Source organism: Cupriavidus sp. 94F1, from assembly GCF_057798875.1.
Genome location: NZ_JBYOJT010000003.1, coordinates 117,881 through 173,469, shown reverse-complemented (window position 1 = coordinate 173,469; position 55,589 = coordinate 117,881). Strand labels below are relative to the sequence as shown.

53 protein-coding genes, 1 tRNA gene and 2 riboswitches (2 of these 56 running past the window's edge) are annotated in these 55,589 nt (G+C 66.4%); of the genes, 39 read left to right on the top strand and 15 right to left on the bottom strand.

The window, feature by feature from the left end; all coding sequences use genetic code 11:
- The 3 genes in view from dapF to AC3FJ6_RS08500 are tightly spaced (at most 14 nt apart) and all read right to left on the bottom strand, a layout consistent with a single transcriptional unit that may run on beyond the window.
- On the bottom strand, window positions 1-801 hold the 5' portion of the coding sequence (gene dapF / locus AC3FJ6_RS08510; RefSeq protein WP_488771489.1) for a diaminopimelate epimerase. It extends 66 nt beyond the left edge of the window; 801 of the gene's 867 nt are visible here — the first part of the coding sequence; it begins with the start codon at window positions 799-801; its stop codon lies off the left edge, out of view.
- A 14-nt stretch (window positions 802-815) separates the two neighbouring features.
- Window positions 816-1,709, bottom strand: a complete 894-nt coding sequence (locus AC3FJ6_RS08505) for a lipid A biosynthesis lauroyl acyltransferase (RefSeq protein WP_488771488.1) — start codon at window positions 1,707-1,709, stop codon at window positions 816-818.
- Window positions 1,706-2,599, bottom strand: coding sequence for a lysophospholipid acyltransferase family protein (locus AC3FJ6_RS08500; protein ID WP_488771487.1), 894 nt, complete (start codon window positions 2,597-2,599; stop codon window positions 1,706-1,708). Before AC3FJ6_RS08500 ends, AC3FJ6_RS08505 begins: the two co-directional genes overlap by 4 nt.
- 285 nt (window positions 2,600-2,884) lie before the next feature.
- Here AC3FJ6_RS08500 and metK point away from each other — a divergent pair, with 285 nt between their 5' ends.
- Together metK and kdoO are read left to right on the top strand one after the other, a co-directional pair.
- On the top strand, window positions 2,885-4,048 hold the full coding sequence (metK, locus tag AC3FJ6_RS08495) for a methionine adenosyltransferase (protein WP_066730659.1): 1,164 nt from the start codon (window positions 2,885-2,887) through the stop codon (window positions 4,046-4,048).
- 137 nt (window positions 4,049-4,185) lie between these two features.
- Window positions 4,186-5,073 carry a Kdo hydroxylase KdoO gene (kdoO, locus tag AC3FJ6_RS08490; RefSeq protein ID WP_400391743.1) on the top strand — a complete coding sequence of 296 codons (888 nt, stop codon included), beginning with the start codon at window positions 4,186-4,188 and terminating at the stop codon, window positions 5,071-5,073.
- Window positions 5,074-5,082: 9 nt separating this feature from the next.
- On the opposite strand, the gene AC3FJ6_RS08485 is transcribed toward kdoO, so the two are convergent.
- The gene (locus AC3FJ6_RS08485) at window positions 5,083-6,486 is read right to left on the bottom strand and encodes a coniferyl aldehyde dehydrogenase (RefSeq protein WP_488771486.1); all 1,404 of its coding nucleotides are present in this window, start codon (window positions 6,484-6,486) and stop codon (window positions 5,083-5,085) included.
- 236 nt (window positions 6,487-6,722) lie between these two features.
- Here AC3FJ6_RS08485 and AC3FJ6_RS08480 point away from each other — a divergent pair, with 236 nt between their 5' ends.
- Window positions 6,723-8,405 carry a GMC family oxidoreductase gene (locus tag AC3FJ6_RS08480; RefSeq protein WP_488771485.1) on the top strand — a complete coding sequence of 561 codons (1,683 nt, stop codon included), beginning with the start codon at window positions 6,723-6,725 and terminating at the stop codon, window positions 8,403-8,405.
- 64 nt (window positions 8,406-8,469) lie between these two features.
- Here the strand turns inward: AC3FJ6_RS08480 and AC3FJ6_RS08475 are convergent, their stop codons facing one another.
- Complete coding sequence (locus tag AC3FJ6_RS08475; RefSeq protein WP_488771484.1) at window positions 8,470-10,011, bottom strand: methyl-accepting chemotaxis protein; 1,542 nt, start codon at window positions 10,009-10,011, stop codon at window positions 8,470-8,472.
- A 177-nt stretch (window positions 10,012-10,188) separates the two neighbouring features.
- Window positions 10,189-11,883 (bottom strand): acyl-CoA dehydrogenase family protein, encoded by a 1,695-nt coding sequence (locus AC3FJ6_RS08470; protein WP_488771483.1) that lies wholly within the window; start codon window positions 11,881-11,883, stop codon window positions 10,189-10,191.
- A gap of 174 nt (window positions 11,884-12,057) precedes the next feature.
- Window positions 12,058-12,160: riboswitch (TPP riboswitch) on the top strand.
- Window positions 12,161-12,284: 124 nt separating this feature from the next.
- Here AC3FJ6_RS08470 and thiC point away from each other — a divergent pair.
- The 6 genes from thiC to AC3FJ6_RS08440 all read left to right on the top strand — a co-directional run bounded on the left by thiC (window position 12,285) and on the right by AC3FJ6_RS08440 (window position 18,495).
- Complete coding sequence (thiC, locus tag AC3FJ6_RS08465) at window positions 12,285-14,162, top strand: phosphomethylpyrimidine synthase ThiC (RefSeq protein ID WP_153949890.1); 1,878 nt, start codon at window positions 12,285-12,287, stop codon at window positions 14,160-14,162.
- A 163-nt stretch (window positions 14,163-14,325) separates the two neighbouring features.
- On the top strand, window positions 14,326-15,534 hold the full coding sequence (locus AC3FJ6_RS08460; protein WP_488771482.1) for an FAD-dependent oxidoreductase: 1,209 nt from the start codon (window positions 14,326-14,328) through the stop codon (window positions 15,532-15,534).
- 12 nt (window positions 15,535-15,546) lie between these two features.
- Window positions 15,547-15,744, top strand: coding sequence for a sulfur carrier protein ThiS (gene thiS / locus AC3FJ6_RS08455; RefSeq protein WP_092602951.1), 198 nt, complete (start codon window positions 15,547-15,549; stop codon window positions 15,742-15,744).
- Between the two features lie 11 nt (window positions 15,745-15,755).
- Window positions 15,756-16,604, top strand: a complete 849-nt coding sequence (locus tag AC3FJ6_RS08450) for a thiazole synthase (protein ID WP_153949888.1) — start codon at window positions 15,756-15,758, stop codon at window positions 16,602-16,604.
- On the top strand, window positions 16,601-17,731 hold the full coding sequence (locus AC3FJ6_RS08445) for a thiamine phosphate synthase (RefSeq protein WP_488771481.1): 1,131 nt from the start codon (window positions 16,601-16,603) through the stop codon (window positions 17,729-17,731). Before AC3FJ6_RS08450 ends, AC3FJ6_RS08445 begins: the two co-directional genes overlap by 4 nt.
- A 278-nt stretch (window positions 17,732-18,009) precedes the next feature.
- Window positions 18,010-18,495 carry a PaaI family thioesterase gene (locus AC3FJ6_RS08440; RefSeq protein ID WP_488771480.1) on the top strand — a complete coding sequence of 162 codons (486 nt, stop codon included), beginning with the start codon at window positions 18,010-18,012 and terminating at the stop codon, window positions 18,493-18,495.
- Here AC3FJ6_RS08440 and AC3FJ6_RS08435 read toward each other — a convergent pair.
- A complete protein-coding gene (locus tag AC3FJ6_RS08435) occupies window positions 18,492-18,947 on the bottom strand; it encodes a PGDYG domain-containing protein (protein ID WP_153949885.1) in 456 nt (151 codons plus the stop codon). The genes AC3FJ6_RS08440 and AC3FJ6_RS08435 overlap by 4 nt on opposite strands.
- A gap of 18 nt (window positions 18,948-18,965) precedes the next feature.
- Window positions 18,966-19,796, bottom strand: coding sequence for a bifunctional hydroxymethylpyrimidine kinase/phosphomethylpyrimidine kinase (gene thiD / locus AC3FJ6_RS08430; RefSeq protein WP_488771479.1), 831 nt, complete (start codon window positions 19,794-19,796; stop codon window positions 18,966-18,968).
- A 100-nt stretch (window positions 19,797-19,896) separates the two neighbouring features.
- Window positions 19,897-19,969: riboswitch (S-adenosyl-L-homocysteine riboswitch) on the top strand.
- Window positions 19,970-20,111: 142 nt separating this feature from the next.
- Between thiD and ahcY the strand changes: the two genes are divergently transcribed.
- From ahcY to AC3FJ6_RS08405, 5 genes are all read left to right on the top strand, one after another.
- Window positions 20,112-21,530: an adenosylhomocysteinase gene (gene ahcY / locus AC3FJ6_RS08425; protein ID WP_153949883.1), complete on the top strand. Its 1,419-nt coding sequence runs from the start codon at window positions 20,112-20,114 to the stop codon at window positions 21,528-21,530.
- A 145-nt stretch (window positions 21,531-21,675) separates the two neighbouring features.
- The gene (locus tag AC3FJ6_RS08420; RefSeq protein WP_153949882.1) at window positions 21,676-22,023 is read left to right on the top strand and encodes a phage holin family protein; all 348 of its coding nucleotides are present in this window, start codon (window positions 21,676-21,678) and stop codon (window positions 22,021-22,023) included.
- A 46-nt stretch (window positions 22,024-22,069) separates the two neighbouring features.
- Window positions 22,070-22,900: a methylenetetrahydrofolate reductase [NAD(P)H] gene (gene metF / locus AC3FJ6_RS08415; protein WP_153949881.1), complete on the top strand. Its 831-nt coding sequence runs from the start codon at window positions 22,070-22,072 to the stop codon at window positions 22,898-22,900.
- Between the two features lie 4 nt (window positions 22,901-22,904).
- Window positions 22,905-23,267, top strand: coding sequence for a TfoX/Sxy family protein (locus tag AC3FJ6_RS08410; protein ID WP_488771478.1), 363 nt, complete (start codon window positions 22,905-22,907; stop codon window positions 23,265-23,267).
- A gap of 41 nt (window positions 23,268-23,308) precedes the next feature.
- A complete protein-coding gene (locus tag AC3FJ6_RS08405) occupies window positions 23,309-24,079 on the top strand; it encodes a Mut7-C RNAse domain-containing protein (protein ID WP_488771477.1) in 771 nt (256 codons plus the stop codon).
- 39 nt (window positions 24,080-24,118) lie between these two features.
- Here AC3FJ6_RS08405 and AC3FJ6_RS08400 read toward each other — a convergent pair whose 3' ends face one another.
- Window positions 24,119-24,751 carry a 5-formyltetrahydrofolate cyclo-ligase gene (locus AC3FJ6_RS08400; RefSeq protein WP_488771476.1) on the bottom strand — a complete coding sequence of 211 codons (633 nt, stop codon included), beginning with the start codon at window positions 24,749-24,751 and terminating at the stop codon, window positions 24,119-24,121.
- 101 nt (window positions 24,752-24,852) lie between these two features.
- Between AC3FJ6_RS08400 and AC3FJ6_RS08395 the strand changes: the two genes are divergently transcribed.
- The 4 genes from AC3FJ6_RS08395 (at window position 24,853) to AC3FJ6_RS08380 (ending at window position 30,074) form a co-directional block, all read left to right on the top strand.
- Complete coding sequence (locus tag AC3FJ6_RS08395) at window positions 24,853-26,820, top strand: lytic transglycosylase domain-containing protein (protein ID WP_488771475.1); 1,968 nt, start codon at window positions 24,853-24,855, stop codon at window positions 26,818-26,820.
- Window positions 26,821-26,917: 97 nt separating this feature from the next.
- Entirely contained in the window at window positions 26,918-27,940 is a 1,023-nt protein-coding gene (locus AC3FJ6_RS08390) for a complex I NDUFA9 subunit family protein (RefSeq protein ID WP_488771474.1), read from the top strand.
- Between the two features lie 200 nt (window positions 27,941-28,140).
- The gene (locus AC3FJ6_RS08385) at window positions 28,141-28,830 is read left to right on the top strand and encodes a glutathione S-transferase family protein (RefSeq protein WP_488771473.1); all 690 of its coding nucleotides are present in this window, start codon (window positions 28,141-28,143) and stop codon (window positions 28,828-28,830) included.
- Window positions 28,831-28,832: 2 nt separating this feature from the next.
- Complete coding sequence (locus tag AC3FJ6_RS08380; protein ID WP_488771471.1) at window positions 28,833-30,074, top strand: multifunctional CCA addition/repair protein; 1,242 nt, start codon at window positions 28,833-28,835, stop codon at window positions 30,072-30,074.
- Between the two features lie 18 nt (window positions 30,075-30,092).
- Here the strand turns inward: AC3FJ6_RS08380 and AC3FJ6_RS08375 are convergent, their stop codons facing one another.
- Window positions 30,093-30,287, bottom strand: coding sequence for a DUF2905 domain-containing protein (locus AC3FJ6_RS08375; RefSeq protein WP_092602987.1), 195 nt, complete (start codon window positions 30,285-30,287; stop codon window positions 30,093-30,095).
- Between the two features lie 20 nt (window positions 30,288-30,307).
- Window positions 30,308-31,486: a class I SAM-dependent methyltransferase gene (locus tag AC3FJ6_RS08370; RefSeq protein ID WP_488771470.1), complete on the bottom strand. Its 1,179-nt coding sequence runs from the start codon at window positions 31,484-31,486 to the stop codon at window positions 30,308-30,310.
- A 16-nt stretch (window positions 31,487-31,502) separates the two neighbouring features.
- Between AC3FJ6_RS08370 and AC3FJ6_RS08365 the strand changes: the two genes are divergently transcribed.
- The 3 genes from AC3FJ6_RS08365 (at window position 31,503) to ttcA (ending at window position 33,853) form a co-directional block, all read left to right on the top strand.
- Window positions 31,503-32,324 carry an SDR family oxidoreductase gene (locus AC3FJ6_RS08365; RefSeq protein ID WP_400393517.1) on the top strand — a complete coding sequence of 274 codons (822 nt, stop codon included), beginning with the start codon at window positions 31,503-31,505 and terminating at the stop codon, window positions 32,322-32,324.
- Window positions 32,325-32,348: 24 nt separating this feature from the next.
- Window positions 32,349-32,747: a dihydroneopterin aldolase gene (locus AC3FJ6_RS08360; protein WP_153949925.1), complete on the top strand. Its 399-nt coding sequence runs from the start codon at window positions 32,349-32,351 to the stop codon at window positions 32,745-32,747.
- A 134-nt stretch (window positions 32,748-32,881) separates the two neighbouring features.
- Entirely contained in the window at window positions 32,882-33,853 is a 972-nt protein-coding gene (gene ttcA, locus AC3FJ6_RS08355) for a tRNA 2-thiocytidine(32) synthetase TtcA (protein WP_488771469.1), read from the top strand.
- 81 nt (window positions 33,854-33,934) lie between these two features.
- On the opposite strand, the gene AC3FJ6_RS08350 is transcribed toward ttcA, so the two are convergent.
- On the bottom strand, window positions 33,935-34,741 hold the full coding sequence (locus AC3FJ6_RS08350) for a DUF6279 family lipoprotein (protein WP_488771468.1): 807 nt from the start codon (window positions 34,739-34,741) through the stop codon (window positions 33,935-33,937).
- Window positions 34,742-35,007: 266 nt separating this feature from the next.
- Between AC3FJ6_RS08350 and glmU the strand changes: the two genes are divergently transcribed.
- From glmU to AC3FJ6_RS08290, 12 genes are all read left to right on the top strand, one after another.
- Window positions 35,008-36,372 carry a bifunctional UDP-N-acetylglucosamine diphosphorylase/glucosamine-1-phosphate N-acetyltransferase GlmU gene (gene glmU / locus AC3FJ6_RS08345; RefSeq protein ID WP_488771467.1) on the top strand — a complete coding sequence of 455 codons (1,365 nt, stop codon included), beginning with the start codon at window positions 35,008-35,010 and terminating at the stop codon, window positions 36,370-36,372.
- Between the two features lie 12 nt (window positions 36,373-36,384).
- The gene (glmS, locus tag AC3FJ6_RS08340; protein WP_488771466.1) at window positions 36,385-38,223 is read left to right on the top strand and encodes a glutamine--fructose-6-phosphate transaminase (isomerizing); all 1,839 of its coding nucleotides are present in this window, start codon (window positions 36,385-36,387) and stop codon (window positions 38,221-38,223) included.
- 303 nt (window positions 38,224-38,526) lie between these two features.
- Window positions 38,527-38,799, top strand: a complete 273-nt coding sequence (locus AC3FJ6_RS08335; protein ID WP_488771465.1) for a hypothetical protein — start codon at window positions 38,527-38,529, stop codon at window positions 38,797-38,799.
- Window positions 38,796-39,164 (top strand): helix-turn-helix domain-containing protein, encoded by a 369-nt coding sequence (locus AC3FJ6_RS08330; protein WP_488771464.1) that lies wholly within the window; start codon window positions 38,796-38,798, stop codon window positions 39,162-39,164. Before AC3FJ6_RS08335 ends, AC3FJ6_RS08330 begins: the two co-directional genes overlap by 4 nt.
- Window positions 39,161-39,742: an ImmA/IrrE family metallo-endopeptidase gene (locus AC3FJ6_RS08325; protein WP_488771463.1), complete on the top strand. Its 582-nt coding sequence runs from the start codon at window positions 39,161-39,163 to the stop codon at window positions 39,740-39,742. The genes AC3FJ6_RS08330 and AC3FJ6_RS08325 overlap by 4 nt, the downstream gene beginning before the upstream one ends.
- A gap of 898 nt (window positions 39,743-40,640) precedes the next feature.
- Window positions 40,641-41,309, top strand: a complete 669-nt coding sequence (locus AC3FJ6_RS08320) for a hypothetical protein (RefSeq protein WP_488771462.1) — start codon at window positions 40,641-40,643, stop codon at window positions 41,307-41,309.
- A 182-nt stretch (window positions 41,310-41,491) separates the two neighbouring features.
- Entirely contained in the window at window positions 41,492-42,088 is a 597-nt protein-coding gene (ribA, locus tag AC3FJ6_RS08315; RefSeq protein WP_153949867.1) for a GTP cyclohydrolase II, read from the top strand.
- 177 nt (window positions 42,089-42,265) lie between these two features.
- Entirely contained in the window at window positions 42,266-42,721 is a 456-nt protein-coding gene (locus AC3FJ6_RS08310) for a PA2169 family four-helix-bundle protein (protein ID WP_487523329.1), read from the top strand.
- 220 nt (window positions 42,722-42,941) lie between these two features.
- The gene (gene bfr / locus AC3FJ6_RS08305; protein WP_153949865.1) at window positions 42,942-43,421 is read left to right on the top strand and encodes a bacterioferritin; all 480 of its coding nucleotides are present in this window, start codon (window positions 42,942-42,944) and stop codon (window positions 43,419-43,421) included.
- A gap of 114 nt (window positions 43,422-43,535) precedes the next feature.
- Window positions 43,536-43,610, top strand: a tRNA-Cys gene (locus AC3FJ6_RS08300).
- Window positions 43,611-43,981: 371 nt separating this feature from the next.
- Window positions 43,982-44,425 (top strand): GNAT family N-acetyltransferase, encoded by a 444-nt coding sequence (locus AC3FJ6_RS08295; protein ID WP_153949864.1) that lies wholly within the window; start codon window positions 43,982-43,984, stop codon window positions 44,423-44,425.
- Between the two features lie 76 nt (window positions 44,426-44,501).
- Window positions 44,502-45,494, top strand: a complete 993-nt coding sequence (locus AC3FJ6_RS08290) for a quinone oxidoreductase family protein (RefSeq protein ID WP_488771461.1) — start codon at window positions 44,502-44,504, stop codon at window positions 45,492-45,494.
- 13 nt (window positions 45,495-45,507) lie between these two features.
- Here the strand turns inward: AC3FJ6_RS08290 and dmeF are convergent, their stop codons facing one another.
- Together dmeF and AC3FJ6_RS08280 are read right to left on the bottom strand one after the other, a co-directional pair.
- Window positions 45,508-46,518 carry a CDF family Co(II)/Ni(II) efflux transporter DmeF gene (gene dmeF / locus AC3FJ6_RS08285; RefSeq protein WP_488771460.1) on the bottom strand — a complete coding sequence of 337 codons (1,011 nt, stop codon included), beginning with the start codon at window positions 46,516-46,518 and terminating at the stop codon, window positions 45,508-45,510.
- 114 nt (window positions 46,519-46,632) lie between these two features.
- Window positions 46,633-47,550, bottom strand: coding sequence for a LysR family transcriptional regulator (locus AC3FJ6_RS08280; RefSeq protein ID WP_488771459.1), 918 nt, complete (start codon window positions 47,548-47,550; stop codon window positions 46,633-46,635).
- A 140-nt stretch (window positions 47,551-47,690) separates the two neighbouring features.
- On the opposite strand from AC3FJ6_RS08280, the gene leuC reads away from it, so the two are divergent.
- From leuC to AC3FJ6_RS08260, 4 genes are all read left to right on the top strand, one after another.
- Complete coding sequence (gene leuC / locus AC3FJ6_RS08275) at window positions 47,691-49,106, top strand: 3-isopropylmalate dehydratase large subunit (RefSeq protein WP_488771457.1); 1,416 nt, start codon at window positions 47,691-47,693, stop codon at window positions 49,104-49,106.
- 13 nt (window positions 49,107-49,119) lie between these two features.
- On the top strand, window positions 49,120-49,764 hold the full coding sequence (gene leuD, locus AC3FJ6_RS08270; RefSeq protein ID WP_488771456.1) for a 3-isopropylmalate dehydratase small subunit: 645 nt from the start codon (window positions 49,120-49,122) through the stop codon (window positions 49,762-49,764).
- 12 nt (window positions 49,765-49,776) lie between these two features.
- Window positions 49,777-50,655, top strand: coding sequence for an alpha/beta fold hydrolase (locus tag AC3FJ6_RS08265; RefSeq protein ID WP_488771454.1), 879 nt, complete (start codon window positions 49,777-49,779; stop codon window positions 50,653-50,655).
- A 557-nt stretch (window positions 50,656-51,212) separates the two neighbouring features.
- Window positions 51,213-51,800 (top strand): acyloxyacyl hydrolase, encoded by a 588-nt coding sequence (locus tag AC3FJ6_RS08260; RefSeq protein WP_228771006.1) that lies wholly within the window; start codon window positions 51,213-51,215, stop codon window positions 51,798-51,800.
- 9 nt (window positions 51,801-51,809) lie between these two features.
- Here AC3FJ6_RS08260 and AC3FJ6_RS08255 read toward each other — a convergent pair whose 3' ends face one another.
- Window positions 51,810-53,255 (bottom strand): aminotransferase-like domain-containing protein, encoded by a 1,446-nt coding sequence (locus AC3FJ6_RS08255; RefSeq protein ID WP_488771453.1) that lies wholly within the window; start codon window positions 53,253-53,255, stop codon window positions 51,810-51,812.
- Window positions 53,256-53,561: 306 nt separating this feature from the next.
- Between AC3FJ6_RS08255 and aptA the strand changes: the two genes are divergently transcribed.
- Both aptA and AC3FJ6_RS08245 read left to right on the top strand, forming a co-directional pair.
- Window positions 53,562-54,893: an omega-aminotransferase AptA gene (gene aptA, locus AC3FJ6_RS08250; protein ID WP_400394908.1), complete on the top strand. Its 1,332-nt coding sequence runs from the start codon at window positions 53,562-53,564 to the stop codon at window positions 54,891-54,893.
- Between the two features lie 30 nt (window positions 54,894-54,923).
- Window positions 54,924-55,589, top strand: the 5' portion of a protein-coding gene (locus AC3FJ6_RS08245; RefSeq protein WP_400394906.1) for a CoA-acylating methylmalonate-semialdehyde dehydrogenase. 852 nt of this gene lie beyond the right edge of the window; the window shows 666 of its 1,518 coding nt (coding positions 1-666); the start codon lies at window positions 54,924-54,926; its stop codon lies off the right edge, out of view.

Sequence of the window (55,589 nt, the reverse complement as noted above, 5' to 3'; positions counted from 1 at the left end):
CACCGGCTGACCCACACCCTGCCAGGCAATGCTGAGGTCGCCGCCGTGCGTATGCACCTTGACAGGCGAATCGAGCAGGCCACGGCGAATGCCGGCCACCACGGCGGCGCAGGCGCCGGTGCCGCAGGCCAGGGTCTCGCCCGCGCCACGCTCGAAGACGCGCAGGTGGATCGTGTGGCGATCGGCGATGGCCATGAAGCCGGCATTGACGCGGTTCGGGAACGACTTGTGATGCTCGATCACGGGGCCGTCCTGCAGCACCGGAAACTGCTCGACATCGTCCACCACCTGCACCGCGTGCGGGTTGCCCATCGATACGGCCGAAATCCACTCGGTGCGGCCGTTGACTTCCAGGCCGTACAGCGTGTCGTCGCCCTCGGTGCGCGTGGGCAGGCCGTCGGCGATGAAGGGCACGCGGGCCGGCGTCAATTCGGGCGCGCCCATGTCCACCGTGACCTGGCCGTCGTCCTGCAGCGTCAGGGTGATGACACCGTTCATGACTTCCACGCGCACGGACCGCTTGTCGGTCATGCCCTTGTCGGTGACAAAGCGCACGAAGCAGCGGGCGCCGTTGCCGCAGTGCTCCACCTCGCCGCCGTCCGCATTGAAGATGCGATAGCGGAAGTCGACGTCATCGCGCGCCGATTTCTCGACGATCAGGATCTGGTCGGCGCCGATGCCGAAATGGCGGCTGGCCAGGGCGCGCCATTGCGCGTCGGTCAGGTCGAGCTTCTGGTGGATGCCGTCCAGCACGATGAAATCGTTGCCGGCGCCGTGCATCTTGGTGAACTGGAGTTTCATGGTGCCGATTGTAATCAGTAGATGTCCGGTTCGCCGGGCGGCCGGTGCTTGAAGCGTTTGTGCACCCAGTAATAGTCGGTGATGCGCGGACGGATCGCCTCTTCGAAGAACGCGTTCATGCGTCGGGTGTCGTCCGTGACACTTTCTCCGGGGTAATCCTCCCACGGCGGCAGCAGGTGCAGCACGTAGCCCTGGTAGTCGGGCAACTGCTCGGTGTAGATCGGCACCACCCGGGCGCCGGCAAGCCGCGCCAGGCGCGACACCGACGTCAGCGTCAGCGCCTGCACGCCGAAGAACGGCACGAATTCCGAGTCGCGCTCGCCGAAGTCCATGTCGGAAATCAGCTGCAGTGCCTCGCCCTTCTTCAAAACCCGCAGAATGTTACGCACGCTGTCGTTGCGCGAGATCATGTTCGCGCCAAAACGGCCGCGCGCCACCTTCAGGAAATCGTCGAACAGCCTGTTCTTCTGCACCGTGTACAGCGACGCGCCAGAGCGGCCCACGGTGTCGCGCAGGTGCATGGTCAGGCGGATGGCACCCGCTTCCAGGCCCGACAGGTGCAGCGTCACCAGGATATGCGGCGTGCCGTCCAGCGCCGGCAGGTTGCCGTGGTCCTTGATCTGCACCAGGCGGCGCATCTTGGCTTCGCCGCAGGTCCAGAAGATGCCGCCTTCGGCAAAGCTGCGGAACACCTTCCGATAGGTCTCGCGAGCCATGGCCTCGATCTCGGCGTCGGACCGCTCCGGAAAGCACAGGCGCAGGTTGGCGCGCACCACCTCGCGGCGCGGGTTTGGCACAAGATAGAGGATGCTGCCCAGGGCCTCGCCAAAGCGCGCCACAAAGGCGTAGGGGAGTTTGCCCAGCACCGTCAGCAAGCCGATGCCGAGCCAGGTAAGGATGCGGCTCATTGATTCTCGTTGTTGGTGACCGCCGGCATGGCGGGGGCCATATCCGGTGGCAGCCCGGCCCCGGCCGGATGTTTGTAGCGGTTATATCCCCACAAATATTGCGTCGGGTCGATGTGGATCAACTCTTCGATCGTTGCATTGATGACAGCCGACGCTGCGGCCGGGTCTTCCGGCAGCATGCCGCCGCCGCACAGGACGCGCAGATGCCCGAGGTAGCCGGCGCCGCGCGGCAGGCGTTCGGCAAAGACCATCACGATCGGTGCCCCCGTCAGTTGCTGGAGCCGATGCACCAGTGTCATCGAATAGGCGGGCTTGCCATAGAACGGCGCCCAGGTGCCCTCTCCGCCGCTTGGAACCTGGTCGGGCAGGATGCCGATGGTCTCGCCGCGCTTGAGTGCCTTGACCAGCATACGCACCCCGCGCGGCGTGGCAGGCGCCATGGCAATGTTGGGGCGGGTGCGCATGTGCTCGACGAAATCGCGCAGCCAGGGCTGGTGGGGCGGCTTGAACAGGCAGGTCACGCGCTGTTGCCGGGCGTAGGCCTGCGGCAATACCTCGAAGCAGCCCAGGTGAGGGGTCAGCACGATCACGCCGTTGCCGGCCGCGCCGAGCCGGGCCGTTTCCGACCACAATGCATCGAAATTGTCGGTGCGCACGGTGATCGCCTTGCGGCTCCAGAAGTACGGCATCTCCATGATCAGGCGCCCCGTGTGGCGCGCCGACTCAGCAATCATGGCGTCGGTGGCCTGCGGGTAGGCATGGCGAAAATTCTCGGCCAGACGCCGCCCATAGCGGCCGGGCAGACGCGCCACGAGCAGCCCCAATGCACCGCCGGCGGCGTGCAGCACGCGCAGTGGCAGGCGGGAGATGAGCCAGAACAGAAAGGTCATGTCGGTGCGGGCGAGACGAAGCCGGTAAAGCCGAAAATAAAGCGTAATAACCGCAAAAGCAGTCAGGGATTTCTGAGATACGCCCGTTTCCTGCCGTTATTTGAAGAATTAGCGGCCTGCAACGGAAGCGGCAGGGCGGTATAATACCTGCCATCGCCGAGTTAACTGACAACTTGCGGGGCGATGCCGCTCTACCGGAGCAGCCTAAATACCGCTAAAGCGTCGCCGCATCGTTTCCGAAGGTGGCACGCAATAGCCGAAAAGCCAACCTGGAGAAACTAGATCGTGTCGAACGATTTCCTCTTTACTTCGGAATCCGTCTCCGAAGGCCATCCCGACAAAGTCGCTGACCAGATTTCGGACGCCGTCCTGGACGCCATCCTTGCCCAGGACAAGTACGCCCGCGTGGCCGCGGAAACCCTTTGCAACACCGGTCTGGTGGTGCTGGCTGGCGAAATCACCACGACCGCCAACGTCGACTACATTCAGGTCGCACGCGACACCATCAAGCGCATTGGCTACGACAACACCGACTACGGCATCGACTACAAGGGTTGTGCCGTGCTGGTTGCCTATGACAAGCAGTCGCCGGACATCGCCCAGGGCGTGGACCGCGCGTCGGACGACTACCTGAACCAGGGCGCCGGCGACCAGGGCCTGATGTTCGGCTACGCTTGCGACGAGACGCCGGAACTGATGCCGTTCCCGATCTACTACTCGCACCGCCTGGTGGAGCGCCAGTCGCAACTGCGCCGCGATGGCCGCCTGCCCTGGCTGCGCCCCGATGCGAAGTCGCAGGTGACCGTGCGCTACGTGGACGGCCGTCCGCACAGCGTGGACACCGTGGTGCTGTCGACCCAGCATTCGCCGGACATTTCGCAGGCACAGATCCGCGAGGCGGTGATCGAGGAGATCATCAAGCCCGTGCTGCCGGCCGACATGCTCAAGGAAACGAAGTACCTGGTGAACCCGACCGGCCGTTTCGTGATCGGTGGTCCGCAGGGCGACTGCGGCCTGACCGGCCGCAAGATCATCGTCGATACCTACGGCGGTGCTTCGCCGCACGGTGGTGGCGCGTTCTCGGGCAAGGACCCGTCGAAGGTTGACCGCTCGGCTGCCTACGCCGCCCGCTACGTGGCCAAGAACGTGGTGGCCGCCGGCCTGGCGCGCCAGTGCCAGGTGCAGGTCAGCTACGCCATCGGCGTGGCGCGTCCGATCAACGTGACCGTCTACACGGAAGGCACCGGCAAGATCTCCGACGAGAAGATCGCCCAGCTGGTGCAGGAACACTTCGACCTGCGCCCGAAGGGCATCGTGGCAATGCTGGACCTGCTGCGCCCGATCTACGAAAAGACCGCCGCCTACGGCCACTTTGGCCGCGAGGAGCCGGAATTCTCGTGGGAAGCCACCGACAAGGCCGCCGCGCTGCGCGCCGCCGCCGGCCTGTAAGCGCCCAGGGCGCCTTCACGGCTGCAAGACCCCGCCGGTCCTCACGGATCCGCGGGGTTTTTTGTTGCGCGGGCGGCACCTGGGCCGGCGCCCGCATGGAGGTAGAATCCGGTCAACCTGAAATTATCGGAATTGCCATGTCCCTGGACCTGATCCGCACCCAGCCCTATACCGACTGGTCGCCCGAGGTAACGCCCGAGACGCGCGCCACGCTGCGCCGCGAACTGGAGCAGGGCGCCGTGCTGTACTTCCCGAACCTGGCGTTCCGCTTGCAGCCGGGCGAGGAACGGTTCCTGGACCCGCGCTATTCCGACGGCAAGTCGAAGAACATCAACCTGCGCGCCAACGACCGCGCCGTGCGTGGGGCGGCCGGCACCGAGCAGGACCTGACCGATCTCTACAATCTGATCCATCGCTATGCCACGTCGAGCGAGACGCTGATCCGCACGCTGTTTCCCGAGTACGAGGGGCACATGACGCGTGCGGGCACGTCGCTGCGTCCGAGCGAAATCGCCGGCCGCCCGGTCAGCTGGCGCAAGGACGATACGCGGCTGCACGTGGATTCGTTCCCGTCGAACCCGATGCTGGGCAAGCGCCTGCTGCGCGTGTTCCACAACATCGACCCCGAAGCGCCGCGTGTGTGGCGGGTGGGCGAGCCATTTGGCGATTTTGCTGCGCGATTCGTGCCAAAGACGCACGGCATGTGGCCGGGCCAGGCCTGGCTGATGAAGACGCTGCACATCACCAAGCGCGAGCGCAGCGAATACGATCACCGCATGCTGCAATTGCACGACCTGGCCAAGGCCGACCTGGACTACCAGAAGTCCGTGCCGCAGCAGGAATTCCATTTCCCGCCGGGCGCCACCTGGATCGTGTTCAGCGACCAGCTGCTGCATGCCGCCATGCGCGGCAAGGCGATGATGGAACAGACGATCTACCTGGACCCGGCCGCCATCGGCGACCGGACCCATTCGCCCGAGGCCGTGCTGTCGCGCATGCTGGGCAAGCCGATGCTGGCTGCCTGAGTTCGCCAGCTAGCGCATCAGCATCTTCAGCATCGACGCGAACCGCTTGCCATAGGGCGGCTTGAGCAGCCCGGCCCCGTTCAGGCCGGCCTGATAGAACACGGGCTTGAGTTTCGAGAACGTCTCGAAGCCGGCCGCGCCGTGATAGTCGCCCATCCCGCTGGGCCCCACGCCGCCGAAGGGCAAATCGTCCTGGGCGATATGGAACAGGGTGTCGTTGACGGTCACGCCGCCGGCCACGGTCTGGCGCATCACCCGATCCACCACGTCGCCGCCCTTGTCGAACACGTACAGCGCCAGCGGCCGGGGGCGCGCATTGACGAAGCCGATCGCGTCGTCGAGGTTGCGGTAGGTCACCACGGGCAGCACGGGCCCGAAAATCTCTTCCTGCATCGCGCGCACGTGGTCCGGAACGTCGGTCAGCAGCACGGGCGGCAGCTGCCGGACGGCGGCGTTGGGGCCGGCATCGGTCAGCGGCACCACGCGGGCGCCGGCCGACTGGGCGGCGTCGATCAACGATACCAGCCGGTCGAAATGGCGCGGGCTGATGATGCTCGTGTAGTCCGGGTTGCGCGCGATGTCGGGATAGAGCCGGCTCACCACGCGCCGTGCGGTGTCGACCAGCCGGTCGCGCTGATCGGCCGGCACCAGCACATAGTCCGGCGCAATGCAGGTCTGCCCCGCATTGAGCAGCTTGCCCACCAGGATGCGCTCCACGGCGCGCTCGAAATCGGCGCCGGGGCCGATGATGGCCGGCGACTTGCCGCCCAGTTCCAGCGTCACTGGCGTCAGGTTCGCGGCGGCGGCCTTCATCACGTGATGGCCGACACTGGTGGAGCCGGTGAACAGCAGGTGGTCGAACGGCAGCGCGCTGAAAGCGGCGGCCACCTCGGCGTCGCCGTTGATGACCGCCACCTCGTCCGGCGCGAACGTGGCCTGCACCAGCCGCGCGAACAGGTCGGAAAACCGTGGCGTGAATTCGGACAGCTTCACCATCGCGCGGTTGCCGGCCGCCAGCGCGCCGGTCAGCGGCCCGATGGCCAGGTACAGCGGGTAGTTCCAGGGCACCACGATGCCGACCACGCCCAGCGGCTGCGGCATCAGGCGCGACTTGCCCGGCTTGAACCACAGCCCGGTCTTTACCCGGCGCACGCGCATCCACCGCTTGCCATGCCGCAGTGCGTCATCGATGCCCGAAATGCTCGGGAATACTTCCAGCAGCGCGGTTTCATGGCGCGGGCGGTTCGTGAAATCGGCGTTGATCGCGGCCGCGATGGCGTCGTGGTTGTCGCGCACCAGCGCCTTGAGGCGCCGCAGCCGGTCGGCCCGGACCGGCCACGCCGGCGATTGGTCGTGGCGCGACGCGGCATGCATGGCGTTGAACACCGTGGACATGGCGGGCACTTCTCTCATCGGCGGTCTCCTTGAGGCGCGATCTGTTTTGCGTGGGCCATCGCGCACCATAAGGCAGAGCGTCGGTTATATCAATGGAGGACGGCTCCCAAACGCGGGGCGTGCGGCACCGCGCGCTGGCCGCCCGGATTCCGGGGCCGCCCCGCTTCACCACGCCGGCGGCAACGCCTACACTGGACTTTCGCGGCGGGCGTCCGCGGGGAGACTGGACCGGCGCCGGACACGCGGGGAGACAGATGGAAACGACCTTTGACTATCTCGTCGTGGGTGCGGGCTCGGCAGGCTGTGCGCTGGCTGGACGGCTGGCCGACAGTGGCAATGACACCATCGCGCTGCTCGAAACCGGCGCCCACGACCATCATGTGCTGGTACGCACACCTGCCGGCTGCGCGGCCATGCTGCCGCGCGCCGGCGCGCGCAACTACGGCTACCTGACCGCGCCCCAGCCTGGTCTGGACGGGCGGTGTGGCTATCAGCCACGCGGGCGCGGGCTGGGCGGGTCGTCTTCGATCAACGCCATGATCTATATGCGTGGCCGGCCCGCCGACTACGACGGATGGGCCGCGGCGGGCTGCGACGGCTGGTCGTGGGACGATGTGCTGCCATACTTCCGCCGCGCCGAATGCAATGAACGCGTGGCCGGCCATGACGACGATCCGCTGCACGGCGGCACCGGCCCGCTGCATGTCAGCGACCTGCGCTCGCCCAATCCGTTCGGCCAGCATTTCATCGATGCCGCGCAGCATGCGGGCATCGTGCGCAACGACGATTTCAACGGCGAGGAGCAGGAGGGCGTGGGCTGGTATCAGGTCACGCAGCACAACGGCGAACGGTGGAACGCTGCGCGCGCTTACCTGCACGGGGGCAATGTCCGCGACCGCCACTGCAACGGCGGGCGCAGCCATCTGCATGTGATGACCGGCACGCAGGTGCTGCGTATCCTGTTCGATAAACGGCGCGCCGTGGGCGTGCTGGTGTGGCGCGACGGCCAGGAAATCGTGCTGCGCGCGCGCCGCGAGGTGATCGTGTCGGCCGGAGCGTTCGGGTCGCCGCAGCTGCTGATGGCGTCAGGCGTGGGGCCGGCCGCCCATCTGCGCGAGCACGGTATCGACGTGGTGCATGATCTGCCCGGCGTCGGCGGCAACCTTCAGGATCATCTGGACATCATTCTGCACAAGCGCGTGCCGGCGTCCGACCTGTTCGGCATCTCGTTGGGCGGGGCCAGGCGCCTGGTGGCCGAAGTCCTGCGCTATCGGCGCGAGCGGACCGGCATGATGACATCGAATTTTGCCGAAGCCGGCGCGTTCGTGCGCAGCCGTCCGGACCTGGCCGAGCCCGACCTGCAACTGCACTTCGTGGTCGGCATGGCCGACAACCACATGCGGCGTGTCAACCTGGGTCATGGCTATTCCTGCCATGTCTGCGTGCTGCGTCCGCGCAGCCGGGGCGAGGTCAGGCTGGCATCGGCCGACATGCGGCAGGCGCCGCGCATCGACCCCCGTTACCTGACGGATCCGCAAGACATGGCAACGATGCTGGAAGGCCTGCGCATCGTGCGGCGCATCTTCATGCAGGCGCCGCTGGCGGTTTTCGGCGGCCGCGAACTGTATTCGGACGCCTTGCGGCTCGATGGCAGCGACGACGAGGCGGTGCGGGCGCTGATCCGCCGGCACGCGGACACGATCTACCACCCGGTGGGCACCTGCCGCATGGGCATGGACGCCTTGGCCGTGGTGGACCCGCAATTGCGGGTGCGAGGCGTGGAGGGGCTGCGCGTGGTCGATGCGTCGATCATGCCGACGCTGGTGGGCGGCAATACCAACGCGCCGGCCATCATGATCGGCGAGCGCGCCCACGACCTGATCCGCTTCGCCCCCCATGTGACGCTGCGGTTCCGCGAGGCGGCCGTAGCGGACTGAGATGTAGGTTCTCCGCTCTCCCACCAGTGGGGGAGCGGAGAACGGCACAACACAGATGCCGGCCTTACCCGCGCATCTGGAACTGGCCCACCATGTCGCGCAGGCGGCCGGCTTGCTCGTCCAGCGATTGCGCGGCGGCGGCGGCTTCTTCCACCAGCGCGGCGTTCTGCTGCGTGACCTGATCCATCTGGCCCACGGCGTGGCCCACCTGCTCGATGCCGGCGCTCTGTTCCTGCGACGCGGCCGAGATCTCGGCGATGATGTCGGACACGCGCTTCACGGCCTGGCGGATGTCGGTCATGGTCTTGCCGACTTCCTCGGCCTGGCCGGAACCCGTCCGGACCGTATCGACCGATGCTTCGATCAGTTCCTTGATTTCCTTGGCGGCGCTCGACGAACGCTGCGCCAGGCTGCGCACCTCGCCGGCCACCACGGCAAAGCCGCGGCCCTGTTCGCCGGCACGCGCCGCTTCCACGGCGGCGTTCAGCGCCAGGATGTTGGTCTGGAAGGCGATGCCCTCGATCAGGTTGGTGATCTCGGCGATACGCTCGGAGCTGCTGCTGATGGCGCCCATGGTGCCCACCATCTGCTGTACCGACTGGTTGCCTTCGTCGGCCACCAGCGCGGCGCTTGACGCCAGCGACGATGCCTGGCGGGCGTTTTCGGCGTTCTGGCGCACGGTGGCGGTGAGCTGTTCCATGCTCGACGCCGTTTCTTCCAGCGACGCGGCCTGCTCTTCGGTGCGCGACGACAGGTCGACGTTGCCGGCGGCGATCTGCGCGGCGGCCACGCTCACCGAATCGGTGGAACGGCGCACTTCGCGCAGCGTGCCCGCCACACGCTCGATCAGCGCGTTGAACGACTGGGCCGTCAGGCCGATCTCGTCGAGGCGGTCCACCGGGGCGCGGTGGTCGAGGTCGAGCGTGTTGCTGACGTGCGCGAGTGTGCCCTGAATTTCATCGAGGCTGGTGCGGATGCGCCGGTACAGGCCGAAGGCCAGGAACGCGGTCAGTGCCACGGCGACCACGATGACGATCACGAACACGCGCACCGACGTGTGGTACTGGGCCTTGTTGAAGGCCACTGCCTCTTCGCCGAGCCTGGTGTTGTAGTCCAGATGCTCGTCCAGGGCCTTGCGCACGGCGGTCGATGCAAGGTGCACCGGACCCGACGTGATCATTTCCCGCGTGGCGTCGAAATCATTGCCGCGGGATTTTTCCAGGAACGCGCCCAGGGTCTCGCGATAGGCCTTGATGGCCGCGCGATCGGCTTCCAGCAACTTGCGGTCGGTCTCGTCCGAGATGTCCTCGCGCTCGTACTTGGCCAGCAGATCGTCGAAACGCTTGTTGGACCTGTCGAGCATGCCCTCGGCTTCGGTCTTGGCGCCGGCATCGGTGGTCATGGCATGCCGGTAAAGCGAGACGCGGATATTGGCCAACGCGCCGCTGACATTGTTGAGATCGCGCACGCTCGTCAGCGTGTTGTCGTTGAAGTACTCGAACCGGTCCTCGGCCCTGGACAGTTGCCAGATGCCGCCCAGGCCAACGAAGAGTAGCGCGAGCAATGCAAGGGACAGCGTAAGAAGCAGACGTTTGCTGATATTCATGGGGTGGCTTGGCGGCCACGTTACTTGGCGTGGACCGTCCGTTGTGACGACGACTTGGAAGGTTTCGCAGGCGGGCCGGGGCCCGTCGCCACAACGTTTACGGCAGGTGCCATATCCCCTGAAGGTGGGGATACTGCCGTGCAGCATGCAATGTGCGATGTCCGCACACTATAAGTGTCAGGCGGGCCAGGCGCGATTGGAAATACGGGCCAAAGTGGCGATATCGGCATCCAGCGTGCCGAACACGCGGCCATGCTGGCGGCCCAGGCGGCTGGCCACGAACTGTTCGGCCGATTCCCGATGCGCGTGGGCGATTATCAGCGCGGCCTGCGCGGTCAGCACGAGGCCCTGCGCAAACCGCCGGGCACTGGCTTCGAGCGCCTCCGCCGGACCGTGAAGCATTGCCTGAAGTGATGCAAGCTCCGCGCGCACAAGAGCGTGGCCGTTCGACAGGCGCGCCAGGTCGTGCAGGATGCGGACACCATCGTCGGGATTGCGCTGCAGCGCACGCAGCACGTCCAGGCACATGATGTTGCCCGAACCTTCCCAGATCGAATTGACCGGCGCCTCGCGGTACAGCCGGGCCATCGGGCCTTCTTCGACATAGCCATTGCCACCCCAGACCTCCATCGCCTCGCCGGTGGCTTCCAGCGCACGTTTGCAGATCCAGAACTTGGCGGCCGGCGTCATCACGCGCTTCCAGGCGGCAGCCAACGGGTCCTGACCGGCATGCTCGAACGCGTGGGCCAGCGCCATCATGATCTGCGTGGCGGCCTCGGATTCCAGCGCCAGATCGGCCAGCACGTTGCGCATCAGCGGCTGGTCGGCCAGCAGCCGGCCGAACGCCATACGGTGTCGCGCGTGATGCAGCGCCTGCACCAGCGCCGCACGCAGCAGCGCGGCGCTGCCGATCACGCAGTCCAGCCGGGTGTTGGTGGCCATCTCGATGATGGTGGGGATGCCGCGGCCTTCCGGGCCGATCAGGATGCCGGTGGCGCCCCGGAATTCCACCTCGCTGCTGGCATTGGACTTGTTCCCGAGCTTGTCCTTGAGCCGCTGGATCAGGATCGGATTCTTGCTGCCGTCGTCCCGGAAGCGCGGCACGAAGAAGCACGACAGCGGACCGTCGGCCGCGCCCATGCGCGCCACCACCAGGTGGGCATCGCACATCGGCGCCGAGAAAAACCACTTGTGGCCGGTCAGCGCGTACTCGGCGCCACGGCCTTCGCCGCGCACCGGCATGGCCACGGTGGTATTGGCGCGGACGTCCGAGCCGCCCTGTTTTTCGGTCATGCCCATGCCGATCATCACGGCGGTCTTGTCGCGCCAGGGCAGGTCGCGCGGATCGTGCCCGGTCGAGAACAGCCGGGCCTGCAGATCCCGATAGAGCGCCGGTTCCTTGCTGAGCACCGGGATGCTGGCAAATGTCATTGTGGTGGGGCAGAGCGAGCCCGATTCCACCTGGGCCTGCAGGAAATAGCCGGCCGTGCGTGCCACCCAGGCGCCTTCGCGCGGTTGCGCGAAAGGCAGCGCCTGCAGTTGCTGGCTGCGCAGCAGGGCCAGCAGGTGATGCCAGGCGGGGTGGAACTGCACCTGGTCGATCCGTTCGCCGGTGCGGCTGTGGGTGTGCAGCGTGGGGGTCAGGCGGTTGGCCTCGGCGGCCCATGCCTGCACTTCGGGGTCGCCAAGCCGGGCGCCGTAGCCGGACAGCGCGTCGGCATGCCACGTCCCGCCTAGCCGATCCAGCGCGGCACGCAGGCCGGGGTCGGCGTCGAACAGGTTGTAGTGGGCAAGGTCGGGCACCTGGTTGAACACGCTGTGGGTATCTGCGATGCGGGCGTGATCGACGTCGGCGGCGGGTGTGGCGGTCATGGCATCTCCTGGGCGGCAATGCTTGTCGGCACTTCGGCGGGCTGCGGCCATGGTACGGCAACTCGCCCGTTCGCAATGCTGCAAGGCACCATGATTCCGATACCGTGAAGCACGACAGCTGGAACCGAATTTCGGGTGGCGCGGGGCCGGGGCTTGTGCTTAAATTCACCCCGTTGGATGAAACAGGGGTGCCGTCCGGATGGGCCGGGCGCGCTGAGAGAGTCCCTTCGAACCCGATCCGGCTAGTACCGGCGTGGGAAGTTTCACAAAAACCGATTTGCCTCTTGTCCCGCGGGAAAGCCGCCTTTACCGCACCGGGACGCCGCCGCCGGCCATGCCGCGCAGGCCGGCTCACAGGGCTCCTGGTTTCGTCCATCCCCGCAAGAGAGAGGACGACACCCATGGCCCGTACTGCCCCCGCTGCATCGTTTGAGTCGCTGGAAAGCGATCTCGACCAGAAATTTGCCTATCCGGCATCGACCAAGACCTACCTGACGGGCAGCCGCCCCGATATCCGCGTGCCGCTGCGCACGATCCTGCAGACCGCCACCCGCACCGAAAAGGGCGAGATGGCAAATCCGCCAATTCCCGTCTACGACACGTCGGGCCCGTACAGCGACCCCGACGTGCATATCGACCTGAAGGCCGGCCTGCCGCCCGTGCGCGCCAAGTGGATCGAAGAGCGCAACGATACCGAAGTGCTGTCCGGCCTGTCGTCGGAATATGGCCTGGCGCGCGCCAACGACCCCGCCACGGCTCACCTGCGCTTTGCCCAGCTGACCAACCCGCGCCGCGCCAAGGCCGGTGCCAACGTGTCGCAGATGCACTACGCGCGCAAGGGCATCATCACGCCCGAGATGGAATACGTGGCGCTGCGCGAATCGCTGAACCTGCAGGCGCTGTACGACAAGCCCGAATACAAGGCGCTGCTGCGCCAGCATCCCGGCAACGCGCTGGGGGCCGCGCTGCCGCTGCGTCCGGAAGACATGACGCCGGAATTCGTGCGCCGTGAAGTGGCCGCTGGCCGCGCGATCATCCCGGCCAACATCAACCACACGGAACTGGAGCCGATGGCCATCGGCCGCAACTTCCGCGTGAAGATCAACGGCAACCTGGGCAATTCGGCGGTGACGTCGTCGCTGGCCGAGGAAGTGGAAAAGATGGTGTGGTCGATCCGCTGGGGCGCCGACACCATCATGGACCTGTCCACGGGCAAGCACATCCACGAAACGCGCGAATGGATCCTGCGCAACTCGCCGGTGCCCATCGGCACGGTGCCGATCTACCAGGCGCTGGACAAGACCGGCGGCATCGCCGAGGACCTGACCTGGGAAATGTTCCGCGACACGCTGATCGAGCAGGCCGAACAGGGCGTGGACTACTTCACGATCCACGCCGGCGTGCTGCTGCGCTACGTGCCGCTGACGGCCGACCGCGTGACCGGCATCGTGTCGCGCGGCGGCTCGATCATGGCCAAGTGGTGCCTGGCGCACCACAAGGAAAACTTCCTGTACACGCACTTCGACGAGATCTGCGAAATCATGAAGGCGTACGACGTGTCGTTCAGCCTCGGCGACGGCCTGCGTCCGGGATGCATCGCCGATTCGAACGACGACGCCCAGTTTGGTGAACTGCGCACGCTGGGCGAACTGACCGCCAAGGCGTGGGAGCACGACGTGCAGGTGATGATCGAAGGCCCGGGCCACGTGCCGCTGCAGCGCATCCAGGCCAACATGGACGAGGAACTGAAGCACTGCTACGAAGCCCCGTTCTACACGCTGGGACCGCTGGTGACCGACATCGCGCCGGGCTACGACCACATCACCAGCGGCATTGGCGCCGCCAACATCGGCTGGATGGGCACGGCCATGTTGTGCTACGTCACGCCGAAGGAGCACCTGGGCCTGCCGGACAAGGAAGACGTGCGCGAAGGCATCATCACGTACAAGATCGCCGCCCATGCCGCGGACCTGGCCAAGGGCTGGCCCGGCGCGCAGCTGCGCGATAATGCGCTGTCCAAGGCACGTTTCGAGTTCCGCTGGGAAGACCAGTTCAACCTGGGCCTCGATCCGGAGCGCGCACGGTCGTTCCACGACGCCACGCTGCCGGCCGAAGGCGCCAAGATCGCCCACTTCTGCTCGATGTGCGGGCCGAAGTTCTGCTCGATGAAGATCACGCAGGAAGTGCGCGACTACGCGGCATCGCTGCCGGCTGCCCAGAAGGGAATGGAAGAGAAGTCGATCGAGTTCGTGAAGTCGGGCTCGAAGATCTACTCGTAAGCGTTGTCTTGCAGGACGGGCGGCCGCCCACGCGGCGCCGCCCGGCAGTACCGTAGCACCTGAGAGTTCCGCGCGCGGCGCCCCCACGCAGCGCGGCGGTATTCACCCAACCGGAGGCCGGTCGGCGCCACTTACCTGGCCAATGCCGCCGGCATACAAGCCCATGACAGCAGTACAGTCCTTCGATGTCGCCATTCTCGGCGCCGGCCTGGCCGGGCGGATTTCCGCCTGGCTGCTGGTGCGTGCCGGCGCCCGTGTGGCGCTGGTGGAGCGTGGCGGCCCCGACGGCAGCGGCTCGGCCGCGCACGTGGCCGCGGCCATGCTGGCGCCGCTGGCCGAATCGGCCATCGCCGAACGGCGCATCGTCGACCTTGGCATTGCCAGCGTCGACCTGTGGCGCACCTGGATCCAGGAATTGCCCGAGCCCGTGTTCTTCCAGGAGGACGGCACGCTGGTGGTCTGGCATGCGCGGGACCGCAGCGAGGTGTCGCTGTTCACCAGCCGCATGCGCGCCGTCGCCCCGCCGGAACTGGTGCAGGCGCGCCTGCGCGCGCTGGACGGCAAGGGCGTGGCCGATGTGGAACCCGAGCTGGCCGGGCGCTTCGCGCAAGGCCTGCTGCTGCAGGGCGAAGGCCAGCTCGACAATCGTGGCGCGCTGCGGGCCCTGCTCCACTGTGCCATCGACGAAGGGCTGCATTGCGTGTGGGAAGCCGGCGAGATCGACGCCGAATCGCTGCCATCGCTGGGCATCAAGGCCGACGTGGTGCTCGATTGCCGTGGCCTGGGCGCCCGGGGCGCCTGGATGGACCAGGACGCGCAGGGCAACCCCGTGCCGGGCCTGCGTGGCCTGCGCGGCGAAGTGGTGCGCGTGCATGCGCCCGACGTGAAGCTGCACCGGCCGGTGCGCCTGCTGCATCCGCGCTACCCGATCTACATCGCACCGAAGCCGAACGACCTGTACGTGATCGGCGCCACCGAAATCGAAAGCGAGGACGATTCGCCGATGAGCGTGCGCTCCGCGCTGGAACTGCTGTCGGCCGCGCACTCGCTGCATCCCGCCTTTGGCGAGGCGCGGGTGCTGGAACTGAACGTGCAGCGCCGCCCGACGCGCCCAGACCACCTGCCGTCCATCCGCGTGGACCAGCGTGCGCGCGTGGTGCGCATCAACGGACTGTATCGCCATGGCTGGCTGATCGCCCCGGCCGTGACGGAAGCGGCCTGCCACGTGGTACGTGCCCTGCTCAACGACGACCCCGCCGCCTATGCCGTGCCGTCCGCGCTGCGCTGGCCCGGCATGATCCAGCAGGTGCGCGAGGTGGTCTGCCCCGCGCCGAGCGTGGTCGTCAACCCCGGCGGCGGCACGCTGCATTAACCGATAACCATCATGCAAATCCTGCTCAATGGCCAACCGCTCGACGTGCCGGACGCCGCCACGCTCGCCGACGCCGTGACGGCGGCAGCCATCGCGCCGCCGTTCGCCGCCGCGGTGAACGGCCAGTTCGTGCCGCGCGCCGCGCATGCGGCCACATCGCTCAATGCGGGCGACCAGATCGACCTCGTGCAACCGGTAACGGGCGGCTAAAGGGACTCTCCATGACATTCGAACCTGCTGAAACCCTGCGCGACCCGTTCGTGCTGTACGGCGAATCCTTCGATTCGCGCCTGCTGCTGGGCACCGCGCGCTATCCGTCGCCGGCCACGCTGCAGGCCGCGGTGGAAGCCTCGCGCCCGGCCATGATCACCGTGGCCCTGCGCCGCCAGACCGCCGTGGGCAGTGGCGACGGCCAGACGCTGGGCGGCGACACCTTCTGGCAGATGCTGCGCTCGCTGGGCGTGCCCGTGCTGCCCAACACCGCCGGCTGCTTTACCGCGCAGGAAGTCATCACCACGGCGATGATGGCGCGCGAGGTCTTCGAGACCGACTGGATCAAGCTCGAACTGATCGGCGACGACTACACGCTGCAGCCCGACACGCTGAACCTGCCGGCCGTGGCCGAGACGCTGATCAAGGAAGGCTTCAAGGTGCTGCCGTACTGCACCGAGGACCTCGTGCTGTGCCGCCGCCTGCTCGACGTGGGCTGCCAGGCGCTGATGCCCTGGGCGGCCCCGATCGGCACCGGCCGGGGCGCCGTGAATCCACACGCCATGCGCACGCTGCGCGACCGCCTGCCCGACACGCCGCTGATCGTCGATGCCGGCCTGGGCCTGCCGTCGCACGCGGCGCAGGTGCTGGAGTGGGGCTACGACGGCGTGCTGCTGAACACCGCCGTGGCGCAGGCCGCGTACCCGGTGAACATGGCGCGCGCGTTTGCGCTGGCCGTGGAAGCCGGCCGCACCGCGTACCTGGCCGGGCCGATGCCCGAGCGCGAGGTGGCGCAGGCCAGCACGCCGGTGGTCGGCATGCCGTTCTGGCACGCCGAAGGCGCGGAGGATCGCGCATGACGCGCCAGGGGGTTGCCGCGGCCATCGATGCCGCACTGTTTGAAGACGTGATGCGGCGCTTTGCCGCGATGTTCGGTCGCGACGAATCGCCGTGGCAGGTATGGCCGCTGGCCAATGCCCCGGCCACGCTGGGCCGTCACGACGTGGTGCTGGCGGACGGCGAGGCTGCCGCCGACCTCATCGACCGTGTGGCGGCGGCCAATGCCGTGCTGATCGTGTCGGAGCGCGAAGGCGGCCGCTGGATCGACACGGTGCGCTCGTGGATGGGTACCTGGGTGTTCGATTCGCACGCCGACGATGACACCGCGCACTCGCCGGGCTTCGTGGCGGTGCTGGCGGCGGCGCTGTCGCTGCATTTTCCCGCGCACGACGCGCTGTGCATCGCCCGCGCCTGGGAGCCGGGCAGCACCGCGTGGCCCGCCGATTTCGGGCGCTTCCCGCGCGTGCGCCATGCCGCGCTGGTCTCGCCCGACCAGCCGGCGCCGGCCTTCGCGCCGTGCCCGCCTGATCTGGGCCTGTATGCGGTCATGCCGACCGCCGCCTGGATCGAGCAGCTCGTGCCGCTGCAGGTGCCGACCGTGCAGCTGCGCTTCAAGTCGTCCGACGCCGCCGAGGTGACGGCCGAAGTGGTGCGGGCGGCCAACGCTGCCAAGGGTTCGACATCGCGCCTGTTCATCAATGACCACTGGCGCGTGGCGGTCGACCATCACGCGGCCTGCGGCGGCGACAGCGGCATCTATGGCATCCACCTGGGCCAGGAAGACCTGGACGAGGCGGATCTCGATGCCATCCGCGCCTCGGGCCTGCGCCTGGGCGTGTCGACGCACGGCTACGCCGAGATGCTGCGCGTGGCGGCGATCCGGCCCAGCTACCTGGCGCTGGGCGCGATTTTTCCGACCACGACCAAGGTCATGCCGACCCAGCCGCAAGGCATGGGCCGCTTCCAGTCGTATGTGACGCTGATGAAGCCGGTGATGCCGTCGCTGGTGGGCATCGGCGGGGTGAACGCCGGCAATATGCGCGAAGTGCTCGACGTCGGCGTGGGCAGCGCCGCCGTGGTGCGGGCGATCACGGAAGCCAGCGATGTGCCGGCGGCGGTGGCGGGGCTTAATGCCTTGTTTATTTGATGGTTGATACCCCTTCGGTGTGCGGGGGAGAGGGCAGGCGCATGGGGTGCTAACCCGGTTCGGCAAGTGCGGACACGCTAGCCCTCTCCCCCAACCCCTCTCCCGCAGGCGGGAGAGGGGAGCGGCGCCCTCCGGTGCAAGCAAGGGGAGCGAACCATCAGCAATGGATACCCCCCGGGAGAGGGCTGGCGTATCAGGAACTCACAGATTGGGCGCTGACCGGCCACCCCGGCTGGTCGCGACCGGACAATCCGCATATCCTCTCCATCCAGTCACCAATGGATAGAGGTTCCGCAATACGGAACGGGACCCGCAGAGAGGAAACAGCAGTGAACGAGATCATCCCCGCCGCCCCGGGCACCCCCGACAAGCCCTATTTCGGTATCGAGATTCCGCTGATGCGCCTGCTGGGCCTGCAGCCGGTGCATATGGAGGAAGGGCTATGCCGTACGCGCCTGCCGGCCAGCCCGAACGTGGTGAACAGCCGTGGTGACGTGCATGGCGGCACGCTGATGGCCGTGCTGGACTTCACGCTGAGCGGCGCGGCGCGCTCGCATGCGCCGCTGGACGTGGGCGTGATCACGATCGACATGTCCACGCATTTCCTGGCCGCCGCGCGCGGCGCGCTGACGTTCGAGGCGCGCATCCTGCGCCGGGGCGCCAAGATCGCCTTCTGCGAGGGCGAGGCCCGCGACGCATCGGGCACGGTCTGCTGCGTGGCCCGCGCGTCGTTCAAGCTGGTGCAACTGGCCGGCGGGAACTAGGCGTCCGGCCCGTCCGGCGGGCCTTCCGTAGGCCGATAGACCGCCACGAACCTTGCGCGCTCGGTGATGCCATAGTCGCCGGGCGCGTATTGCATCAGCCAGTCGCCCGGCTTGCCGGTCAGCACATCGCCGCCGGCCGAGCGTTCCAGTGCGAACGCGACCGGCATTTCCTTGACCAGCACCGGCACCGGCTTGTTGCGATACGGGCCGGCCTCGCCGTGCGCGTTCGGCCCCACGGCCACATAGCGCGCGTCGAAACGCCCGCGCGACACCACCCAGCGGTCGCCCGTGGCACCGGTCACGATGGCATCCCCGCGCTGGTAGCGGTTCGGCCCTTCGCGGCTGATCAGTTCGCCGGGCTCGGCGGCAAACGCCACCTGCACGGTTTCGTCCTTCACGTACCAGCGCGCGGCGGGATCGTCGCGCAGGTCGATGTCTTTCAGGGTTTCCATGTCGAATCCGATGCCGTGTCAGCCCAGCTGGCGCGGGGCGAAGCTGTGGTTGAGCGGGCCGTTGCCGGCACCGAGGCGCAGTGGCGCGCCAGCCGCGATGGCCCGGGCCACGTAGTCCAGCGCGGTGCCCACGGCGTCGGGCAGCGCGTCGCCGCGCGCCAGTTGCGACGCGATGGCCGCCGCCAGCGTGCAGCCGGTGCCGTGCAGGTTGGGGGTGTCGATACGCGGATGCGTGTAGATGCGCGTGGTGCCGTCGGCCAGCATCAGCAGGTCGTCCAGGCCGGTGGCGTCGGGGCCATCGTCCTCCAGGTGCCCGCCCTTGAGCAGCACGGCCTGGCAGCCCATCGCCAGCAGGTCGGCGGCGGCGGCTTCCATCTCGGCGCGGCGCGCGATGCGGCGCCCGAGCAGGTACGAGGCCTCCGGCAGGTTCGGCGTGACCAGGATGGCGCGCGGAAAGAGCTGCTTCACCATGGCCTGGCTGGTGGCGTCGTCCGACAGCGTGGCGCCCGACGTGGAGATCATGACCGGATCGACCACGAGCTTGCGGATGCCGTGCCGGTCCACCGCGCCGGCCACGGCCTCGACGATGGCCGCCGTGCCGAGCATGCCGGTCTTGGCGGCATCCACGCCGATGTCGCTGGCCACGGCATCGATCTGGGCGGCCACCATGTCGGCCGGAATGGCATGTACGCCGGTCACGCCCAGCGTGTTCTGGGCCGTGATGGCGGTGATCGCGCTCATGCCGAAGCAGCCGAGCGCGGCAAATGTCTTCAGGTCCGCCTGGATGCCGGCGCCGCCGCCGGAGTCGGAACCGGCGATGGTCAGGGTGCGGGGTGGCGTTGGGAGCATGTGCAAGGCGGGAACGGGCGGGAACAGTCCGAAACAATTAGGCGGGAAAAAATCTGGCATTTCTGCCTGCTCGGCGCGAACAGGCACGCTACAATACCGCCACTCCGAGGAGCGTTGCAACGGATGCCCTGCCATCCGCCAGGCTCGGAATGTCTCAACGGCGCTCGCTGTTCCGTGGTTCGCACGGGGCGCGAGTCGACCTGTCTGCCCGTCATGGCCTCACGTGAGGCACCCGTGACGCGGCCCAGGCCCTGGTTTCATGGGCCTTATCCGTCTCCCGTCCCGCGTATGCGCCACTCTTACATCGGAGTGAACATGAACGCTGTGACTGACCTGAAGCAAGACTACCTGATCGCCGACATCGGCCTGGCCGGCTGGGGCCGCAAGGAAATCGCGATCGCCGAGACCGAAATGCCCGGCCTGATGGCCATCCGCGACGAATTCGCCGCTGCACAGCCGCTCAAGGGCGCGCGCATCGCCGGTTCGCTGCACATGACGATCCAGACCGCCGTGCTGATCGAAACGCTCAAGGCACTGGGCGCCGACGTGCGCTGGGCCTCGTGCAACATCTTCTCGACCCAGGACCATGCCGCCGCCGCGATCGCCGCATCGGGCACGCCGGTGTTCGCGTTCAAGGGCGAGTCGCTCAAGGAATACTGGGACTTCACCCACCGCATCTTCGACTGGGCCGACGGCGGCACGCCGAACATGATCCTGGACGATGGCGGGGACGCCACGCTGCTGCTGCACCTGGGCGCCCGCGCCGAGAAGGACGCATCGCTGATCAGCAAGCCGACCAGCGAGGAAGAAACCTACCTGTTCGCCGCCATCAAGGAAAAGCTGGCCAAGGACGCCACCTGGTACAGCCGCAACCTGGCCGCCATCCGCGGCGTGACCGAGGAAACCACCACGGGCGTGCACCGCCTGTACCAGATGGCCCAGCGCGGCGAACTGAAGTTCCCGGCCATCAACGTCAACGACTCGGTGACCAAGAGCAAGTTCGACAACCTGTACGGCTGCCGCGAATCGCTGGTGGACGGCATCAAGCGCGCCACCGACGTGATGATCGCCGGCAAGGTCGCCGTGGTTGCCGGCTACGGCGACGTGGGCAAGGGCAGCGCCCAGGCCCTGCGCGCGCTGTCGGCCCAGGTGTGGGTCACCGAAATCGACCCGATCTGCGCACTGCAGGCCGCCATGGAAGGCTACCGCGTGGTGACGATGGACTACGCCGCCGAGCACGGCGACATCTTCGTGACCTGCACGGGCAACTACCACGTGATCACGCATGACCACATGGCCCGGATGAAGGACCAGGCCATCGTCTGCAACATCGGCCACTTCGACAACGAGATCGACATCGCATCGGTCGAGAAGTACGAATGGGAGGAGATCAAGCCGCAGGTGGACCACGTCAAGTTCCCGGACGGCAAGAAGATCATCATCCTGGCCAAGGGCCGCCTGGTGAACCTGGGCTGCGCCACGGGCCACCCGTCGTACGTGATGAGCAGCTCGTTCGCCAACCAGACGATCGCCCAGATCGAACTGTGGGCCGAGCGCGACAGCGGCAAGTACCCGGTGGGCGTCTACACGCTGCCGAAGCACCTGGACGAGAAGGTGGCGCGCCTGCAGCTGAAGAAGCTGAACGCGCAGCTGACCGAGCTGACCGACCAGCAGGCCGCCTACATCGGCGTGCAGAAGCAGGGCCCGTACAAGGCCGACCACTACCGCTACTGATCGGCCCGAGATTCTCCCCGACGGTGTTCTCCCCTCTCCCGCCCGGCGGGAGAGGGGCCCGGGGGAGAGGGCGTTGAGCTGACTGCGCGACCGGGCTCCGCCAGAAGCGTGCAGTTCCGATGTCATCCAATAACAAGGAGTCCCAATGAGACTGTTGGCCGTCTGGATCATCAACGCCGCGTCGCTGTTCCTGGTGAGCTATCTGATCGGCGGTATCGAACTGCGCGGATTTGGCGCGGCGATGATTGCCGCGCTGGTGCTGGGTCTGGTCAATACGCTGATCCGGCCGATCCTGGTCATCCTGACCCTGCCGGTGACGCTGCTGACGCTGGGGCTGTTCATCTTCGTCATCAATGCGCTGCTGTTCCTGTTCGTCGGCAACCTGCTGCAGGGGTTTGTCGTGGCCGGATTTGGCGCCGCGCTGCTTGGCTCGATTCTCTATAGCGTGATCTCCACGATTCTCGCCAGCGTACTGCTTGGCGACCGGGATTAAGCGCGACTGAAATTCTTCGGGGCGCCGCGCGGGCGGCGTGCCAACCATGACTGATCGCTACTACAGCTTCGAATTCTTCCCGCCCAAGACGGCGGAGGGCGCCGAGAAACTGCGCAACACCCGCGCCCAGCTGGCGCCGCTGCAGCCGAAGTACATCTCGGTGACGTTCGGCGCCGGCGGCACCACGCAGCAGGGCACGCTCGACGCCGTACTGGAAATCCAGCGCGAGGGCATCGAGGCGGCGCCGCACCTGTCGTGCGTGGGGTCGTCGCGCGAGAGCATCCGCGACATCCTCAAGACCTATCGCGACGGCGGTATCCGCCATATCGTCGCGCTGCGCGGCGACATGCCGTCCGGCATGGGCGAGATCGGCGAATTCCGCTACGCCAACGAACTGGTGGAGTTCATCCGCGCCGAAACCGGCGACTGGTTCAACATCGAGGTGGCGGCCTATCCCGAATACCACCCGCAGGCCCGTTCGCCGCGCCACGACCTGGACAACTTCGTGCGCAAGGTGAAGGCCGGCGCGAACTCGGCCATCACGCAGTATTTCTTCAACGCCGACGCCTACTTCCGCTTTGTCGACGATGTCCGCGCGATGGGCGTGGAAGTGCCGATCGTGCCCGGCATCATGCCGATCACCAACTACTCCCAGCTGATGCGTTTTTCCGAGATGTGCGGTGCCGAAGTGCCGCGCTGGGTGGCGAAGCGGCTCGAATCGTTCGGCGACGACAAGGAATCGATCCGCGCGTTCGGCCTGGACGTGGTGACGGCGCTGTGCGAACGCCTGCTGGCTTCGGGCGTGCCCGGCCTGCACTTCTACACGCTGAACACGGCCGGCGCCACCAAGGCCATCTGGCAGCGCCTGAAGCTCTGATCGCATGCCCGCCGCGCGCCGTCCGGACCCGTTCGTCGAGCATCTGCTGGAACTGATGGCGCCGCTGGCGGCCAGCATCGGGCCGGTCACGGCCAGGCGGATGTTTGGCGGTCATGGCCTGTTCTATGACGGGCTGATGTTCGCGCTGGCAAGCGGAGGCCAGTGCTACCTGAAGGCGGACGACATTACGCTGCCCCGCTTCGCGGCCGAGGGCAGCGAGCCGTTCCGCTACCAGTCGGCCCGGCGCGAGGTGACGATGCGTCACTACCTGAGCCTGCCGGCGGTCTGCCTGGAGTCGCCGTCCGCCATGACGCCCTGGGCGCGCATGGCCGTGGAAGCCGCGCTGCGGCTGGGCAACGCGAAGTAGGCATATCGGCAACCGGGGTCGATGGTGGCATACTCGCCGCCATGGTCACCGCCACCTTCCGTTTCTACGAGGAACTGAACGACTTTCTGGCGCCATCGCAGCGCCGCCGGGACCTGTCGTGCCCCTGCGCGCGCGCCGCCACGGTCAAGCACATGATCGAGGCGCTGGGCGTGCCGCATACCGAGGTGGAACTGATCCTCGTGAACGGCGAATCGGTGCCGTTCGAGCGCCTCGTCGAGGACGGCGACCGCGTAGCCGTTTATCCAAAATTTGAGTCCCTCGACGTGACGCCGCTGCTGCGCGTGCGCGAGCATCCGCTGCGCGACCTCCGCTTTGTCGCCGATGCGCACCTGGGCGGCCTGGCGCACCTGCTGCGCATGACCGGCTTCGACACGCTCTACGACAACCACTTCGAAGACAGCGAGATTGCCCGCATCGCGGCCGACGAGCAGCGCATCGTGCTGACGCGCGACCGCGAACTGCTCAAGCGCCGCGAGATCACGCACGGCTGCTATGTGCGGGCGATCAAGCCGTCGCTGCAGGCACACGAGATCTTCGCGCGGCTCGACCTGGCACGCAGCGCCCGCCCGTTCTCGCTCTGCCTGACCTGCAACGTGCCGCTGCGGCGGATCGACAAGGCCGACGCACAGGGCCGCGTGCCCGACGGCGTGTTCGCGCGCCACGACCGCTTTGTCACATGCCCGCATTGCCGCAGGGTGTTCTGGGAAGGCTCGCACTGGAGGCGGATGCGCGAGCTGGTGGAGGGGTTGGTGCACGCCACGGAGCCCGCCCCCGACGATGCGCCAGGCTGACCAGCCAGCCGGCTTGCCGACGGGAACCCGGCGCGGGTGCTACCACGCCCCAGATTCCGTCACCATCCAGTCCATCGGCAGGTCGTGCGCTTGTGCAACAAGCGGGATCTCGCAGGCGTCGAAGCCGATGCCGATGGCGATGGGCGTGACGCCAAGCCCGGCCAGGGCCGCCAGGGTGCGGTCGTAGAAGCCGCCGCCGTAACCGAGGCGGAACTTGTTGGCGCTGAAACCGACACAGGGAATGAGCAGCGCGTCGGGCGTCACGGCCTCGGTGCCGTCGGGTACCGGAATGCCGTAGTGTCCGGCGCGCATCGTCGTGTCAGGGGTCCAGAAATGGAAGTCGAGCGGCGTGCCCGGGGCCGAGACCACGGGCAGGGCGGCCACGCGGCCGGGCATCCCGGCCAGCCAGCGCGCCACCGTGCCGCGGGCGTCGAATTCCTGCTGGATCGGCCAGTAGAACCCCAGCTTCCGTACACCCAGGCGTTCCAGCAGGGCGCCCAGCGCATGGTCGATGGCGGTATCGGATGCGGCACGATCGGGCAGCGCGGCGCGCCGCGCCAGCAGGTCGCGGCGCAGGGCGCGCCGGTCGTTGGCGGGGGCGGCAGGCTGGTCCGTGACGGCCTGGAATTGACGGGCGTCCGGCCCGTTGTCCGGGGCTTGGGATGGGGGCATGGCGTGCAATAATGACCGCGATCAGACAATCAGAAACAGATGAAGGATGCGTGCCTGTCTTCCTGAATGGGCACGCGCCACCACATAAGGGATAGCCAAGAATGTCGAAGGGAGTATATCTGCGCCGGGCCGGCCGCTTCGCCTGGCTCGCGTTCGCAGGCGCGGTGCTGGCCATGCCGGCATACGCACAGAAGAAGCCGGCGCCGTCGCGTCCGGCGCCGCAGCAGCCGGCCGCGTCGACGATGATTCCGTCCAGCCCGGACGACGCCTTCGTGGCGCTGCGCGAAGCGGCCCGCAAGAACGACGTGGACCGCGCCGCCGCCATTTCGGCCACGCTGGTCGACTACCCGATTCCGTCGTACGTCGAATACTTCCGCATCAAGCCGCAGTTGTTCGATGCCGGCGGGCAGGCGCGCATCGACGCGCCCGACGCCGAAGTGGCGGCGTTCCTGCAGCGTTACCAGGGCGAGGCGATTGCCGACCGCATGCGCAACGACTGGCTGCTGGTGCTGGGCAAGAAGCGCGACTGGGCCAATTTCGATATCCAGTACCCGCAGTTCGTGCTCAAGGACGACACGCAGGTGGAGTGCTACGCGCTGCTGTCGAAGGCGCTCAAGGGCCAGAACGTGGCCGCCGAGGCGCGCGCCACGCTGGTGGATCCGCGCTACTACGGCGACGGCTGCGTCGATCTGGTGGGCTACCTGGCGCAGAGCCAGCAGATCCAGCGTAGCGACGTGGCGTTCCAGGCACGCCAGGCGCTGGAACAGAACTACACGACGCTGGCCGCGAAGATCGCGGCCGCCGTGCCCGATGCACGCGTGGACAGCGACGCGCTGGCCACCGTGGTCAAGATGGCCCGCAACGACCCGTCGCAGGCCGCGTCGTACCTGAACACCATCGCCGGGGGCCTGTCGCGCGACGAGCAAGGCGCCGCCTGGGGCGTGGTTGGCCAGTACGCGGCCAAGAAGCTGATGCCGGAAGCTGCAGGCTACTACCGCCGCCAGATGGACCTGGGCGGCAACCAGTGGCTGTCGGACGAAACGCAGGAGTGGCGCGTGCGCGCCGCGTTGCGCCAGGGCGACTGGAAGCAGGTGCGCCAGTCGATCGAACTGATGCGCCCCGAGCTGCGCGCCAAGGACCCGGCGTGGACATACTGGTACGCCCGCGCGCTGAAGGCCGACGGCCGTGGCGCCGAAGCCCAGGCGCAATTCCAGTCGATCGCGGGCCAGTTCCATTTCTACGGCCAGCTGGCCAGCGAGGAACTGGGCAACCGGATCACGCTGCCGGCCCGCACCACGGTCAGCGACGCCGAGGCTATGGCCATGCGCACGCGCCCCGGCTTTGTCCGCGCGCAGAAGTTCTATGACCTGAACCTGCGCTTCGAGGGCAATCGCGAGTGGAACTGGGAACTGCGCGGCATGAGCGATCGCGAACTGATCGCCGCCGCCGAGTACGCGCGCAAGATCGACCTGCTGGACCGCACGGTCAACACGTCGGACCGTACGAAGGCCGAACACGATTTCGCCCAGCGTTTTCCGATGCCGTATCGCGACATCATGCAGCGGGCCACCGACGACGTGGGCCTGGACATAGCCTGGGCATATGGCCTGATCCGTCAGGAATCGCGCTTCATCATGAATGCGCGCTCGTCGGCGGGCGCGCACGGCCTGATGCAGGTGATGCCGGCCACGGCCAAGTACGTCGCGAAGAAGATCGGCATGGCCGACTTCTCGCCGTCGATGATGGGCGACCCCAATATCAATATCCTGCTCGGTACAAATTACATGAGCATGGTACTGACGGACCTCGACAGCTCATGGACGCTGGCGTCCGCCGGGTACAACGCCGGCCCGGGACGCCCGAAATCGTGGCGTTCGAGCCTGTCGCGGCCCGTGGAAGGCGCGATCTTTGCAGAGACGATCCCGTTCACGGAAACGCGAACGTATGTCAAGAATGTGCTTTCCAACGCGACGTACTATGCTGCATTGATGAGTGGCCGTCCCCAGTCGCTGAAAGACCGGCTTGGGGTGGTCGCGCCGTCCTCTCTCACGACGACCAGCCTGCCCTAAGCCTGCAAAGCCCCGCATGGGGCCGGGGCAGCGGCTCCGTGACTGTCGGGACGCGTGCATCACGCAGCGTCACACGAATCGTCACGGAGTCCGAAGCATGAAGACCAGCAACGTCCTTGTCGTGGGGGGCGCCGGTTTCATCGGCAGCCACCTCGTGTCCCGCCTGGCCGGCGCGGCGACCGCTTCCGGCGCGCCGCTCGATCCGGCCTCCAATCCCGATAGTCCCATCGCGCCCGACCGCATCGTGGTCGGCTCGCGCAGTGTCGAACATGCGCAGCATCTGCTGCTGTTGCCGCGTGTGGAAGTGGCCGAGCTGGGCCTGGCCGATGCGGCTTCGCTGGACGATGCGATCGGCCCGCTGGGCGTCGATGGCATCGTCGTCAACCTGGTGGGCGTGCTGCACGGCGACCGCGGCGACCCGTACGGCCCCCAGTTTGCCGCCGCGCATGTCGATCTGCCGCGCCAGCTGGTGGAGGCCTGCAGCCGCACCGGCGTTCGCCGGCTGATCCACATGAGCGCGCTTGGCGCCGACCCGCAAGGGCCGTCGATGTACCTGCGCAGCAAGGGGGAAGGCGAGCGCGTCGTGCGCGAGAGCGGACTCGACTGGACCATTTTCCGTCCATCGGTCGTGTTCGGCCCGGACGATCATTTTCTGAACCTGTTCGCCCAGTTGCAGCAGATGGCGCCGGTGGTGCCGCTGGCGTGCGCCCATGCGCGCTTCCAGCCCGTGTTCGTGATGGATGTGGTGCAGGCTTTCGTGAACGCGATGGCTAACGGATCGACGGTCGGGCAGACCTACGAACTGGGCGGCCCGCAGGTGTACACGCTGGAGGAACTGGTCAAGTTCGCGGGCCATGCGTCGGGTCATCCGCGGCCGATCATCGCCCTGCCCGATGCGCTGGCGCGCATGCAGGCGGCCGTGCTGGAACACATGCCGGGCGGCACGGTGCTGTCGCGCGACAACCTTGATTCGATGCGCCTGGACAACGTGCTTGGCGCGCCCATGGCGGCGGAACTGGGTGTCCATCCGGTGAGCCTGGAGGTCGTGATGACCGACGTGCTGGCCGGCCGCAGCCGCGACACGTTCTTCCAGTCCTTGCGCGGCAGCGTGCATCGCTGAAGCGCCGGCGCGACGGGGCACGCAATTTGCACCGATGTGATTGGCGCTCACAGCCTTGCGAGCGCAATTCATTTGGACGCCGCGCGCCGCATCGATAGAATGTCTGGTTCAGGGCGCCTGGCGATTGACCGGCGCCCGCGTCTTCGTGTTTGCGCGCGTCGCATTTGTCCGCCTCTGTTTCCGCCCCCAAGGAATTTACGATGAAGCTCGTCATCGGCAACAAGAACTATTCGTCCTGGTCGCTGCGTCCGTGGCTGCTGCTGCGCCACGCCGGCATCGAATTCGAGGAAATCCCGCTGCGCCTGTTCACGAAGGATTTCGGGGCGGAGATTGCCCGCTACTCGCCCGCCGGCAAGGTGCCGGCGCTGATCGACGGCGACGTGACCGTGTGGGATTCGCTGTCGATCTCCGAATACGCGGCCGAGCGGTTTCCGCACAAGCAGCTTTGGCCGGCCGACGTGGCCGCACGCGCCATGGCACGCTCGATCTGCGCCGAGATGCACTCGGGTTTCGGCAACCTTCGCAGCCAGATGCCGATGAACTGCACCGCCGTGCTGCCGGGCCTGGGCTGGAACGTGGCCGTGCAGCAGGATGTGGACCGCATCGCATCGATCTGGACCGACCTGCGTGCGCGCCATGGCGCCGGCGGGCCGTTCCTGTTTGGCGAATTTACGATTGCCGACGCGTTCTACGCGCCCGTGGTGAGCCGCTTCGCCACCTATGGCGTGCATCTGCCCGAAGCCGCCAAGACCTACGCCGATTTCATCCTGGCCTTGCCGGCCATGCAGGAATGGGTGGCGGGCGCCCGCGAGGAGCGCGATTTCGTGCCGGCCGACGAACCCTACCGCACGCAGCCTGAACGGGCCGACGCGATCATCGTCACGGGCTGATCATGCAGGTGTACGCCGTCGGCGGGGCCATCCGCGACCAACTGCTGGGCAAGCCGAGCCAGGATCGCGACTACGTCGTGGTGGGTGCCACGCCCGAGCAGATGGAAGCCGCCGGCTACAAGCCGGTGGGCAAGGACTTTCCGGTCTTCCTGCATCCGCAGACGCGGGCCGAGTACGCGCTGGCCCGGACCGAGCGCAAGACGGCCGTGGGCTACAAGGGCTTTGCGTTCTATACCGGGCCCGATGTCACGCTCGAAGACGACCTGGTGCGCCGCGACCTGACCATCAATGCGATGGCGCAGGCCGTGGACGACCAGGACAACCTGGTGGGTCCGATCATCGATCCATACGGCGGCCGGCAGGACCTGCAGGCACGGCTGTTCCGCCATGTGTCCGATGCCTTTGCCGAGGACCCGGTACGCATCCTGCGCGCGGCACGCTTCGCCGCCCGCTTCCATGATTTCTCGGTGGCGCCGGAAACCGTCGCGTTGATGCGCAAGATGGTGGAGGCGGGCGAGGTCGACGCCCTGGTGCCCGAGCGCGTCTGGCAGGAACTGGCGCGCGGCCTGATGGAGGCCCGGCCATCGCGCATGTTCGACGTGCTGCGCCAATGTGGCGCGCTGGCGCGGCTGTTGCCGGAGCTGGACCGGCTCTGGGGCGTGCCGCAACGCGCCGACTACCACCCCGAGGTGGATACCGGCGTGCACGTGATGATGGTGGTGGACTACGCCGCCGCGCAGGGCGCGTCGCTGCCGGTGCGGTTTGCGGCGCTGACCCACGACCTGGGCAAGGGCACCACGCCGGAGGACGTGCTGCCGCGCCATATCGGCCACGAGCAACGCAGCGTGGATTTGCTGGAAGCGGTGTGCAAGCGCTTGCGCGTGCCGAACGACTGCCGCGAACTGGCGCTGCTGGTGGCGCGCGAGCACGGCAATATCCATCGCTCGGAAGCGTTCGGCGCGGCCGCGCTGACGCGGCTGGTGGAGCGCAGCGACGCGCTGCGCAAGCCCGACCGGTTCGCCGAGGCGCTGCAGGCCTGCGAGGCCGACGCCCGTGGCCGGCTGGGGTTCGAGGATCGCGACTATCCGCAGACCGCGCGGCTGCTGGCGGCCCGCGAGGCGGCGGCATCGGTCGATGCCGGGGCCGTGGCGAAGGCGTGTGGCGATCGGGTGGACCTGATCAAGGAGAAGGTGCACAAGGCGCGCGTGGCGGCCGTGGCGGAAAAGCTGGGGCTGCCGGACTAGATCGCTTCCGTCCGGGCCCTACAGCACCTTCCCGATCACCAGCGCGACCAGCGACAGCAGGATCGTCGAGGCGAACGGCAAGACGTATTCCTTGCCGAAGAGCCGGAAGCGCACGTCGCCGGGCAGGCGTCCGAGGCCGATCTTCTGCAGCCACGGCAAGGCCGCCGACAGCACGATCACGCACAGGAAGATGGTGAAGGTCCAGCGCAACATGGTGATGGCGTGTGGATCGGTCAGAGGGCGTAGCTGCGGTCGCCGCGAGCGAATCCGGCCAGCGGCAGGGCATCGTCGACATCGCGTGCCAGCGCGATGACCTTGAACAACTCACCCATTTCGGCCTCGCTGAGCAGCTTCTGCACCGCGTTGGCCTGCGGCAGGAAGTTGCGCGCGTCGGACGGGTCGAGCGACATCATCAGCTCGGTAATCCCGGCGTTCATCAGGAAGCGCGCCTGCGAGGCAAAGCCCGCCACGGTGAGACCCGCATCGACCGCCGCTTCGGCAATGCCGCTGAAATTCACGTGGGCGGTGATGTCCTGCAGGCCCGGGTACAGGAACGGATCGGGGTGCGCATGATGGCGGTAGTGGCACATCAGCGTGCCGCCCACGCGCTGCGCGTGGTAGTACTCCGATGCGGGGAAGCCATAGTCGATAAAGAACGCCGCGCCGCGCTGGAGCAGGGCGCCCACGGCGCGCGTGAAGCCTTCGCCTTCGGCATGGGTCTCGGTGACCATATCGTGGTCGCCGGGCATTTCGTGGAGCTGCGCCGGCAAGGCGGCGGGGTCGAGCCGCCGGTCTTCGTACGCGAACGTATCGCCCTGCCGCACCACGCCGCGCTCGTGCCATTGGCCGCCGAGGCGGGCGAAGAGCCGCACGGGCATGGCGTCGAGCACCTCGTTGCCGACGATGACGCCTTCGAAGCTGTCGGGCAGGGCATCGAGCCATTGCACGCGGCCCGCCAGATGCGGGGCGCGCTGCGCCAGCGTGTCCTGCTGCCGGGCGCGCAGTTCGCCGGACAGCTCGACGATGCTGTACGACTCGGGCAGCGCATTTTCCGATTCCAGGGCCAGTAGCAGGTCGGCGGCCAGCCGGCCGGTGCCGGCGCCGAATTCCATCACGCGCGGCAGCGACATCCGGACCAGCGGCGCAAACTGGCGGGCCAGCGTGCGGGCGAAGAACGGGGTCAGTTCGGGGGCGGTGATGAAGTCGCTGCCGTCGTCGGCGCCGCGCCCGAACTTGGCCGCGCCGCCGCTGTAATAGCCCAGGCGCGGGGCGTAGAGCGCAAGCGACATGTAGCGGTCGAAGCCGATCCAGCCGCCGGATGCCGCGATGGCGTCGCCGATCACGATGGAAAGGGCCTTGGATGCGTCAAGCGCATCGGCGGAGGGAAGGGGTAGACTAGCGACTTTCTGCATACCGCGAATTGTAGCAATGCCAGATTCGAATACTCAGGGCGCCGCGGGCGTCCAATCGCGCGGCGTGGCGCTGGTGACCGGCGCGGCGCGCCGGCTGGGCCGTGCCATCGCGCTGGAGCTTGCCGCGCAGGGCTGGGACGTGGCCGTCCACTGCAACCGGTCGCGTGACGAAGCCGAGGTGCTGGCCACGCAGATCCGCGCGCTGGGCCGCCGGGCCGCCGTGCTGCAGGCCGACCTGTCCGACGAGGCTGCCACGGGCAAGCTGGTGGCCGCCTGCGTCGATGCGCTCGGCGCGCCGACCTGCCTGGTCAACAACGCCTCGCTGTTCCAGTACGACGTGGCGACGAGCTTTTCGTATGGATCGCTCGACACCCATATGCGCACGAACGTGGCGGCCCCGCTGCTGCTGGCGCGTGAGATGCACAAGGCGCTTGGCGCCGACGGCAACGGTGCCGGCAATGCCGGCGAGCAGCGCGGGGTGGTGATCAACCTGCTGGACCAGAAGCTCAACAACCTGAATCCGGACTTCCTGTCGTATACGCTGTCCAAGGCCGCGCTGCAGACTGCGACGGTACAGCTGGCGCAGGCCCTGGCCCCGCGCCTGCGCGTGGTGGGCGTGGCGCCGGGTATCACGCTGGTGTCCGGCGACCAGTCCGACCCTGGCTTCGTGCGGGCCCACGGCATGACGCCGCTGGGCCAGTCGAGCACCCCCGACGACATCGCCCAGGCCGTGGCCTACCTGGCCGGGGCGCGCGCCGTGACCGGCACCACGCTGTACGTCGACGGCGGGCAGCATCTGATGCCGCTGGCCCGTGACGTGATGTTTTTGACTGAATGAAGCCGTACCTTGATTGACCCTGCCATGACCTTTGCCGCCCTTTCCCATCCCAGCCTGCAAGACTGCCGCCGCATGTTCCTGCGCAACTACGAAGTGCAGATCAACATCGGCGTGCATGAATTCGAGAAAAAGGGCGAACAGCGCGTGCTGGTGAACATCGACCTGTTCGTGTCGCTGTCCGAAACCACCCCGCACGCCGACCGCCTGGAGGAAGTGGTCGATTACGACTTCATGCGCAACACGGTGGCGGCCCGCATGGCCCAGGGCCATATCCACCTGCAGGAAACGCTGTGCGACGACGTGGCCCGCGCCATGCTGCAGCATCCCAAGGTGCGCGCCGTGCGGGTGTCGACCGAAAAGCCCGATGTCTATCCCGATTGCGATTCGGTCGGCGTCGAGGTGTTCCACATCAAGCAGGCCTGACGGCGGCCGCGGCAACTCGGGACGCCTGCAGCGCCGGACGGGCCGGTCCAGTAGAATACCGCCCCGTCAATTCCGGCATTTTCTATCGGGCGCGCGGCCATTATTCAGCGCCGCATCCGTTACAGGTACGTCTTATGAGTCACTCGGCCAACTTCTATCGCCTTGAAACCCGTTTGCAGTCGCTGACCGGCAAGGCCATCGGCGACTTCGGCATGATCGAGGACGGCGACACCGTCATGGTCTGCATGAGCGGCGGCAAGGACTCGTACACGATGCTGTCGGTCCTGATGGCGCTGCAGAAGCGGGCGCCGATCCAGTTCAAGCTGATCGCGATGAACCTGGACCAGAAGCAGCCGGGCTTCCCGGAGCACATCCTGCCCGAATACCTGAAGTCCACGGGCGTGGAGTATGTGATCGTCGAGGCCGACACGTACTCGATCGTCAAGGAGAAGGTGCCCGAGGGCAAGACCACGTGCTCGCTGTGCTCGCGCCTGCGCCGTGGCGTGATCTACCGCACGGCCAAGGAACTGGGCGCGAACAAGATTGCGCTGGGCCACCACCGCGACGACATCGTCAACACGTTCTTCCTGAACATGTTCTTCGGCGGCAAGATGAAGGCGATGCCGCCCAAGCTGGCCACCGATGACGGCCAGCACATCGTCATTCGTCCATTGGCCTACTGCGCGGAAAAGGACATCGCGTCGTACGCGCGCGCCATGGAATTTCCGATCATCCCGTGCAATCTGTGCGGCTCGCAGGAAAACCTGCAGCGCAAGAAGGTGAGCGAGATGGTGCAGCAGTGGGAGCGCGAGCACCCGGGCCGCATCGACAACATCTTCTCGGCGCTGCGCAACGTGGTGCCGTCGCACCTGGCCGATACCGAGCTGTTCCCGTTCACGGGGCTGGCCACCGGCCTCGCCAAGGTGGACGAGGCGTCGCTGTTCGGCGAGACCACCTACAGCCAGCAGGCGTTGCAGTTCAGCGGCAGCGTGGAACCGAACCGCATGGAATTCGTGCGCTTCGACAAGATCCAGAAGGGGGCGGCGCCATCCTCGGAGCCTGCCGCCGCACCTGCTTCCGAGCCGGCGGGCCAGCCAGCGGCCTGAGTCGCGCCGCCGCGCCGGGCAACGAAAAAGCCCCGTGGCCTGGCCCGGGGCTTTCCTGTCGATGGGGGGCGAACCCGGCGGCTACCTGGCTGCCTGGGGCGCCCGGCCGCTCTCGGCCATCAGCTGGCGCGTATCGTTGATCCAGCCGTCGAAGCGTTTGACGGCATGCGCCTTTTGCTCTGGCGTGGTCATGTTGGCGATCCTGACGGTCAGATCCACCCCGGCCGAGGTACTGCGCTGCTCGCCGCTGCCGGGCCGCTGCCAGTCGTCGGCATACTTGCGCAGCATGGCTTCCACCTGGGGTTTAGGCGGGCGGGTCGAAGAGACTTCGCGCGCCAGGGCCACCCATTCCTGCTGCCGCTTGACGCGCTCGGCATAGCGCGCGTCGGCGCTCTGCATGTAGGGGCCCATCGCGTCGCGGATGGCGCGTTCCTGCTCGCTGGAGAACGACCCGTAGATCAGCTTGGCGTAGCTCATGATCTTGTCGAAGCGGGCGTCGGTACGGGCGGCGGGGTCCGATTTCAGGAATTCCTTGCGGTATTTGGTGTTGCTTTCGGCAAATTTGGCCTCCATCCGCTGGATCTGGTCGGGCTCCAGCGTCAGCAGCAGGTCCGCCAGGTCGGGCACCGCGTTGTCGAAGGCCTGGCGGCCCAGGCGCTGGGAGTCCTGCTGGACCTGCCGCACCATGGCCGGGGTGACTTCGCCCGCGACTTCACCGCGCACGCGGGTCAGCACGGTGGCGATTTCGGGCAGCTGGGCGCGCCGGTGCCAGGCAAAGAAGCGCGCAATGGCTTCCTTGGTGGGCGGCTCCTGGGCGTCGGAGACATCGACATAGCGGTCCACCCACCAGTAGGCCAGGCGGTCGCCCTGCTGGTATCCGAGCTTCATGGCGTTGCATCCAGCCAACGCCATGAGCATGGTAAATGCTGCAAACCATGCAAAAACGCCGCGTGACCAAATGTGAACAACGGTAACGCGAGGTGATGGACCCAATGCGGCACAGGCCCGCGTGCTAGAATCGGCGCGCATGTTTCCGGGGCCGGCGAATCGCCCGCCAGCCCAGTCGTGGCAACGGTTCAGCCACATCGGCCACAGTGCTCCCAGGCTCGGATTCTTCAGCTTCTTCTCAGACACACTCACTTAGGAACCTCCTTGTGAATATCGTCATTCTTGCCGCAGGCATGGGCAAGCGCATGAACTCCGCGCTGCCCAAGGTGCTGCACCCGGTAGCCGGCCAACCGATGCTGGCCCACGTGCTCGACACGGCGCGCACGCTGTCGCCGTCGCGGCTGGTGGTCGTGGTCGGGCACGGCGCCGGGCAGGTGCGCCAGGCGGTGGGTGCCGACGATGTTGCCTTTGCCGAGCAGGCGCAGCAACTGGGCACCGGCCACGCCGTCATGCAGGCCCTGCCGCTGCTCGATGACGCCCAGCCCACGCTGGTGCTCTACGGCGACGTGCCGCTGACCTCGACCGCCACGCTGCAGCACCTGGTGCAGGCCGCCGGCGGCGAACGCCTGGGCGTGCTGACCGTCGAAATGCCCGATCCCACCGGCTATGGCCGTATTGTGCGCGATGCGGCCGGCAATGTCGTACGCATCGTCGAACAGAAGGACGCCAGCGAGGAAGAACGCGCCATCCGCGAGATCAACACCGGCATCATCGTCTGCCCGACCGCCCACCTGCGCCGCTGGCTGTCCACGCTGCGCAACGACAACGCGCAGGGCGAGTACTACCTGACCGACACGATCGAGCGCGCCGCCACCGACGGCGTGGAGATCGTGTCGTCCCAGCCCGCCGAACTGTGGGAAACGCTGGGCGTCAACAGCAAGGTTCAGCTGGCCGACATCGAACGCATCCACCAGCGCAACATCGCCCAACGCCTGCTTGAAGCGGGCGTCACGCTGCTGGACCCGGCTCGCATCGACGTGCGTGGCCAGCTGACCTGCGGCCGCGACGTGACCATCGACGTAGGCTGCGTGTTCGAGGGCCGCGTGCACCTGGAAGATGGCGTACACATCGGCGCGCACTGCGTGATCCGCAACACCGTGGTCGGCGCTGGTGCACGTGTGCAACCGTTCTGCCACTTCGAGGAAGCAAAGATCGGGCCGGATGGCCGCATCGGCCCTTACGCGCGTCTGCGACCCGGCACCGAGCTGGGCCAGGACGTGCATATCGGCAACTTCGTCGAAGTCAAGAACAGCCAGATCGCCAACCACAGCAAGGCCAACCATCTGGCCTACGTGGGCGACACCACGGTGGGTCAGCGCGTGAACATTGGCGCGGGTACCATTACCTGCAACTATGACGGCGTGAACAAGCACCGCACCGTGATCGAGGACGATGTCTTCATCGGGTCCGATACGCAGCTGGTGGCGCCGGTGACCGTGCGCCGCGGCGCCACGATCGGCGCGGGCACCACGCTGACCAAGGAAGCGCCGGCCGACAAGCTCACGCTGTCGCGCGCGAAGCAGATGACGATCGACGCCTGGCAGCGTCCGGTCAAGCAACCGAAAAAATAAAGGGGTTCAGTTATGTGTGGCATCGTCGGCGCGGTTTCGCACCGCAATATCGTTCCCGTCCTGGTTGAAGGGCTGCGTCGCCTGGAATACCGTGGCTACGACTCCTGCGGCGTGGCCGTGGTGCGCGACGCGATCCTGGAGCGTGCGCGCACGGTGTCGCGCGTGGCCGACCTCGACACGCAGACCCAGTCGTCGGGTCTGGGCGGCCAGCTGGGCATTGCCCACACGCGCTGGGCCACGCACGGCAAGCCCGATACCGTCAACGCGCACCCGCATTTCTCGGACGAGACCATCGCGCTGGTGCACAACGGCATCATCGAGAACTACGAGCCGCTGCGCGACGAACTGCGCGCGGTGGGCTACGGTTTCGAGTCGCAGACCGATACCGAAGTGGTGGCCCACCTGATCCACCAGGCCTACACCTATCCCAGCAGCGCCACCCGTGGCGACCTGTTCGGCTCGGTCCGCGCGGTGACCAAACGCCTGCATGGCGCCTATGCGATTGCCGTGGTGGCCAAGGACCAGCCCGACGTGGTGGTCGGCGCGCGCGCCGGTTCGCCGCTGGTGGTGGCGCTGGGCAACGACGAGTCGTTCCTGGCGTCGGATGCGCTGGCCGTGGCCGGCACCGCCAACCGCATCATCTATCTGGAAGAGGGCGACGTGGTCGAACTGACCCGCGCCGGCGCGACGATCCGCGACGTCCATGACGCCGAAGTGCAGCGCGAGGAGCGCGTGGTGGAAGCGCATGCCGCCGCCGTGGAACTGGGCCCGTTCCGCCACTTCATGCAGAAGGAAATCTTCGAGCAGCCGCGTGCGCTGGGCGATACGCTGGAAGGCATCGCCGCCATCACGCCGGAGCTGTTCGGCGACAACGCCGCGCAGGTGTTTGCCGAGACCGACAGCATCCTGATCCTGGCCTGCGGCACCAGCTACTACTCGGGCTGCACGGCCAAGTACTGGCTGGAATCGATCGCCAGAATCCCGACCCAGGTGGAAGTGGCCAGCGAATACCGCTACCGCGATACCGTGCCGAACCCGCGCGCCCTGGTGGTGGTGATCTCGCAATCGGGCGAGACCGCCGACACGATGGCCGCGCTGCGCCACGCCCGATCGCTGGGCCACACGCACACGCTGGCCGTCTGCAACGTGGCCACCAGCGCGATGGTGCGCGAGACGGAACTGCGCTTCCTGACGCGCGCCGGCACCGAAATCGGCGTGGCATCGACCAAGGCGTTCACGACGCAGCTGGCCGCGCTGTATATGCTGACGCTGGCGCTGGCCAAGGTACGCGGCCACCTGACCGCGCAGCAGGAAGCCGATGCGCTGACCAACCTGCGGCACCTGCCTTCCGCGCTGCACGGCGTGCTGGCGCTGGAGCCGCAGATCATCGCCTGGTCCGAGGATTTTGCCCGCCGCGAGAACGCTCTGTTCCTGGGCCGTGGCCTGCATTACCCGATTGCCCTGGAAGGCGCGCTGAAGCTCAAGGAAATCTCGTACATCCACGCCGAGGCGTATCCGGCGGGGGAGCTCAAGCACGGCCCGCTGGCGCTGGTGACGGAAGCCATGCCGGTGGTGACGGTAGCCCCGAACGACGCGCTGCTGGAAAAGCTGAAGTCGAACATCCAGGAAGTGCGCGCCCGTGGCGGCCGCCTGTACGTGTTTGCCGATTCGGACACGCACATCCAGTCGTCGGACGGCATCCAGGTGATCCGCATGCCCGAGCACTACGGCGCGCTCTCGCCCATCCTGCACGTGGTGCCGCTGCAACTGCTGGCCTACCACACGGCCTGCGCCCGGGGGACCGACGTGGACAAGCCGCGCAACCTGGCGAAGTCGGTGACGGTGGAGTAATCCTCCGTCCGGCCCCGGCCATCGGTAGTGACTTTGATTAGGTAGTCCGACGCAACAAAATAGTTAGTCCGACATTTCCGAAAAGCCTTTTTATTCAAGGGCTTGGAGTGTCGGATTAACTAATTAAAATGCCCATAATGCCCATTTCTGCGGCATTAATTTCACGTGCTTGTAGTCCTTCCTACCGGCACACCCCTCCCTCCGTGCCATGCTCTCCTCCCCTCATTTAGCACTTCGGTTGACAAAATCGAACCTTGTTTGTACGATTTTCATACATCGACTTCTGCACTCCGGAGAGCATCCATGGCAAACCTCGAGCCGCAACTCAAATCGGCGTTGGAAACGTTCTGGGATGACCACGCGCTGATACCTGCAGGGGGTGGTCCAAGCACCGTCGATGAACTGCTGGAGCCAATCGAGTCCATGACGGCGGTCGAGGTACTGCTCACCCTCGACAAAATTGTGGGGGCGAAACTGCCAAATACCGTCATCCAAGCCGGCGGCTACAAGACGAAAGAAGAGTTCGTTAATCTTCTGTCTGCCAAAGTCCTAGAGCACATGGCGAAGAAGCAATGAGCCAAGAGAAATCGGACTCGGCCGATGAACAGCGTTTAGCTTTGGCTCAGAGGCTGAGAGAGGCGCGCGAGTACGTTGGCCTTTCGCAAGAAGACGTTGCGGCAACGCTCGGAATCTCTAGGCCGGCGGTAACCAACATCGAGGCCGGCGTTCGCAAGGTCGAAGCTGTAGAGCTCGACAAGCTGAGCCAGCTGTACGGGCAGACGGTTGCGTACCTGCTCACGGGGGAATCGCCGAAGACCGATGCGAAAGTGGCGTTTCTTGCTCGCGCGACTCAGGGGTTGAGTGAGCAGGACCTTGAAGAACTGGGCCGCTTTGCAGATTTTCTGCGCAGCTCCGGCAAATCCAAACGTCGAGGTCCATGATGGCTCGTGACGAACTGCTGGAGGCCGCACGCCGCGCCGCGGAAGTCTTGGAGAAGTTCTCCGCCAAGGACCGCATCAACGAAGGTTACACGCGCGTCGACCCGACACTGCTTGCTAGCGCGGCCGAAGTAACGGTCATGTATCGACCGCTGAAGAAGCTGCTCGGCGGCTTCCTTCGGGAAGATGGCGAAGCCGGAATCCTCGTCAACGTGGACCGGCCCCGGGGCTTGGTGCATATGACATGTGCCCATGAATTAGGACACTACTTCCTCGGTCATGACAGCACTACGGACGAGACGGTAGAAATCGGGATGAGCGCGCAGCTCATCGAGCGCCAGGCAAATCAGTTTGCCTATTCGTTGCTGGCACCGAGATGGCTCGTCATCGCCATCATGCGGATGAAGGGTTGGTCGAAGAATCATCTCGAGAATCCATCTGTCGTGTATCAGCTGTCTCTTCGCCTGGGGATGAGCTACGAAGCGATGGCTTGGTCGCTTTCTCGCATGGAAGTGATTTCGCAAGCCTCGGTGCAACGCCTTCTGGCGAATACGGTCGAGCCCGCAACGACTAAGTCGTGAATGAGCTGTCGGACACGGAAGTTCGTTGTGGCAGAAGGGCTCCCAGACGCGTAGCCGCTCATCCGCTCTCGAAGCATTTTGGTGGATTTCCCGACGTACTTTACGTCGCCGTCGCAAACAAAAGCGTAGAGCACATTGCGTTGCGTCCCATGCTGGCGAATCGATATCCGCAACCGACCGCTATCAACTGACCAATGTCCGGCGACCTGAAATCCAATTTCGAGAAGTCTGTTCATAACCGTGTCGAATATAGAAAGGCTGCCGATGAGTGTATCCGTGCAGGACGCTTTTGAGGCACACTGCAAGCTATTATTGGAACACCCCAACAGGAGAATGCATGGCAACGTACAAGCAGCTGCTGGCACAAAAGGACGCACTCGAAGCGCAACTCGCGGAAATGCATGCCTCAGAAGTCGCAGGCGTGATTGAGAGAATTCGCGCCTTGATGGATGAGTATGGCCTGTCCGTGGACGACATCATGGGAAAACATCGTCGTGGCCGGCCTTCCGGTAGCCGTTGCGTTTCCGGCGCGCTACAAAGCAAAAGGCCTCCCGCTTGGGAGGCCTTTTACTCCTTACGCCGGGGCGCCCTTGCGGGGTATGCCGATCGACGTCTCAGGAGGGATCCTAGAGAACCCAATAGGCACTGTCAATCGCTATGCGGACATCATCCATCGAGAACTTTGAACGCGTCGTTTCGTCGCGACGCCTGAACAGCTACCGGAGATACTTCAAGACAAAAACGATGGACGAAGCCATCGGTTTGTATTTATGGAATGGCGAGGTTTCATCGTGCTTCGCGTCGCACCTTGCATACTTCGAGATCGTGCTGCGCAACAGCGTCCATCGCGCGATGTCGATGTTCTGCACAAGGGGCCGGAGCACAAGCGCGCACTGGTATGACCCTGATCTGGAAGACGCTGAGCCCGACGACTCAGCGGCGCATCGAAGAGGTGCGCCAGCGCAGGTCCAAGGTGACACTTGACGCGGATGAGATGGTGGCAAGTCTTTCGCTTGGCTTCTGGCCCGCTGTCCTTCGCAATATCGATCATGCGCACGCCAATCTGATCCTGCCGGCCGTATTTCCCTTTCATCCGCTGAGTGCGCCGGTGCCGCAATGGCGTGACACGAAGGTGCGTCGTCGGGCGCTGGCGTTCGTCTTTGAACTGCACGCATTCAGGAACCGTCTTGCGCATCACGAACCATTGTGGAAATTTGGCGCGATGCGGGATGCCTCCGGGACCCCGGACGCCACGAACCTGCTCCCTTCCAGAAGTCCTGCCGAAAGCATCGACCGCCTGCGCGGGCTGTTGGCGTTGATCGAAGACGCCGCCGGTTTCATCGATCGCGCCATGCGGGACGACCTGCGGGCAGCCTCCTGGCGCCAACGCCTGGACTTCCTGCTCACCGAGCGTGGCCTCCAGCGGTATCGTTGCCGCAAGCATGTGCCCGATCCAGCGGTTCTGACGCCGGCTCAGTTCCGGTATCGCTTTACGCTGATCGGCCGGAACAACCAGCCGGTTCGGGTCCGCCGCGCGCGGTCGAGCGGCCTGTTCGTCCCCGATTGAGCCTTGCGCACCCGCCTGCGGCCTACCGCCCGGTAACCCCTCTGCGGATGGCGGATTGCATTTCGCGGTATCCTTGCCGGCATGCCGCGTCGGCGCCTCTCCCAATCGGCGCTCCGTGGCGCGCCTGCCCCGCGCCCGCATCATGCCGCGCGGGCACCATGGCGCCTCCAGCGAACATCAATATGAAAGACCTAGAAAGTGAGCTGATCGGCTCCGCCCGGCTGCCGACCCGCTATGGCCAATTCACCGCCCATGCCTTCCAGGGCGTGGACACTGGCACCGAACACCTGGCGCTCTCGATGGGCGATATCTCGGGCGAGGACGTGCTGCTGCGCCTGCATTCCGAGTGCCTCACCGGCGATGTGTTCGGCTCGTGCCGCTGCGACTGTGGCGAGCAGCTCGATCTGGCCATGAAGAAGATCGCCGAGGAAGGCCGCGGCGTGCTGCTATACCTGCGCGGGCACGAAGGCCGCGGCATCGGCCTGTCCAACAAGATCCGCGCCTACGCGTTGCAGGACACCGGCCTCGATACCGTCGATGCCAACCTGGCGCTGGGCCAGGCCATCGATTCGCGGACCTATGCGTTTGCCGCCGATTTCCTGCGCCAATGGGGTGTCACGTCGGTTCGCCTGATGAGCAACAATCCCATCAAGATCAAGGCACTGGAAGACGCTGGCATCAAGGTGACGGAGCAGATGCGTCACATCGTGCCGGCCAACTCCGAAAACGAAAAGTACCTGGCGACCAAGCGATCGCGCATGGGTCACTTGCTGGACTGACTTCCGGCGCGCTGCCGGCCTGTAGGCATAGGCCGACAGCGGCTTGCGAGGCCCCCCGACATCCCCGCCGGGGCCACTCTTCTATCTTGGAACACAAGGGCCGCATGGCGTCAGGCGCCGTGCGGGATGTTCCATGCGCGTCGCGCGGTGCGTGCGCGCTGATGAGAGGAGTCCGACATGGCTGACAACAACGTCTCTGTGCTTAACGACCTGATTGAAGTCTCGCGGGACGGCGAGGAAGGGTTTCGCAAGGCTGCCGAAGATGCCAAGAACCCGGAACTGAAGACGCTGTTTTCGAGCCGCGCCATGGAGATTGGTGCGGCAGTGCGCGAGCTTCAGGGGCAGGTGGCCGCGCTGGGCGGCAAACCGGAAGACCACGGCAGCGTGGCCGGTGCGCTGCATCGCGGTTGGCTGAGCCTGCGCACGGCGGTCACGGACCGCACCGATCTGGCCATTCTGGAAGAAACCGAGAAGGGCGAGGACGTTGCGAAGAAGAAGTACGCCGATGCGCTGCAGGAACCCGATCTCAGTTTCGATATTCGTGCACTGATCGAACGGCAATATCAGGGCGTGCTGCGCAATCACGACCTGATTCGGGATCTGCGCAATCGCTATCGTGCCAGCGGTGAATGAAGGGTCCGCCCAATATAAGGAAGGCGCCTCCATTGCGAGGCGCCTTTTTATTTCGTCTGAATCGGAATCAGTATCACTCGCATAATCATCGTTGCGAGGTATTTTCTGGTTTGCGAGCAATGATCGACCGGAAAGCCGCGCGGAGCTTGAAGTTCCGGTTGGGGGAATTACCATGAAAATCGTCGCCGGCCCGTATTGAGGATGGAAGGGGACCAAGGTCATGAAAGCCGACAAAAAGGTAATTCAGTTGCTCAACGGTCAGCTCAAGCACGAACTGACGGCAATCAACCAGTATTTTCTGCACGCCCGCATGTACCGTCATTGGGGGCTCCAGGCGCTGGGCAAACATGAGTATGAAGAGTCGATCGAGGAAATGAAGCATGCCGACCGGCTGATCGAACGTATTCTCATGCTCGATGGCCTGCCCAACCTGCAGGATCTGGACAAGCTCATGATCGGCGAGAACACCGAGGAAATGCTCGGCTGCGATCTGAAGCTCGAACTGGTATCGCAGGCCAGCCTGAAGGAAGCCATCAAGTACTTCGAATCGGTGAGCGACTACGTGTCGCGCGATATCGTGACCGATATCCTGGATGACACCGAAGACCATATCGACTGGCTGCAGACCCAGATCGAACTGGTCGCCAAGGTCGGCGTGCAGAACTACCTGCAGTCGGCCATGGGAGAGCCGGGGGAATAGCCGGGCCAGCCCCTTCGCCAGCCGGCAGGACAGATCCGCGTCCAGCAGACTTTTCTGACTTCGGCTACACTGCGCCCCGCACCACAGAACGGCCCATTCGGGCCGGCATCCCGGGGCGGGGTGGCAGAGTGGTTATGCGACGGCCTGCAAAGCCGTTTACGACGGTTCGATTCCGTATCCCCGCCTCCACTCCCCGACGCGTATCCCGTCTTCTCTCCCCGGTTTTTCCGCTGACGTCGCCTGGCCGGACGAAGTTTCCCGCGCACGCATTATCTTCACGAAACATGCCGATACTGACGGGCAGGCCTGGCGCTATTTATGCTCGCTTTCCGGTCATGCATGGCACGCGTCGCATTCGGTGATTTCCCTCTGGAAACTGCGACGCGATTGCGATACTGTGAGGCCCGCGTGCACCAATCGTCAGCAAATCACCGCTCTCTTTGGTGCCGTTGTCGTACGACCGGCGGGTCGTGGCGGCACGGCGCTGGCGCACACGTTTCACCATGCAGGGCTTCCATGGCGTATCCGTCGCAACGTGATGAGAGAAACAGAGGCTCCCAATGATTAAAGACCTGCGAATCCGGATGGCGCAGCCGTCGGATGCGCTCGCTATCGGTACCGTTCTTGAGCGGTGCGGCTTGCCGATAGACGATCTGCCGCGACTCGTCGGCGAATTTCATGTGGCCGTGCTCGAAGCGCAACTGGTGGGTTGCGCTTGTGCCGAGCTATTTGGCGATACGGCGATTATCCGATCGGTGGCCGTGTTGCACGAATGGCGCGACCAGGGCGTGGCCAGCCATCTGGTACACGCCGTGATGATGCGCGCGCGCGCCAACGGCAGCCGTCGCGCGGTCTTGCTGACGTCCACCTGCCCCAGTTACTTCGCGCGTTACGGTTTCTCGCTGATCCACGCGTCGAAGCTGCCGACCGAGGTATTGGAGAGCCAGGAGTTCCGACGGCTGCGCGATACCAGCGCGCTGTGCATGAGCGCCGAACTGATCTGACGTGAGCGCCGGCAAGGTTTCGTAAAAGCGTCAATAATCGGGCCTTCACGTTCAGCCAGTCCATCGAGGAGACCCCATGCCGACGACCGTCCGCGCCATCCGCCTTCACGAATTTGGTCTGCCGCAGGTCATGCGGCTGGAATCGGTGGAACTGCCCGATCCAGGCCCCGGCGAGGCGCGCGTGCGGCACACGGCCATCGGCTTCAATTTCATCGATATCTACCAGCGCCGCGGCACGTATCCGCTGCCGGCCGGGACCGGGCTCGGCTTCGAGGCCGCCGGCGTGGTGGAGGCCGTGGGCCCCGGTGTGACCGACGTGGCGGTCGGCGACCGCGTGGCCTACATGAACGCGGGTCTGGGCGCCTACGCGGAAGGCCGCAACGTGGCGGCCGACAAGCTCGTCAAGCTGCCCGGCAACGTCAGCGACGAACAGGCCGCCGCCACCATCTTCAAGGGCATGACCGCGCAGTATCTGGTGCGTCATACCCATGCGGTCAAGCCGGGCGACACGGTGCTGGTGCATGCGGCGGCCGGCGGCGTGGGCCAGATCCTCAGCGGCTGGGCCAAGGCGCTGGGCGCGCGCGTGATCGGCACGGCCGGTTCGGCGGCCAAGTGCGAGCGCGCGCGGGCAGCCGGTTGCGATATCGCCATCGACTACAGCCATGGCGACTGGGTCAAGCAGGTGCGCGATGCCACCGACGGGCGCGGCGTGACGGTGGTCTACGACGCCGTGGGCAAGGACACCTTCCTTGGGTCGCTCGACTGCGCCCAGACCTTCGGCATGGTCGTGCTGTACGGCGCGGCATCGGGGCCGGCACCGGCCATCGAGCCCGAGCTGCTCAACAAGAAGGGCTGCCTGTTCCTGACCCGGCCGTCGGTGTTCCCGCACAACGCCGATGCGGCGCGCTTCCGCGCCAATGCCAAGGATCTGTTCGATGCCATCGCCGCCGGCCATGTGAAGGTCGATATCGGCGCCCGCTTCCCGCTGGCCGACGTGGCGCGCGCCCACGAGGCAGCCGAGCGCCGCGAGACGACCGGCGCGATCCTGCTGCAGCCCTGCCCCCCCTGACGTCGGCCGCGATCTAGTGACGGTGCGGGGTCCGGCCCGGTGCCGGGCCATCGTCGCACTGGTTGATCTCGACGCTGACGTGCACCAGTTCCTCGTGAACCGACAGGGCCTGGCGCACGCGTTGCGGCGTCAGGGTGGCGTCGTGGGTGACCAGGCTGGCGATGCAGGCAAACTGCTCGCGGCCCACGCGCCAGACGTGCAGGTCCGCCACGCGGGTGTGGCTTTCGCCGTGGGCGAATGCGTCGAGCACTTCGCGTACTTCCGCTACCACGGGGTGGTCCATCTCGCGGTCCAGCAGCACCGTACCGCTCTGGCGCAGCAGGCCGACTGCCCAGCGACCCACCAGCACGGCGCCCACCAGACCCATCACCGGGTCAAGCCAGCTCCAGCCCAGCCACCAGCCGCCGGCCAGTGCCACGATGGCCAGCACGGACGTGGCCGCATCGGCAATCACGTGCAGGTAGGCGGCGCGCAGGTTGATGTCGTGATGCGGGTGGCCGTGATCGTGACCATGGCCGTGGTGGTGGTCGTGCCCGTGGCCGTGCCCGTGCCCGTGGTCGTGTCCATGGTGGGCGCCGCCCAGGATCAGCGCGCAGCCCAGGTTGACCAGCAGGCCGATGGCGGTCACGGCCATGGCTTCGCGGTAGTGGATCGGCGCGGGGCTGAACAGCCGTTCGATGGAGCCGAAGGCCATCAGGCCGGCCACACCCAGCAGGAACACGGCGCTGGCAAAGGCGGCCAGCACCTCGATCTTCCAGGTGCCGAAGGTGAAGCGCGCGTCCTGCGCCAGCCGCCGGGCCGCGGCATAGGCAAATGCCGACAGGCCGATGGCCACCGCGTGCGAACTCATATGCCAGCCGTCGGCCAGCAGCGCCATCGAATTGAAGCCCAGGCCGGCGGCAATCTCGATGGCCATCATCGCCAGCGTGATCCACATCACCAGGCGGGTACCGCGTTCGGCGGCCTGGTTGCCGGTGTCGAAGACGTGGGAATGGGTCCAGGCCGAGAAATTGTGCGTGTGCATGAGGAAGTCCGTGATGCGGGAGGGATGCAGTCCCTAGGGTAGCAGCCGCATCCCGACAGTCATCTGACAACCATGGGGGCGCGGGGGTTGTTGCGCCGCCGCGCGCGGGGCCGGCTACCAGCCGTGATAGCCGGCCGCCGTGTCGTATCCGCCAAAGTGGTCGGCCATGAAGTCGACAAAGGCGCGCACGCGGGCCGACAGCTTGTCGCGCGAGAGATACACCGCGTAGATATCGGCCGACGGCGCCGACCATTCGGGCAGCACCTGCCGGAGCCGCCCGGAGCGCAGCAGCGGCGCCACCTCCCATTCGGACCGCAGCACGATGCCGTGCCCCTGGAGCGCCCAGTTCACGGCCACCTCGCCATCGTTGGTGGCCGCCGGGCCGCGCACCTTGACGGTCTCCTGACGGCCCGACGCCTGCAGGTGCCAGGTGCCGTACGCGGTTTCGCTCTCGCGGATGACGATGCAGCGGTGCTGCTGCAGGGCGCGCGGCGACGCTGGCTCGCCATGGCGCGCCAGGTAGGCCGGCGCGGCGCACAGCAACCGGCTGTTCGGCGCCAGTTTGCGCGCGTTGAGCCGGGCATCGGGCAGGTCGCCCACCAGGATGCCGACATCGAATCCTTCCTCCGCCAGGTTCAGCGCGCGGTCGGTCAGCTGCAGCTGAATTTCGACATCGGGATACGCCTGCAGGAAATCGCCCACGGCCGGCGCAATATGCCGGCGGCCAAAGCCCAGCGTGGCATTCACCCGCAGCAGCCCGCGCGGCGCCACCCGGCTGCCGCCCAGCCCCTGTTCCAGTTCCTCCAGTTCGGCCAGGATGCGTGCGCCCTGGTCCAGGTAGGCCTCGCCCTCGGGCGTCACCGACAGGCGCCGGGTGGTGCGATTCAGCAGCCGCACGCCGAGCCGGGCCTCCAGCGCGGCCAGCCGCTTGCTGGCGGCCGAGGGCGTCAGGCCCAACTGCTGCGCGGCGCCGGCCAGGCTGCCGCGCTTGACCAGCAGGATGAAGAAGGCGAGGTCCGAAAAGGTGTCCATGGCGGGGATCGTGCTGGCAATCCACCAGCCATACTGGTGAATTTATGGAACGAATGAAATGCGATTCGCGAAATTATAGCGATGGATTCCGCGATTAGACTGCCTGTCATTCCATCCCCCACAACAGGCAGGCAAGCAACATGGCCGGACGCACGCTGTATCGCAAGCTCGTGGAGTCGCACACGGTGGTCACGCTGGACGCTGACAACGTGCTGCTCTACGCCGATCTGCACATCATGAACGAGTACACCAGCCCGCAGGCCTTCGCGGGGCTGGTGGAGCACGGCCGCAAGGTGCCGGCGCCGGGCCAGCAGCTGGCCGTGGTGGACCACATCATCCCCACGCATGCGGAGTCGCCGCGCGTGATCCAGGACCCGGCGTCGGCGCTGCAGGCGCGCAATCTCAAGCGCAACTGCGACCTGCATGGCATTCCGCTGTTCGATACCAATGACCCGCTGCAGGGCATCGAGCACGTCATCACGCCCGAGCACGGCATGATCCGCCCCGGCATGGTCGTGTTGTGCGGCGACAGCCACACCACCACGTATGGCGCCTTTGGCGCGCTCGGGTTTGGCATCGGCACGTCCGAAGTGGAGCATGTGCTGGCCACGCAGACGCTGGTCTACCGGCTGGCGCGCGACATGCGCATCCGCGTGGACGGCCTGTTGCCGCCGGGTACCACGTCGAAAGACCTGATCCTGCACATCATCTCGCGCATCAGCGCCCAGGGGGCGCGCGGCTACGTGGTGGAGTTCACGGGCAGCGCCATCCACGCCCTGTCGATGGAGGCGCGCATGACCCTGTGCAACATGACGGTCGAGGCCGGCGCGCGTGGGGCGCTGATCGCGCCGGATGCCACGTCGGTGAACTATGTGCTGGAGCGCGCCGCCGATATCGACGGGGCGATGGCGCAGGCCGCGCGCACGGCCTGGGCGCAACTGGTATCCGATGCCGATGCGGGCTTCGACGCCGAACTGGTGTTCGATGCCTCGGCGGTGGAACCCTATGTGACCTGGGGCACGAGCCCGGACCAGGCCATCCCGGTCAGCGCCGCCGTGCCGCATCCGGCGGACGCCGCGGACGACATCGCGCGGGCTTCGGCCGAACGTGCGCTCGACTATATCGGCCTGGCGCCCGGCATCCCGCTGCAGGGCCTGCCGGTGCAGCGCGTGTTCATCGGCTCCTGCACCAACGGGCGGATCGAAGACCTGCGCGCCGTGGCCGATGTGGTACGCGGGCACAAGGTGGCCGAAGGCGTGCGGGCGATGGTGGTGCCGGGGTCCGGTGCCGTGCGCGAGCAGGCCGAGGCCGAGGGCATTGCCGCGCTGCTGCGGGAAGCCGGTTTCGAATGGCGCAAGCCCGGCTGCTCGATGTGCCTGGCGATGAACGACGACGTGCTGGCACCGGGCGAACGCTGCGCATCCACCACCAACCGCAATTTCGAGGGCCGCCAGGGCCGGGCGGGCCGTACCCACCTGATGAGCCCGGCCATGGCCGCCGCGGCCGCCATCACGGGCTGCATCACCGACGTGCGCCAGCTTGGCCTTTCCCGCTGACCGGAGACCCACAATGTCCGCATTCACCCTGATCGAAGGCACCGGCGCACCGCTGCCGCTGCCGAACCTGGACACCGACCAGATCATGCCCAAGCAGTTCCTGCGCGGCATCGACAAGGCCGGGCTGGACCGTGGCCTGCTCTACGACATGCGCTTTGACGAGCATGGCGTGCCGCGCCCGGATTTCGTGCTGAACCAGGCGGCCTGGCGCAATACCGGCGTGCTGGTGGCTGGCCCCAACTTCGGCTGCGGTTCCAGCCGCGAGCACGCCGTCTGGGGGCTGCAGCAGTACGGCATCCGCGCGGTCATCGCGCCCAGCTTCGGCGAGATCTTCTACTCGAACGCCATGAACAACCGCCTGTTGCTGGTGATGCTGCCGCAGGCCCAGGTGGATGTGCTGATGCGCGCCGTGAGCGACCCGGCGGCACCGGCATCGATCCGCATCGATCTGGACACGATGACCGTGGCCGCCGGCGACTTCACGGCACCGTTCACGCTGTCGGACCGGCACCTCGACATGTTCCGGCGCGGCCTGGACATCATTGGCATGTCGCTGACCCACGCCGACGCCATTGCGGCATTCGCGGGCCGCCACCATGCGGCCAGCCCTTGGCTTCGCGATGTGGCCCGCACTACCATGGCGCGACTGGCGGGCTAAGGAGACAGGACGATGTTCGAAGGTTTCAAGACGCACTGGATCGACCATGATGGCGTGCAGATCCACGCCGTGGTGGGCGGAGAGGGGCCGCCGCTGCTGCTGTTGCACGGGCACCCGCAGACGCACGTGATCTGGCACAAGGTGGCGGGCGAACTGGCGCGCCATTTCACGGTGGTGGCCACCGACCTGCGCGGCTATGGCGACAGCGGCAAGCCGGCCGGGCTGCCGGACCACAGCAACTACAGCAAGCGCGTGATGGCGGCCGACCAGCTGGCCGTCATGCGCCAGCTTGGCTTCGAGCGGTTCCGGGTGCTGGCGCACGACCGGGGCGCCCGCGTGGCGCATAGGCTGGCGGTCGATCATCCGCAGGCCATGGAAAAGCTGGTCACGCTGGACATCGCGCCGACCCTGGCCATGTACAAGCAGACCACCGAGGCCTTTGCGCGGGCCTACTACCACTGGTTCTTCCTGATCCGCCCGGCGCCGTTCCCCGAAACGCTGATCGAGGCCGATCCGGCGCTGTACCTGCGCCAGACCATGGGCGGGCGCAGCGCCGGCATGACGCCGTTCACCGACGCCGCACTGGCCGAATACCTGCGCTGCCTGAAGCTGCCGGGCGCCGCGCATGGCCTGTGCGAGGACTATCGGGCCAGCGCGGGCATCGACCTGGAGCACGACCGCGCCGACATCGAGGCCGGCCGAAAGGTCGAATGCGACATGCTGGCGTTGTGGGGCGCCAACGGTGCGGTGGAACAGTGTTTTTCACCTTTGGAAGAATGGCGCAAGGTCGCACGCAAGGTGACGGGTCACGCCCTGCCGTGCGGGCACTACATCGCCGAGGAAGCGCCGGAGCTGTTGCTGGCCGAAGTGCTGCCGTTCCTGCGCGGCTGACGATCGGCAACTCTCTGATTTCTCAGAGATTTCTTCGCCCGCCGCGGCCGCCCGGCTGCGCGCGGTGCCTTGGACTGGCCGGTGTCGGGCGGCCTCTGCATGATCGGCTCATGAGGCCCTCGCATCACATCTGGCCGCGGTGCGATGCCATTTACGCCGATACGCCTGTTTCACCTTCGGTCTGCACGGTTGGCCATGTGCTGGCATCATCGCGAGCTGGAGGATGTTTTTAGTGGAATTGCCGCGTTGCCCGCACATCGGCAGCCGGCTGGGCGATTTACATGCATTCGTGAATGTATGTATAATCCGTCGCAAAAATTCCGGTTAAAACTTCTCCTCAGCTGTTAATTCCCACAATGACGTACCGATTTATTGCAAGCTGCCTCGCCATCTGGCTCGGGATCTGTGTTGCCGCGAGCTGGGTGGTAGAGCGGCTCTGGGCCTGACCCGTCCCTAGCGCCAAGGTGCTTCGGCGGGGCCGGCAGTCGATTTCGTCTAGTTGCCGAGTCACTCTCTTCGATGTCTTCAGCATGAAGACAGCACAACAAGAACGCCGCATGCATCTCGCCAAGTCACCCCGATCCCTGTTCGTCCTCCGTACCCTGGCCGTCGCCGCAGCCGTCGCTGGTGCCAGTTCGGCCGCCAGCGCCGAAGAGCTGGTGGGCTGGGCCCATCCGGCCGTGCACGTGGCCTATGGCCGCGATACCAGCCACGACGTCAACAAGTACGAGTTGGGCGTCAACTTCAACACGCCGATCCAGTACGGCAACCCGCAAGGCTGGCTGTTCAGGCTGCAGGCCGAATTCAATGTGGCCGGCTGGGACGCGCGCGGGGGCACCAACCAGCAAAACCTGTTCGAATTTGGCATTTCGCCGATCCTGCGCGTTGAAAAGCGCGGTGGCTACTTCGTGCCGTTCGCAGAGGCTTCAGTGGGCGTGCGCGTGCTGACGCACACCGGTACGTCCGACGAGCATCGCATGGGCAGCGCCTTCCAGTTCTCCGACATGCTTGGCGTGGGCGTGGGCTTTGGCAAGAACGCCAATACCGAAGTCGGTTTCCGGTTCCAGCACATTTCCAATGCCGGCATCAAGGAACCTAACCCGGGCAGCAACTTCTACACCGGCTACGTGCGCTATCGCTTCTGATTGCCTGCGTCAGGCGGCCCGGGTGCGGGCCCGGCCGCCGCGCAGCGCGTCGAAAAACGCCCACAACTGGGGTGCATCGCCAGTGGCCACGTTGAAGCGGATCCACGGCGAATCGGTTTCATCGGGTTCGAAGTACGAACCGGGCGCCAGCCAGATGCCGTGCTCCAGCGCCAGCGTTGCCAGCTGGTTGCCAGTCAGTGCCGGCGCGCCATCTTCGTGCGCCAGGCGGGCCCAGGCGAACATGCCGCCGTCGGGCCGCAGCATGATCTCCAGACCATGCGCTTCCATCCTTTCCGCCACGCGATCCTGTTGCGCGCGCAGCCGTTCGGCCAGCGCGGCCACGTGCCGGCCGTAGTGGCCGCTGGTCAGCACCGAATACACGAGCCGTTCGGTGACTTCCGATGAAGTCAGGCCCACCGCCATTTTGGTCTGCGCAAAGGCCTTGGCCAGGTCCGGACTGGCCGCCAGGTAGCCCACCCGCAGCGACGGCGTGATCGTCTTCGAAAACCCGTTGACGTAGATCACCTGCGACAGGCCATCCATGGCCGCCAGCATCGGCGACCCGGCCGGCGCCAGTTCGCGATAGATATCGTCTTCCACCACCAGCAGCCGGTGCTGCTCGGCCAGTTGCAGCACACGGAACGCGTTCATGCTGGTCAGGCTGGCGCCGGTCGGATTCTGCAGCACCGTGTTGACGAACAGTGCGCGCGGCGCGTGCTGGCGGATGGCGTCTTCGAGCGCATCGGTGTCCAGGCCGGCCTCGGTGCGATTGACGCCCACGGCGCGCAGGCCGGCCAGCCGCAAGATCTGCAACAGATTGCAATAGCACGGCGATTCCACGAGCACCGTGTCGCCGGGCCGGAGCAGGGTGCGCACCACCAGGTCCAGCGCCTGCGTGGCGCCCTGCGTCAGCACCACCTGTTGTGCCTGCACGGGCATGCCGTACTGGCTCAGGTGCGTGGCGATGTGTTCGCGCAAGGCGCCGAAGCCGTAAGGGTGGCCGTATCCGGACACCTGCGCGGCCGGTACGCGCGCCGCGCTGCGCATGGCCTGGTGCAGGCCTTCTTCGTTGAGCCAGTCGCCGGGCAGCCAGCCGGCGCCGGCCTTGATCGGCACGGAATGGTCGGCGAAGACGTCGGACAGCAGCCAGGCGGCGTTGAGCGCCGGGGCCTCCCACTGCGACGTGCGCGCCTGGCCAGCCGGCGTATGCCGATGGGCCACGGTGTAGCCCGAGCCGGGCCGCGCGGTCAGGTAGCCCAGCGCGGTCAGGCGGCCATAGGCCTCGGCCACCGTGAAGGTGCTGACGTTGTGCTGCTGGGCGAAGCGCCGCACCGATGGCAGCAGGGCGCCGGCACGCAGGGCGCGCTGGTCCACCAGCCCGGCAATGCCGGCCACGATCTGTTCGGTCAGGGTTTCACCGCCACGGCGGCTTCGTGCGAGGTTCAGGTTCAGCATGGGACGGCTGCAAGGTGCGAAACCTGTACAGTGTACTGGCTCGCGGGCAGGACGCCAGAATTGGTGCGCTGCAGCGCGCAGGCCTTGTGTCTGATCGGTTTCAGGGCTGTCACAGCGCACGGCCCTCCGTGCGGTCGTGCCGCCCGCGGCGTGCATGCCTGTACGGTTGCCGATGACTAAACTGTACGGTAAGGTGGCGATCTCCTGACCGTATATTCTTTACGCCGGACCCCGCCGGTAGAGTTGCCGGAAACCTCGGCGTCGCATTTCGCGCGCGCCGCCCTGCATACCGCACCAGGAGAACGTATGGACGCCGCCAAGACCGTGATTCCCGATCTCGAAGCCCTGTGGATGCCGTTTACCGCCAATCGCCAGTACAAGGCCGCCCCGCGCCTGCTGGCATCGGCCAGCGGCATGTACTACACGACCCACGATGGCCGCAAGGTTCTCGATGGCTGCGCCGGTCTCTGGTGCGTGGCCGCCGGCCATTCGCGCAAGGAGATCGTCGACGCGATCGCGCAGCAGGCGGCCACGCTGGACTATGCGCCGCCGTTCCAGATGGGCCATCCGCTGGAATTCGAGGCCGCCACCAAGGTGGCAGCCCTGATGCCCAAGGGGTTGGATCGTATTTTCTTTACGAATTCGGGTTCGGAGTCGGTCGACACGGCGCTGAAGATCGCGCTGGCCTACCATCGGGCCCGCGGCGAAGGCCAGCGCACGCGCATCATCGGCCGCGAGCGTGGCTACCACGGCGTGGGCTTCGGCGGGCTGGGCGTGGGCGGCATCGGCCCGAACCGCAAGATGTGGTCGGCCAACGTGATGCCGGGCACCGACCACCTGCCGGCCACGCTGAACATTGCCGAGGCGGCGTTCTCGAAGGGGCAGCCGCAATGGGGTGCCCATCTGGCCGATGACCTGGAGCGGCTGATCGCGCTGCACGATGCGTCGAACATCGCCGCCGTGATCGTCGAGCCGATGGCGGGTTCCGCCGGCGTGCTGATTCCGCCGGTCGGCTATCTGGAGAAACTGCGCGAGATCACCAGCAGGCACGGCATCCTGCTGATCTTCGACGAGGTGATCACCGCCTTTGGCCGCCTGGGCGCCGCCACCGCGGCAGAGCGCCTGAAGGTCACGCCGGACCTGATCACGATGGCCAAGGCCATCAACAATGCCGCCGTGCCGATGGGTGCCGTGGCCGTGCGCCGCGAAGTCCACGACGCCGTGATCAACGCCACGCCGCAGGGCGGCATCGAACTGCCGCACGGCTACACGTATTCCGGCCACCCGCTGGCGATGGCGGCCTGTATCGCCACGCTGGACCTGTACAAGCGCGACAGGCTGTTCGAGCGCGCGGCCGAGCTGGCGCCGAAGTTCGAGGCCGCCGTGCACGGGCTGCGGGGCGCGCCTTATGTGAAGGACATCCGCAACCTGGGCCTGGTGGCCGGTGTGGAACTGGAATCGCGCCCCGGCGCACCGGGTGCGCGCGCATACGAGGCGTTCCTGAAATGCCTGGAGCTGGGTGTGCTGGTACGCTACACCGGCGACATCCTGGCGTTCTCGCCGCCGCTGATCATTGCCGAGGCCGAGATCGACCAGTTGTTCGATACCGTGCGCCAGGCCCTGCAGAGCATCCAGTAAGACCCGCCCGAGACATAGAGGAAGACCGCAGTGAACATCGCAGAAAACCGGCAGATTGCCGAAATCCATCACTACATCGGCGGCAGCGTGCAGCGCGCCGGCACGGACCGCTTTGCCGATGTGTTCAACCCGGCCACTGGCGACGTGGCTGCCCGCGTGGCCCTGGGCACGCCCGATGACGTGGCTGCTGCCGTGGCCGCCGCCAAGGCGGCCTGGCCTGCCTGGGCCGAGATGCCGCCGCTGCGCCGGGCGCGCATCCTGTTCAAGTTCAAGGAACTGCTGGACCGCCACCATGACGACCTGGCCGCGCTGATCACGCGCGAGCACGGCAAGGTCTTTTCCGATGCCAAGGGCGAAGTCACGCGCGGCATCGAGGTGGTGGAGTTCGCCTGCGGCATTCCGAACCTGCTAAAGACCGATTTCACCGACAACATCGGCGGTGGCATCGACAACTGGAACCTGCGCCAGCCGCTGGGCGTGGTGGCCGGCATCACGCCGTTCAACTTCCCGGTGATGGTGCCGATGTGGATGTTCCCGGTGGCGCTGGCGTGCGGCAACACGTTCGTGCTCAAGCCGTCGGAGCGCGACCCGTCGCCGAGCCTGCTGATCGCCGACCTGCTCAAGCAGGCGGGCCTGCCCGATGGCGTGTTCAACGTGGTGCAGGGGGACAAGGTGGCCGTGGACGCACTGCTGGCG

Bases quoted from the DNA above. Each gene is read 5' to 3' on its own strand.
- AC3FJ6_RS08505 (WP_488771488.1), bottom strand. From the start codon at position 1,709: ATGAGCCGCATCCTTACCTGGCTCGGCATCGGCTTGCTGACGGTGCTG.
- AC3FJ6_RS08500 (WP_488771487.1), bottom strand. From the start codon at position 2,599: ATGACCTTTCTGTTCTGGCTCATCTCCCGCCTGCCACTGCGCGTGCTG.
- kdoO (WP_400391743.1), top strand. From the start codon at position 4,186: ATGTCCCTGGACCTGATCCGCACCCAGCCCTATACCGACTGGTCGCCC.
- AC3FJ6_RS08485 (WP_488771486.1), bottom strand. From the start codon at position 6,486: ATGAGAGAAGTGCCCGCCATGTCCACGGTGTTCAACGCCATGCATGCC.
- AC3FJ6_RS08480 (WP_488771485.1), top strand. From the start codon at position 6,723: ATGGAAACGACCTTTGACTATCTCGTCGTGGGTGCGGGCTCGGCAGGC.
- AC3FJ6_RS08475 (WP_488771484.1), bottom strand. From the start codon at position 10,011: ATGAATATCAGCAAACGTCTGCTTCTTACGCTGTCCCTTGCATTGCTC.
- AC3FJ6_RS08470 (WP_488771483.1), bottom strand. From the start codon at position 11,883: ATGACCGCCACACCCGCCGCCGACGTCGATCACGCCCGCATCGCAGAT.
- thiC (WP_153949890.1), top strand. From the start codon at position 12,285: ATGGCCCGTACTGCCCCCGCTGCATCGTTTGAGTCGCTGGAAAGCGAT.
- AC3FJ6_RS08460 (WP_488771482.1), top strand. From the start codon at position 14,326: ATGACAGCAGTACAGTCCTTCGATGTCGCCATTCTCGGCGCCGGCCTG.
- thiS (WP_092602951.1), top strand. From the start codon at position 15,547: ATGCAAATCCTGCTCAATGGCCAACCGCTCGACGTGCCGGACGCCGCC.
- AC3FJ6_RS08450 (WP_153949888.1), top strand. From the start codon at position 15,756: ATGACATTCGAACCTGCTGAAACCCTGCGCGACCCGTTCGTGCTGTAC.
- AC3FJ6_RS08445 (WP_488771481.1), top strand. From the start codon at position 16,601: ATGACGCGCCAGGGGGTTGCCGCGGCCATCGATGCCGCACTGTTTGAA.
- AC3FJ6_RS08440 (WP_488771480.1), top strand. From the start codon at position 18,010: ATGGATAGAGGTTCCGCAATACGGAACGGGACCCGCAGAGAGGAAACA.
- AC3FJ6_RS08435 (WP_153949885.1), bottom strand. From the start codon at position 18,947: ATGGAAACCCTGAAAGACATCGACCTGCGCGACGATCCCGCCGCGCGC.
- thiD (WP_488771479.1), bottom strand. From the start codon at position 19,796: ATGCTCCCAACGCCACCCCGCACCCTGACCATCGCCGGTTCCGACTCC.
- ahcY (WP_153949883.1), top strand. From the start codon at position 20,112: ATGAACGCTGTGACTGACCTGAAGCAAGACTACCTGATCGCCGACATC.
- AC3FJ6_RS08420 (WP_153949882.1), top strand. From the start codon at position 21,676: ATGAGACTGTTGGCCGTCTGGATCATCAACGCCGCGTCGCTGTTCCTG.
- metF (WP_153949881.1), top strand. From the start codon at position 22,070: ATGACTGATCGCTACTACAGCTTCGAATTCTTCCCGCCCAAGACGGCG.
- AC3FJ6_RS08410 (WP_488771478.1), top strand. From the start codon at position 22,905: ATGCCCGCCGCGCGCCGTCCGGACCCGTTCGTCGAGCATCTGCTGGAA.
- AC3FJ6_RS08405 (WP_488771477.1), top strand. From the start codon at position 23,309: ATGGTCACCGCCACCTTCCGTTTCTACGAGGAACTGAACGACTTTCTG.
- AC3FJ6_RS08400 (WP_488771476.1), bottom strand. From the start codon at position 24,751: ATGCCCCCATCCCAAGCCCCGGACAACGGGCCGGACGCCCGTCAATTC.
- AC3FJ6_RS08395 (WP_488771475.1), top strand. From the start codon at position 24,853: ATGTCGAAGGGAGTATATCTGCGCCGGGCCGGCCGCTTCGCCTGGCTC.
- AC3FJ6_RS08390 (WP_488771474.1), top strand. From the start codon at position 26,918: ATGAAGACCAGCAACGTCCTTGTCGTGGGGGGCGCCGGTTTCATCGGC.
- AC3FJ6_RS08385 (WP_488771473.1), top strand. From the start codon at position 28,141: ATGAAGCTCGTCATCGGCAACAAGAACTATTCGTCCTGGTCGCTGCGT.
- AC3FJ6_RS08380 (WP_488771471.1), top strand. From the start codon at position 28,833: ATGCAGGTGTACGCCGTCGGCGGGGCCATCCGCGACCAACTGCTGGGC.
- AC3FJ6_RS08375 (WP_092602987.1), bottom strand. From the start codon at position 30,287: ATGTTGCGCTGGACCTTCACCATCTTCCTGTGCGTGATCGTGCTGTCG.
- AC3FJ6_RS08370 (WP_488771470.1), bottom strand. From the start codon at position 31,486: ATGCAGAAAGTCGCTAGTCTACCCCTTCCCTCCGCCGATGCGCTTGAC.
- AC3FJ6_RS08365 (WP_400393517.1), top strand. From the start codon at position 31,503: ATGCCAGATTCGAATACTCAGGGCGCCGCGGGCGTCCAATCGCGCGGC.
- AC3FJ6_RS08360 (WP_153949925.1), top strand. From the start codon at position 32,349: ATGACCTTTGCCGCCCTTTCCCATCCCAGCCTGCAAGACTGCCGCCGC.
- ttcA (WP_488771469.1), top strand. From the start codon at position 32,882: ATGAGTCACTCGGCCAACTTCTATCGCCTTGAAACCCGTTTGCAGTCG.
- AC3FJ6_RS08350 (WP_488771468.1), bottom strand. From the start codon at position 34,741: ATGAAGCTCGGATACCAGCAGGGCGACCGCCTGGCCTACTGGTGGGTG.
- glmS (WP_488771466.1), top strand. From the start codon at position 36,385: ATGTGTGGCATCGTCGGCGCGGTTTCGCACCGCAATATCGTTCCCGTC.
- AC3FJ6_RS08335 (WP_488771465.1), top strand. From the start codon at position 38,527: ATGGCAAACCTCGAGCCGCAACTCAAATCGGCGTTGGAAACGTTCTGG.
- AC3FJ6_RS08330 (WP_488771464.1), top strand. From the start codon at position 38,796: ATGAGCCAAGAGAAATCGGACTCGGCCGATGAACAGCGTTTAGCTTTG.
- AC3FJ6_RS08325 (WP_488771463.1), top strand. From the start codon at position 39,161: ATGATGGCTCGTGACGAACTGCTGGAGGCCGCACGCCGCGCCGCGGAA.
- AC3FJ6_RS08320 (WP_488771462.1), top strand. From the start codon at position 40,641: ATGACCCTGATCTGGAAGACGCTGAGCCCGACGACTCAGCGGCGCATC.
- ribA (WP_153949867.1), top strand. From the start codon at position 41,492: ATGAAAGACCTAGAAAGTGAGCTGATCGGCTCCGCCCGGCTGCCGACC.
- AC3FJ6_RS08310 (WP_487523329.1), top strand. From the start codon at position 42,266: ATGGCTGACAACAACGTCTCTGTGCTTAACGACCTGATTGAAGTCTCG.
- bfr (WP_153949865.1), top strand. From the start codon at position 42,942: ATGAAAGCCGACAAAAAGGTAATTCAGTTGCTCAACGGTCAGCTCAAG.
- AC3FJ6_RS08295 (WP_153949864.1), top strand. From the start codon at position 43,982: ATGATTAAAGACCTGCGAATCCGGATGGCGCAGCCGTCGGATGCGCTC.
- AC3FJ6_RS08290 (WP_488771461.1), top strand. From the start codon at position 44,502: ATGCCGACGACCGTCCGCGCCATCCGCCTTCACGAATTTGGTCTGCCG.
- dmeF (WP_488771460.1), bottom strand. From the start codon at position 46,518: ATGCACACGCACAATTTCTCGGCCTGGACCCATTCCCACGTCTTCGAC.
- AC3FJ6_RS08280 (WP_488771459.1), bottom strand. From the start codon at position 47,550: ATGGACACCTTTTCGGACCTCGCCTTCTTCATCCTGCTGGTCAAGCGC.
- leuC (WP_488771457.1), top strand. From the start codon at position 47,691: ATGGCCGGACGCACGCTGTATCGCAAGCTCGTGGAGTCGCACACGGTG.
- leuD (WP_488771456.1), top strand. From the start codon at position 49,120: ATGTCCGCATTCACCCTGATCGAAGGCACCGGCGCACCGCTGCCGCTG.
- AC3FJ6_RS08265 (WP_488771454.1), top strand. From the start codon at position 49,777: ATGTTCGAAGGTTTCAAGACGCACTGGATCGACCATGATGGCGTGCAG.
- AC3FJ6_RS08260 (WP_228771006.1), top strand. From the start codon at position 51,213: ATGCATCTCGCCAAGTCACCCCGATCCCTGTTCGTCCTCCGTACCCTG.
- AC3FJ6_RS08255 (WP_488771453.1), bottom strand. From the start codon at position 53,255: ATGCTGAACCTGAACCTCGCACGAAGCCGCCGTGGCGGTGAAACCCTG.
- aptA (WP_400394908.1), top strand. From the start codon at position 53,562: ATGGACGCCGCCAAGACCGTGATTCCCGATCTCGAAGCCCTGTGGATG.